The organism is Cytobacillus oceanisediminis (assembly GCF_004366035.1).
GTDB classification, from domain to species: Bacteria; Bacillota; Bacilli; order Bacillales; family Cytobacillaceae; genus Cytobacillus; species Cytobacillus oceanisediminis_C.
Genome location: NZ_SOEE01000004.1, coordinates 182,510 through 240,180 on the forward strand (window position 1 = coordinate 182,510; position 57,671 = coordinate 240,180).

Here is a 57,671-nt window from a genome sequence, read left to right on the forward strand (position 1 = left end):
ATAAAGCTGCAAGGTCCATTTTAATTGAAAGAAATCTGCGTCTTGTTGTGTATATCGCCAGAAAGTTTGAAAATACAGGCATCAATATAGAGGACTTAATCAGCATTGGAACCATTGGGCTTATTAAAGCTGTAAATACGTTTAATCCAGAGAAAAAAATCAAGCTGGCTACATATGCATCCCGCTGTATTGAGAATGAAATTCTAATGTATTTAAGAAGGAACAATAAAATCCGTTCTGAAGTATCCTTTGATGAACCCCTCAATATCGATTGGGATGGCAATGAACTGCTTCTTTCCGATGTGCTTGGCACTGAGGATGACATCATCACAAAAGATCTCGAAGCAAATGTTGATAAAAAGCTGCTGCTAAAGGCATTGCATCAGCTTTCGGATCGTGAAAAACAGATAATGGAACTTAGATTTGGCCTTGGATCGGGTGAAGAAAAAACTCAGAAGGATGTGGCAGATATGCTGGGTATTTCCCAGTCCTATATTTCACGTCTGGAAAAACGAATAATAAAAAGATTAAAAAAAGAATTTAATAAGATGGTTTAGAACTTTTAGCAGGAATATTTTTTTACAAAATTTTGCAAGGGAAAAACCTAGTGTTTATGATGCTTTGACCGTTTCCCCATCCGGCAGTCGGATTAGCCGGTGCATATTTTTCCTTTCCAAGGAGATACTGTTTTTTGTACAGCAGCTCCTGTGAGGAGGGAAATGGATTGACTCGAAATAAAGTAGAAATTTGCGGTGTTGATACTTCAAAGCTTCCAGTTTTAAAAAACGAAGAAATGAGAGAGCTCTTCAAGCAAATGCATAAGGGGGATATAACCGCACGGGAAAAACTCGTCAACGGCAATTTGCGTCTCGTATTAAGTGTGATTCAGCGTTTTAATAACAGAGGCGAATTTGTTGATGACCTTTTCCAGGTCGGCTGTATCGGTCTAATGAAATCTATTGATAATTTTGATCTAAGTCAAAACGTTAAGTTTTCCACCTATGCAGTTCCGATGATCATTGGGGAAATACGCAGGTACCTGCGTGATAATAACCCGATTCGCGTCTCGCGTTCATTAAGGGACATTGCTTATAAAGCTCTGCAGGTAAGAGAACGTTTAATGAGCAAAACATCCAGAGAGCCTACAGCGGAAGAAATAGCAAAAGAGCTGGATGTGCCTCATGAAGAAATCGTTTTTGCATTGGATGCAATTCAGGATCCTGTCTCTTTATTTGAACCCATTTATAATGATGGCGGAGATCCGATTTTTGTGATGGATCAACTGAGCGATGAACGGAACAAAGATATTCAATGGATCGAAGAGATAGCTCTAAAAGAGGGAATGAGAAGACTGAATGAGCGGGAAAAACTGATTCTTAGAAAACGCTTCTTCCAGGGCAAAACTCAAATGGAAGTGGCAGAGGAAATTGGCATTTCCCAGGCTCAAGTTTCACGGCTTGAAAAAGCGGCAATCAAACAAATGAATAAGAATATTCAAAGCTAGCAGCCAATTTGGCTGCTTTTTATATTTACCAAACATTTTTCCTATAGGGGCAAACATATATTGAATAAGAACATAAATTGGGAGTGAAATGTCGATGGTGAAAATATCTGAGTTTCAAATGAAGGATGTTGTAAATGTAGCTGACGGCAAAAAGCTTGGAAATATTGGGGATATAGATATTAATATAAATACAGGGAAAATTGAAGCCGTTATTATTGGGGGAGCGGGAAAGGTGTTGGGTTTTTTTGGGAGAGATGCTGATGTTGTCATACCGTGGAAAAATATTATAAAAATTGGTGAGGATGTCATACTGGTCCGCTATCAGGACGCGATTGAGCCAAAATATATTGAGGAGGAAGCATAAGAGTTGTTAATGGTGTCATCACTGCCTGCCTTGTGGTAAACTATAGAAAAATAAGATGGGGTTAATCGCATGGAACCATTTTCTTTAAAAACGGAAGAGTATTTTGTCATAAAACAGTGGGCGGATCGTTTTCCTAATATAACGGCCGGTTTTACAACTAAAAATGGCGACTGTAGCCGTAATGAATACAAAACGCTTAATGTAGGATTGCATGTGAACGACAGCAATGAAGCAGTCAGCCGAAATCGGCAGCATGTGGCTGACTTGCTTGGGTTTTCTCATGAAAAGTGGGTTGGTGCTGAACAAACTCATGAAATAAATATAAAAGAAGTTACCAGAAAAGATAAAGGGAAGGGTGCTCTTGTTTACGAGGATTCCTTTTCTGGTACTGACGGGTTTTTCACTTATTCTAAAGGTGTCATGCTGACTCTCTGTTATGCGGATTGTGTACCGCTTTACTTTTTGCATGAAAAGACAGGTGCCATAGGCATGGCCCATGCAGGCTGGAAAGGTACTGTCGGGGGGATTGGCAGGAAGATGGCCGAGCTATTTGCCAAAGAAGGCATTGACTTAAGTGAGGTCCAAACCGTGATTGGCCCTTCCATTTGCAGAAATTGTTATATAGTTGATGATCGTGTTATTTCAAAAGTGCAAAAAATACTAGAAGATGTCGATATAAAGCCATATAATCAAATTAGTGACAATCAATTCCAGCTTGATTTGAAAGAGCTTAACCGGACAATTCTGATAAATGCAGGAATTCCTCATGAAAATATCATGATTACTGATTATTGCACAAGCTGTCATGAATACTATTTTTTTTCCCACAGAAGAGATAGGGGAAAGACCGGCAGAATGATGAGCTTTATTGGCTGGAAGGAGGAAGTCGGAAGCTAAATGAGAGTAGAAGATAATTTAAAGCAAATTAAGTCAGCTATACAGGAAGCGTGCATTAAGGCCAACCGTAAGACAGAAGAAATTACCCTCATTGCTGTTACTAAGTACGTAACAGCGGAAAGGGCACAAGAAGCTCTTGAAGCAGGTATTGTTCATTTAGGTGAAAATAGGGATGAAGGACTGCTTGCCAAGTGGGATGTGTTAAAGGACAAGCCTACATGGCATTTTATTGGAACGCTGCAAACGCGCAAAGTGAAAAATATCATTGATAAAGTGGATTATATTCATTCACTGGACAGGCATTCCCTCGCGAAGGAAATCAACAAGCGGGCTGACCGAAAGATAAATTGTTTTGTTCAGGTTAATGTCTCAGGCGAAGAGTCGAAACAGGGAATAAATCCTGAAGAGGTAGCTGACTTTATTTCATGCCTGGCTGATTATAAAAATATCAATATCATCGGCCTTATGACAATGGCACCACTTTCAGCGGACGAGGAATTGCTTCGTTCCTGTTTCCGGAAGCTAAAGAATCTGCAATCAAAGGTAAAAGATCTGGGATTTGATTTTGCTCCTTGTACTGAGCTTTCAATGGGCATGTCTAATGATTTTTCCCTGGCAATTGAAGAAGGTGCCACAATGGTGAGGATTGGTACTGCTTTAGTAGGCCAAAAGAGTCAGGAGGATTGATAAAATGAGTATAAAATCAAAATTTAAAACATTTTTCTTCCTGGATGATGAATATGACTATAAGGAAGAGGAAATCATCGAAGAAGAAAGAGAGCCGGTGAAGCAGGTGCAAAAGCAGCAGCAGCCAGTTCAAAAACAGAACATCGTCAGCCTCCAAAGTGTGCAGAAGTCTTCTAAAGTAGTTCTTGTTGAACCGCGTGTTTATGCAGAAGCACAGGATATTGCGGATCAGTTGAAAAACAGAAGAGCTGTTGTTGTCAATCTGCAGAGAATAGAAAAAGATCAGGCGAAGCGGATTGTTGACTTCCTAAGCGGAACCGTTTATGCCATCGGCGGAGATATTCAAAAGATTGGAACTGATATTTTTCTATGTACCCCTGACAATGTTGAGGTTTCAGGAAATATCTCTCAGCTGATGAAAGAACAAGAATTAGAAAATACGAGGTGGTAGCATTTAATGGAATTAGTATTTGGGATATTGTCATCTGCAATTTATTATTACTCGTGGGCACTGATTATTTATATTTTGCTGTCCTGGTTCCCTAATGCCAGGGAATCCGCTTTTGGCCAGTTTCTTGCAAGGATTTGTGAACCGTACCTTGAGCCTTTCCGCAAAATCATTCCTCCGCTTGGAATGATTGATATCTCTCCTATTGTGGCTATCTTAGTTTTGCGATTTGCCACTGGAGGTTTGCAGCAGCTTTTTTATTGGATTTCATAATACTACAAACAGGGCTATCAAAATGGCCCTTTTTTATTTGTGTAAAAAGGAGGTTCCTTAAAGATGACCATTTATCAGCACTTCCGGCCGGAAGAAAAAGAATTTGTTGATCAGGTTCTTAACTGGAGAGACCTTGTGGAAAATACATATGCTCCGAAGCTTACTGATTTTCTTGATCCAAGGGAGCAGCAAATCCTTAACAGCGTCATAGGGCAGCATTCCGGAATTTTATTTGCTTTATTTGGCGGAACTCCAAATTCTGAGAGAAGGAGAGCCCTCATATTTCCGGATTACTATGACAGTGATGAGGGAGATTTTCAAATTCGGCTGTTTGAACTTGAATATCCAAAAAAGTTTGTCACCATAGAACACCCGCAAGTGCTGGGCAGTCTAATGTCTCTGGGGCTAAAAAGAGGAAAATTCGGTGATATCCTTTTTGAAGATGACAGAATCCAGTTTTTTGCAGCACAAGAAATTGAAGATTACATCAGCCTGCAGCTGCAGTCAATTGGCAGAGCTTCCGTGTCTCTGAAAAAAAAGCCATTTTCAGAGGCGATCCAATCAGCAGAAGTGTGGAAAGAAAGCTCCATCACCTCTTCATCCCTGAGATTGGACACAGTCATCTCAGCCATCTACAATATCTCCAGGCAAAAATCCCAGCTCTATATCCAGCAGGGACTAGTCAAAGTCAATTGGACGCAAATAGAAAACCCCTCATTTGAATGCCAGCAAAGCGACATCATTTCAGTCAGGGGACAAGGCCGTTCCAAAATAATAGAAATAGATGGGAAAACAAAGAAGGACAAATGGAGGATTATTACTGGGAGGCAAGGGTAATAGAAGGGGGGAATATTAAAAATACCCACTTATGGTTTTTATAGTTTTAAAATGTAATACATGTTTAAGACGCTGAGTTGACTGTAGCGGAGGCCACTTGACTCCTGCGGGAGGAGAGGGAGCGGGAGACCCCGCAGGCGAAGCCGAGGAGGCTCCCGTTCCTCCCCACGGAAAGCAAGTGCCCGAAGCGGAAGTAAACGGGCAATATAAATTACAAAAACAATTAATTACCTGTCAAAAGAAATAATTATAAACTTTGAAGGAATTTGAAACAACCTGTCGAATAAATAATCTAAAGACTACGGAGTCTGCTATAATTAAAATGAACCAGCAGGCTCAAACCAATTTACATAAGATCAACAGACCTGGGAGGTGGCAAACATGCCATTAACACCGTTAGATATTCATAACAAGGAATTCAGCAAAGGATTCCGCGGTTATGACGAAGATGAAGTAAACGAATTCCTGGACCAGATCATTAAGGACTACGAAATCCTGATCAGGGAAAAAAAAGAGCTTGAAGAAAAGCTCAATGATACGAACGAACGCATAGGCCACTTTACCACAATTGAAGAAACACTTAATAAATCTATTGTGGTTGCACAGGAAGCAGCAGAGGAAGTCAAGCGCAATGCCCATAAAGAAGCGAAGCTAATAGTTAAAGAAGCTGAAAAGAATGCTGACAGAATTGTGAACGAATCCCTATCTAAAGCGAGAAAAATCGCACTTGATATTGAAGATTTAAAGAAACAGTCCAAAGTATTCCGGACACGTTTCAAAATGCTTGTTGAAGCACAGCTTGATATGCTAAACAACGATGATTGGGATCATTTAATGGAATATAAGCTGGATTCCACTGAACTTAAGTCATTAAGAGAAGAAGAAGAATCACTGGCTTGACGAAAGCTGGAAATATCGCATATAATTTTAAAACAAAGTAAAATACGATGTTTATCAACAATGAGAGGGACAGTACAGTTTTTTTCAAAGCTTATGTACAGATTGGCATAGTCACTCTGTAAGCGAGCCGGGGATGGTGGAAGCCCGGGTATAAGCAAAAGCTGGAAAATCACCCTTGAGTTCCTTGCCGAACGTACATCTATCAGTAGGCCAAGGCGGTTCATTCACGTTAAGAATTCTTTGAGCGGATGAAATACAGGTCATATTTCATCTACAAGGGTGGTACCGCGGGAGAATATAACCTTCTCGTCCCTTTTTGGGATGAGAAGGTTTTTTTGTATTTCACTGTGGTTTTTATCAGCTCTCATTGGCTATCATGGTATTTAATGAGTTATAAACAGGAGGCAAAGGAATGGATTACAAAGATAGTTTATTAATGCCAAAAACCGAATTCCCAATGCGCGGCAATCTTCCAAAGCGCGAACCTGAAATTCAGGCAAAATGGGAAGAGATGAATATTTATGAAAAGGTCCAGGAACGGACCAAAGGCCGTCCAATGTTTGTTCTGCATGATGGTCCTCCTTATGCAAATGGCGACATCCACATCGGCCATGCGCTGAATAAAATCTTAAAGGATTTCATCGTACGCTCTAAGTCAATGACTGGCTATAATGCTCCATATGTTCCTGGGTGGGATACACATGGTTTGCCAATTGAGCAGGCGTTGACAAACAAAGGCGTAAAGCGTAAAGAAATGAGCGTTGCGGAATTCCGCAGGCTTTGTGAAGAGTATGCATATGAGCAGATTGACAGCCAGCGCGGTCAATTTAAGCGCTTAGGCGTCCGCGGTGACTGGGAGAATCCATACATCACTCTAAAACCTGAGTACGAAGCCCAGCAAATAAAAGTATTTGGGGAAATGGCGAAAAAAGGCTATATCTATAAAGGCAAAAAGCCTGTATATTGGTCACCATCATCTGAATCAGCTCTGGCTGAAGCTGAAATTGAATATAAAGATAAACGTTCACCGTCCATCTATGTTGCTTTTAAAGTAAAAGATGGCAGGAACGTATTGGATCAGGATACTCATATTGTTATCTGGACTACTACTCCATGGACTATTCCGGCAAACCTAGGAATTTCAATTCATCCGGACCTTACCTACAGCGTAGTTGAGGCAAACAGCAAAAAGTTTATGGTTGCTGAAGATTTACTGGCTTCAGTGGCTAAAGAGTTTGAATGGGAAAACTATAAAGTTGTCCAATCGGTAAAAGGGACCGACCTCGAAAATGTAGTTGCCGAGCATCCTCTTTATGGCCGTGATTCTCTTGTTATGCTGGGTGAGCATGTTACAACTGATGCTGGTACTGGGTGTGTACACACAGCTCCTGGCCATGGGGAAGACGATTTCCATGTAGGCATGAAGTACGGGTTAGATGTATTATGCCCGGTTGATGATAAAGGAAACATGACTAGTGAAGCTCCTGGCTTTGAAGGTTTATTCTATGATGCAGCCAATAAGCCGATTACTGAAAAACTTGAGGAAGCTGGGGCTTTATTAAAACTTACTTTTATTACTCACTCTTATCCGCATGACTGGAGAACGAAAAAGCCAGTTATTTTCCGTGCTACTGCCCAATGGTTTGCATCCATTAAAGATTTCCGCAATGAACTTTTGGAAGCTGTTAAGGAAACAAATTGGTATCCTGCATGGGGTGAGACAAGACTATTTAACATGGTCCGGGACCGCGGTGATTGGTGCATCTCCCGCCAGCGTGTATGGGGTGTGCCAATTCCTGTCTTTTATGCGGAAAATGGAGAAGAAATTATCACAGATGAAACCATTGAACATGTATCAAATCTTTTCCGCGAACATGGTTCGAACATCTGGTTCGAGAGAGAAGCGAAAGAACTGCTGCCTGAAGGATTTACACATCCAGGAAGCCCGAATGGCCAGTTTACAAAAGAAACGGATATCATGGACGTATGGTTCGATTCCGGTTCTTCCCATCAGGCAGTTCTTTTAGAGCGCGACGATTTACAGCGTCCTGCAGACTTATACCTTGAAGGCTCTGATCAATATCGAGGCTGGTTTAACTCTTCACTTTCAACTTCAGTAGCAGTAACAGGAAAAGCACCTTATAAAGGTGTTCTGAGCCATGGGTTTACACTTGATGGCGAAGGAAGAAAAATGAGTAAATCCATTGGAAACGTAGTTGTTCCAGCAAAAGTCATGAATCAGCTTGGTGCTGACATTCTGCGTTTATGGGTGGCGTCAGTTGATTATCAGGCAGATGTCCGGGTATCTGATGCTATTCTGAAGCAGGTTGCGGAAGTATATAGAAAGATCCGCAATACGTTCCGCTTCTTGCTTGGAAATCTGGATGATTTTAACCCGGCAACTGACTCGGTTTCATTTGAAAACCTGCGCGAAGTTGACCAGTTTATGCTTGTTAAGCTGAATAAACTGATCAAGAATGTTCGAGAGTCTTATGACCGCTATGAGTTTGCCAGCATCTACCATGCTGTTAATAATTTCTGTACATTGGACCTAAGTGCATTCTATCTTGATTTTGCAAAAGATGTCCTGTACATTGAAGCGAAAGATAATGCAGAACGCCGAGCTATCCAAACTGTTTTATATGAGAGCCTGATTGCTCTGACAAAACTTGTTGCACCTATCCTTTCCCATACTTCAGATGAAGTTTGGAGCTTTATTCCGAATGTGAAGGAAGTAAGTGTACAATTGACGGATATGCCAGAATATCAAGAGCTTCCAAACGCGAAACAGCTGGAAGTAAAGTGGACTGCATTCATGAAGCTTCGCAATGATGTTCTTAAAGCATTGGAAGAAGCGCGTAATGAAAAGGTGATCGGCAAATCTCTTACTGCTAAAATAACCCTTTATGTAAACGATCAAGCAAAGAGCCTACTGGATTCAATTCAGGAAAATCTTCAGCAAATCTTTATCGTTTCTGGATTTGAGATAGCAGGCAGCCTGTCAGATGCACCTGAAAATGCAGTGAAATTTGAAAATACTGCAATTGTGGTTTCCAAAGCTGAAGGCGAAACATGTGATCGCTGCTGGACAGTCACTCCAGAAGTCGGCCAGACAGAAGGCTATGACACTCTATGCCCTCGCTGTGCTGAGGTTGTAAAAAATAATTATAGCCACTTGGCTTAAATACCGGCAGTCCCTCAATTATTTGAGGGACTGTTTTTTGATAAATGAGGTTCTTTTTTAATTATAAGGGGACTTCGAAATCCATTTTATAAATAATTCCACCTTCACTAAATGTTGTGCCGTTTGCTAAAAGTTTGCCCGTGTCTGAAATCCGTTCCGAGAAGATAATAAAGTAAACATCATAGAACGGAGGAAACGGCATGGATGCAAAGGCAGAAAGGCTATATACAGAACTCCGTAATACAAGACAGGAAATATTGGAAAGACTGATGGAAGGCAATAGTTCTGCTTTAATAAAACCTATTTTATTGGAAGAACTGCATGATATCGAACAAACACTCAGCAAAATTGAATCTGGAAGCTTTGGCAAATGTGAAATTTCAGGTGAACTGCTTCCGGCAGATTTGCTGCAGATGATCCCTACCTTGAAAACAATGGAGGATTGCAGCAGGCTGGGCAGATTCTACAGAAAATCTATTTTCCACTGAGTTTAGGCGTGTGCTGTGTTTTTTATTCAGTTTGTGCTAAAATGCAAAGGTAATGATATGAGATATGGGGGTTGCCTTTGTGTTTTATTACATAATTGCATTGTTCGTGATAGCACTTGATCAGTTTACGAAATGGCTGATTGTTAAGAACTTTGAATTAGGGGAAAGTGTTAAAGTTATTGAGGACTTTCTTTATATTACATCTCACCGCAACCGTGGCGCTGCCTGGGGCATCCTGCAGGGGCAAATGTGGTTTTTCTACGTAATAACCGTTATTGTCATAATTGGTATCATTTATTACATTCAAAAAGCAGCCAAAGGCAAATTGCTTCTTGGAGTCTCTTTGGGCCTGATGCTGGGCGGAGCGATTGGAAACTTTATTGACAGGGTATTTCGAAAAGAAGTGGTGGATTTCGTAAACACTTATATTTTTGGCTATGACTTTCCTGTTTTCAATATTGCTGACTCGGCGCTGGTCATTGGTGTAGGGCTATTGATGATTCAGATGCTGCTTGAAGAGAGAGAAGCAAAGAAAAAGGAGAAATCTTATGGAGAAAATGGAACACATCATTCCTGATGAACAGGCAGGAGAACGAATAGATAAAGTGTTATCCACATTGAATGCAGATTGGTCAAGAACGCAGGTTCAGCAATGGATCAAAGATGGCAATGTCCTTGTAAATGGGCAGAAGCCGAAAACCAATTACAAATGTACGGCAAATGATAAAATTGAAATATCTATTCCTGAACCTGAAGAATTAGATGTCGTGCCGGAAAAAATGGATCTGAATATTTATTATGAAGATAAAGATGTCCTGGTGGTGAACAAACCAAAAGGAATGGTAGTTCATCCGGCAGCCGGCCATGGCACTGGCACCCTTGTAAATGGACTTATGGCACATTGCACAGATCTTTCAGGAATTAATGGGGTCATGAGGCCAGGAATCGTTCATAGAATCGATAAAGATACATCGGGACTTCTTATGGTTGCTAAGAATGATATGGCACATGAAAGTCTTGTGAATCAGCTGATGAATAAAACCGTTACACGTAAGTACCGTGCCATTGTCCATGGAGTTATTCCTCACGACTATGGAACGATTGATGCGCCAATTGCCCGCGATCCCAAAGACCGTCAAAGCATGACTGTTGTTGACAATGGAAAACATGCGGTTACGCATTTTCAGGTCCTTGAGCGTTTCAGGGATTTTACACTGGTGGAATGCCAGCTGGAAACGGGAAGAACCCATCAAATCCGTGTTCACATGAAATACATTGGCTACCCTCTGGCAGGAGATCCTAAATATGGTCCAAGAAAAACTCTTGATCTTGGAGGCCAAGCACTGCATGCAGGGATCCTTGGATTTGATCATCCAAGAACAGGCGAGTACCTGGAATTTGAAGCACCTATGCCTGCCTATTTCAAGGAGCTATTAGATAAACTGGCAAATAATCGTTGACAATTGTCCAATTGTGCTATAAGATGACAATAGTTGAATAAGTCCTTTAAAACAGTCCCGTGAGGCTGGGAAGGAAACGGATTGAATAAGGAGAATTGTATCCTTATTCTGCAGAAACAGAAACGTTTACCCTCTCGCCAGATCGGTGAGAGGTTTTTTGTATATAACATTAACCGAAGAGAATCAGATAATAGAGGTGATCAGAATGCCGCAGCAAAAAGCAATTGTTTTGGATGACCAGGCAATCAGGAGAGCGCTGACAAGGATTGCTCATGAAATCATAGAGAAAAATAAAGGGATTGAAAATTGCATCCTGATTGGAATCCGGACCAGGGGGATTTACCTGGCGAATCGCCTGGCTGAGCGGATCGAACAAATAGAAGGTGCCAAAATTGATGTAGGCGAACTTGATATCACTCTCTATCGAGATGATCTTACGAAAAAGACTGAAAATCAGGAGCCGCTTGTCAAAGGCTCAGACGTCCCAAAAGATATAAATGATCAGAAAGTGATCCTGGTCGATGATGTTCTTTATACAGGAAGAACGGTCAGAGCTGCCCTTGATGCGCTGATTGACATCGGAAGGCCATCCCAGATTCAGCTGGCAGTCCTTGTGGACCGGGGCCATAGAGAGCTTCCGATAAGAGCTGATTATGTAGGCAAAAACATTCCAACCTCAAGTTCGGAGAAAATTGTTGTCGAGCTGAAGGAAGTGGATGAAAACGATCAAGTAAGCATTTTTGAAAATTAAATAGCCCTTTTAAATTCAGTCCAGAGAGGCTGGCAAAGGGGAACTCAGCAGAAGCAGTCTGTCTTTTGCTGTGCTCTTATACCCTCTTTGCGAATCTGGCAAGGAGGGTTTTTTAATTAAATGAAGAGGAGAGATTGGCATGCATAAGCCTATTCTGGATATAAAAGATGTTCCAAAACCGGCCCATTGGCTGACATTAAGTATACAGCACTTATTCGCAATGTTCGGAGCCACTATACTTGTACCTTACTTAGTAGGATTAAATCCTGCCATAGCTTTAATCTCAAGCGGACTTGCAACCATCGCTTTTCTCATCATAACAAAATGGCAGGTACCGGCATACTTGGGATCCTCCTTCGCATTCATTGCTCCGATCATCGCAGCAAAAGCTGCTGGCGGCCCGGGTGCTGCCATGATCGGAAGCTTTATGGCAGGACTCGTATATGGAGCCATAGCATTGATCATCAAAAAAGCAGGCTACCGCTGGATTATGAATCTGCTTCCACCAATCGTGGTCGGCCCGGTTATCATTGTAATCGGTTTGGCATTAGCAGGCACAGCAGTCGGTATGGCCATGAACAACCCTGAAACGGGTGAATACAGCATGCTGCATTTCTCAGCAGCGCTCATCACTTTAGGTGCAACAATCATATTCTCCATCTATGCAAAAGGAATGCTCAGCATGGTGCCGATTCTTGCAGGTATCATTATCGGGTATGTATACTCACTGGCTGTGGGCCTGATAGACTTCTCGCTTGTACAGCAGGCAGCCTGGTTCGAAATGCCGGAATTCCTAATCCCGTTCGCTGATTATGAAGTGAGGATAACCCTAGATCTGGCACTTCTAATGATTCCGGTGGCTGTTGTGACAATCTCTGAACATATAGGCCATCAGCTTGTCCTTGGAAAAGTGGTTGGGAGAGACTATATTAAAGAACCGGGTCTTCATCGCTCCATTCTTGCTGATGGAACAGGTACAATGATCTCGGCATTAATCGGGGGTCCGCCAAAGACAACTTACGGTGAAAACATTGGTGTACTGGCCATTACGAAAATTTACAGTGTCTATGTACTGGCAGGTGCTGCAGTCATCGCCATCATCTTCGGATTCATTGGCAAGGTAACAGCACTGATCAGCTCGATCCCTACTCCAGTAATGGGAGGCGTATCGATCCTGCTGTTCGGGATCATCGCTTCATCAGGATTAAGAATGCTTGTTGACAGCAAAGTGGATTTTGGAAACAACCGTAACCTGGTTATCGCATCAGTCATCCTTGTACTCGGAATTGGCGGAGCCCATATTGAAATTTGGGCATTCAAATTGGAAGGGATGGCACTGGCAGCGATCAGCGGTGTTCTCCTGAACCTGATTCTCCCTGGAAGAGAAGAGGCTAAGGAAGATATGTTTGAAGCTGAAAACGAAAAAAAAAATAATGTAGCTTAACGCTTTTTAACTAAGTCCCGAGAGGCTTATAAGGGTGTTGGCGGCAAACAGGCTATACGGGAACAGTGTATCCGTATATCTGGCTGCCTCAACTTTGCAGCACCCTGACCAAATCGGCAGGGTGTTTTTTTTGAAGAGGAGGAAAAAAATTGAAACATTTGCTCACTACCTCAGAGTTGGAAATTAAAGAAATCAATAAAATACTTGATGATGCGCAATGCTTTTTAAACGGCGGAACCTGGACTCCTGAACAAAAGGTTTTTGTCGCCAACCTCTTTTTTGAGAATAGCACAAGGACAAAATGCAGCTTTGAAGTAGCTGAAAGGCGGCTTGGACTGGACATAATCCCATTTGAAGTCAGCACGTCAAGTGTATCCAAGGGTGAATCATTATACGATACGGTAAAAACACTTGAAGCAATCGGTGTGCATGCAGTCGTTATTCGTCATAGCCAGGACCGCTATTTTGACGAATTGACAGGAAGAAGCGGTGTTTCCATTCTGAATGCAGGGGACGGCTGCGGCCACCATCCAACACAATCACTGCTTGACCTGCTGACAATTAAACAGGAATTCGGTTCCTTTGAAGGATTAAAAGTAGCCATCATTGGTGATATTGCCCATAGCCGTGTCGCAAGATCCAATGCAGATGCACTTGTGCGGCTCGGTGCGAAGGTTGTTTTCTCTGGTCCCAAAGAATGGTTCAATGAAGAATTGCTTGAAAATGGCATGTATGAAGATGTTGACACAGCTGTTGAAACCGCTGATGCTGTCATGCTGCTGAGAATCCAGCATGAGCGGCACGAATCCAAAGCGAATCAAACGGCTGAAGAATACCACCAAGCATACGGCCTTACAGAAGAACGTGAAAGAATAATGAAGCCAAACAGCATTATCATGCATCCAGCCCCTGTAAATCGGGGTGTAGAAATAGCAGATTGCCTGGTGGAATGCGAGCGTTCCAGAATCTTCAAACAAATGCAAAATGGTGTGTACATCCGAATGGCTGTACTAAAAAGATCGATTGAACATATTGAAGGGGGAGCTAATCATGTCAACATTAATCAAAAATGGCCAGTTGCTTACTAAAGAAGGGAACTTTGTAAAAACTGACATTTACATAGAGTCAGGAAAAATCGCCGGGATAGGTGCAGGTATCGGGGAAAAGGCATTGGAAGTGATTGATGCAGTGGGCTTATTGATTGCACCAGGCTTTATAGATCTGCATGTACACTTGCGTGAACCTGGCGGTGAAAAGAAAGAGACCATTGAAACTGGCACAAAGGCAGCAGCAAAAGGCGGTTTTACGACGGTTGCAGCGATGCCAAATACCCGGCCTGTACCCGATGCGAAAGAACAGCTTGAAAAATTGAACAGCCGTATTGAAGAGACTGCGTCGGTCAAGGTTTTGCCGTATGCATCGATTACAATTCGTGAGCTTGGCCAGGAATTAACAGATTTTAAAGCACTGAAAGAAGCTGGAGCGTTTGCTTTTACAGATGATGGAGTTGGGGTGCAATCAGCAGCCATGATGCTGCAGGCAATGAGGAATGCCGCAGAGATCAGCATGCCGATTGTTGCGCACTGCGAAGAAAATACCCTCATTAACAAAGGTTCCGTACATGATGGAGTTTTTGCTAAAGAGAATGGTTTAAATGGTATTCCTTCGGTCTGTGAATCAGTGCAAATCGCAAGGGATGTACTCCTTGCTGAAGCTGCTGGCTGCCATTATCATGTCTGCCACATCAGCACGAAAGAGTCTGTCAGGGTGGTAAGAGATGCAAAGCGGGCAGGCATCAAGGTAACGGCCGAAGTGACACCTCATCACCTCCTTCTATGTGAAGAAGATATTCCAGATTTGGATGCAAACTTTAAAATGAATCCTCCACTAAGAGGGGCAGATGACCGAGCTGCCTTAATCGAAGGATTACTGGACGGCACGATTGATTTTATCGCGACCGACCATGCTCCTCACACAGCAGCAGAAAAAGAAGAGGGGATGGAACTGGCGCCTTTTGGGATTGTTGGACTTGAAACAGCCTTCCCGCTTCTATACACACACTTCGTCGAGAAGGGGATATTCACCCTAAAACAGCTGATTGATTATTTAACAATCAAGCCAGCAAAGGCATTCGGCATTCAATCAGGAAAATTGGAAGCAGGTGAAATCGCTGATCTTGTCCTGCTTGATCTAAACCGCCAGGAACAGATTGACCCTGCTCAGTTCTTATCAAAAGGGAAAAATACGCCATTTACTGGCTGGGATTGTAAAGGCTGGCCAGTTATGACTTTAGCAGAAGGAAAAATTGTTTGGAACAGAGGGAGTGTAAAAGCATGAAAAAACAACTGATTCTGGAAGACGGAACAATTTTTATTGGAAAAGGGTTTGGAAGCGATACGAATTCTATTGGAGAGGTAGTATTCAATACAGGAATGACGGGTTATCAGGAAATTCTCTCTGACCCTTCCTACTGCGGTCAAATTGTAACATTGACATACCCTTTAATCGGAAATTATGGAATTAATCGAGATGATTTTGAATCCATCTCCCCAGCAATCTCCGGGTTCATTGTTAAAGAAGCAAGCGAGTATCCTTCAAACTGGAGAAATGAACAATCAATTGCTGAATATTTTAAGATGAAAAACATCCCCGGAATTGCTGGGATTGATACTAGAAAATTAACAAGAATTATCAGGCAGCATGGTACGCTGAAAGGTGCTATTTGCAGCATAAGTGAAAACCCGGAATTAATCATTGAAAAACTGCGGGCAACCAAGCTGCGAAACGATCAGGTTAAGCAAGTTTCAACAAAGACACCTTATCCAAGCCCAGGCCGCGGCAGAAGGGTAGTCCTTGTAGATTTCGGCATGAAACACGGTATATTAAGAGAATTAAACAAACGGGATTGTGATGTGATTGTTGTACCATATAATACAACAGCTGAAGAAATACTCAGCATGAGCCCGGATGGGGTTATGCTTTCAAATGGGCCCGGAGATCCGAAAGATGTTCCGGAAGCAATCACAATGATTAAAGGTCTGTTAGGAAACGTTCCGATTTTTGGGATATGCCTGGGACATCAGCTTTTTGCCCTTGCATGTGGTGCCAATACAGAAAAAATGAAATTCGGCCATCGCGGTTCAAACCATCCGGTTAAAGATTTGCAATCCGGAAAAGTAGCATTAACATCTCAAAACCATGGATATTCAGTGGAAAAAAATTCTGTTACCGGTACTCCTCTGGAAGTAACACATATTGCATTAAACGATGGAACGATTGAAGGGTTAAAACATAAAGAAGTTCCGGCGTTCACTGTGCAATATCACCCTGAGGCTTCACCGGGACCAGAGGATGCAAATGGATTATTTGAACAATTCCTGCAAATGATTGAATCACATAAAGAGGAAGGTGCTGCAGCATGCCAAAGCGTACAGATATAAAAAGCATTTTAGTTATCGGATCAGGACCAATTGTCATCGGACAGGCAGCAGAGTTTGATTATGCCGGAACACAGGCCTGCATTGCATTGAAAGAGGAAGGATATCGCGTCATCCTTGTAAATTCCAATCCTGCTACCATCATGACAGATACTGAAATTGCCGACGCAGTATATATAGAGCCGCTTACGCTGGAATTCGTCAGCCGCATCATCCGAAAAGAACGCCCTGACGCCCTTGTACCTACTCTTGGAGGACAGACAGGGTTAAACCTGGCAGTAGAGCTTGCTGAATCAGGTGTATTGGAAGAATGCGGGGTTGAAATCCTCGGTACAAAATTATCTGCTATTCAAAAAGCGGAAGACAGGGATCTTTTCCGAAGTCTGATGAATGAACTTGGTGAGCCGGTGCCTGAAAGTGAAATAATCCATAACCTTGAGGAAGCATATAAGTTTGTAAATAGGATTGGCTATCCGGTCATCGTACGACCTGCTTTTACATTAGGGGGAACAGGCGGGGGAATCTGCCACGATGAAGAGGAGTTAATCGAAATTGTGACAAGCGGCCTGAAGAACAGTCCTGTAACACAGTGCCTGCTTGAAAAGAGCATTGCGGGCTTCAAAGAAATTGAATATGAAGTGATGCGAGACTCCAATGACAATGCAATTGTTGTCTGCAATATGGAAAACTTCGATCCTGTAGGTGTCCACACAGGTGATTCCATTGTTGTAGCTCCAAGCCAAACTTTGAGTGATCGTGAGTATCAGCTGCTAAGAAACACTTCATTAAAAATTATCCGCGCTCTTGAGATTGAAGGAGGATGCAATGTTCAGCTGGCACTTGATCCGGATAGCTTCAATTATTACATCATTGAAGTTAACCCGCGTGTGAGCCGTTCATCGGCACTAGCATCCAAGGCAACAGGATATCCGATTGCCAAACTGGCAGCCAAGATAGCGGTGGGGCTGACACTTGATGAAATGATGAATCCTGTGACAGGAAAAACTTATGCCTGCTTTGAACCGGCATTGGATTATATTGTTTCAAAAATTCCACGCTGGCCGTTTGATAAATTTGAATCTGCGAACCGTTCGCTTGGGACCCAAATGAAGGCTACAGGTGAAGTGATGGCGATAGGGCGCACATTTGAAGAATCTCTTCTGAAAGCAGTCCGTTCACTTGAAGCAAACATTTATCATCTTGAGCTGAAGGACGCTGACCAAATTTCGAATGAATTGATCGAAAAGCGGATTCGAAAAGCAGGCGATGAACGTTTGTTTTATATCGGAGAAGCCATCAGAAGGGGAGTTACCATCGAGACGATCCATGAATGGAGCAGGATTGATTTATTTTTCCTTCATAAGATTAAGAAAATCATAGATTTTGAGAGTGTATTAACAGAGAAACCATTTGACCCTGAAACAGGGAAAGCTGCAAAGGAAATGGGATTTGCCGATCTGGTAATTGCCAGGCTGTGGAATTCAAGTGAAATGGAAGTATACAGCTGGAGAAAAGAACATGCCATTGTACCGGTTTATAAAATGGTTGATACATGTGCAGCAGAATTTGAATCTGAAACACCGTATTTCTATGGAACTTACGAAGATGAGAACGAATCGGATGTAACTAACCGCAAAAGCGTTGTTGTTCTTGGCTCAGGTCCTATCCGGATTGGCCAGGGAGTGGAGTTTGACTATTCAACTGTCCACGCAGTATGGGCAATCAAGGAAGCAGGTTATGAAGCAATCATCATAAATAATAATCCGGAAACTGTTTCTACTGACTTTAGCATCTCTGATAAGCTATATTTTGAGCCGCTCACGATTGAAGATGTTATGCACATCATTGATCTTGAGAAGCCAGAAGGTGTAGTTGTGCAATTTGGCGGACAGACAGCGATTAACCTTGCAGCAGATCTGGTAAAGAGAGGCGTGAAAATTCTCGGAACTTCTCTTGAAAACGTAGACCGGGCAGAAGACCGGGATAAATTTGAGCATGCCCTTGCAGAGCTGGACATTCCGATGCCAAAAGGAAAGACTGCCTTATCAGTGGAGCAGGCAGTTGCGGTTGCTGGTGAAATCGGTTATCCCGTAGTAGTCCGTCCATCATATGTACTTGGCGGAAGAGCCATGGAGATAGTATATAAAGAAGCCGAGCTTCTTCATTATATGGAGAACGCTGTTAAAGTAAATCCAGAGCATCCAGTATTGATCGACCGGTATCTGACTGGGAAGGAGATAGAGGTGGACGCCATTTCGGATGGAGAAAATGTGCTCATTCCAGGCATCATGGAGCATATTGAAAGAGCTGGAGTACACTCGGGAGATTCCATTGCCGTCTATCCTCCTCAAAATATATCAGAAGCAATCAAAGACAAGCTTGTTGAGTATACCGAGAAGATGGCTAAGGGCCTTGGCATTATAGGTCTCCTGAATATCCAGTATGTAGTGGCAAAAGGGGAAGTATATGTCCTGGAAGTCAACCCGCGTTCAAGCCGGACGGTTCCTTTCTTGAGCAAGATTACAAACGTGCCAATGGCCAAAATCGCCACGAAAGTTATCATGGGCCAAACATTGGCTCAGCAGGGCTGCGGATCCGGCCTCCTGCCGGAGAGAAAAGGCGTGTTTGTAAAAGTCCCAGTGTTCTCATTTGCGAAATTAAGAAGAGTAGACATCACTTTAGGGCCTGAAATGAAGTCAACTGGAGAAGTTATGGGCAAAGATTCAACGCTTGAAAAAGCCCTTTATAAAGGCCTTGTTGCTTCCGGTATGAAAATCCAGCCGTTTGGAACGGTACTAATGACTGTCGCAGATAAGGATAAGGATGAGGCGCTGCTGCTGGCAAAGAGATTTGTATCCATCGGCTACAGGCTAATGGCAACGAGCGGAACAGCATTATTCCTTAAATCTGCCGGCATTCCTGTAAAAGTGACTGGAAAGATCGGCTCAGAAGGGCCAAACCTTCTGGATGTCATCAGAAATGGCGAAGCACAATTTGTTATAAATACTCTAACAAAAGGAAAGCAGCCTGCCAGAGATGGCTTCCGCATCCGCCGTGAATCGGTGGAAAATGGCGTGCCATGTCTTACTTCCCTGGATACGGCAGAAGCAATCCTTCAAGTAATCGAATCGATGAATTTCTCAGCAGATGCGATGGATAAGCCAGAACAAGTCCGGGAGGCGGTTTTATCTTGATCAGACAGGAACAATGCACTGTAATATCGCAAAATAAACTTGCCGAAAATATTTACGAGCTCACCCTTCAAGGTGAGCTTGTTCATGAAATGAAAGAGCCCGGGCAATTTGTGCATTTGAAAATATCCGGGGGTTATGACCCGATGCTAAGAAGGCCGATCAGCATTGCAGAGATTTTACCTGATGAAAGCCGGTTTAAGATGATATATCGTGCTGAAGGCCGGGGGACGGTGATGCTTTCAGAAAAAAAACCTGGCGATTACGCAGATGTATTGGGGCCGCTGGGAAATGGGTTTCCTATCAGTGAAGCTGGCCGGGGGGATACAGCACTTCTTGTGGGAGGAGGAATCGGAGTCCCCCCTCTTTATGAGTTGTCCAAACAGCTTGTAAGCCATGGTGTTAAGGTGATACATGTCCTTGGTTTTCAGTCAGCAAGTGCCGTTTTCTATGAAGAAAAGTTTGCTCAGCTGGGCGAGACCTATCTGGCTACAGTTGATGGAAGCGCAGGAACGAAAGGCTTTGTTACAGATGTTATTAATAAATTTAAGATTAATTTCGATGTTTTATATTCATGCGGCCCGACGCCGATGCTGAAGGCGCTTGAAAATCAATACTCTCATAAAACCGTATACCTTTCATTGGAAGAACGGATGGGCTGCGGCATCGGGGCGTGCTTTGCATGCGTTTGCCATACAGGGGATGATCCTGATGGATACAGTTATAAAAAAGTCTGCAGTGACGGACCGGTCTTTAAAGCAGGGGAGGTAGTTCTATGAACTCATTAAATGTCAGTCTGCCTGGACTGGAATTAAAAAATCCAATTATGCCTGCATCAGGATGCTTTGGCTTCGGAAGAGAATTCAGCCAGCTGTATGATTTGAGCCAATTGGGTGCGATCATGATCAAGGCGACAACCTTTGAGCCCCGTTTTGGAAATCCAACACCAAGAGTGGCTGAGACTTCAGCAGGGATGCTGAATGCGATAGGACTGCAGAATCCGGGACTGGAAAAAGTGGTGAATGAAGAACTGGTCTGGCTTGAACAATGTAATGTACCGATCATTGCCAATGTAGCCGGTTCGCAGGAAGAAGATTATGTTGCGGTTGCCAAAAAAATTTCTGCAAGCCCTAATGTGCATGCGCTCGAGCTCAACATCTCCTGTCCGAATGTAAAAACAGGCGGAATTGCCTTTGGGACTATCCCGGAAATTGCTAAAAACCTAACGAAAAAAGTAAAAGAGGTTTCAGAGGTTCCTGTCTATGTGAAGCTTTCACCAAATGTCACAAATATTGTAGAAATGGCGAAAGCAGTGGAAGATGGCGGAGCTGACGGTTTAACGATGATCAACACGCTTGTTGGCATGAGAATCGATCTAAAAACAGGCAATCCGATTTTGGCAAATAGAACAGGGGGACTTTCAGGGCCGGCCATTAAGCCTGTCGCGCTTAGGATGATTTATGAAGTGAGCCAGCAGGTGTCCCTTCCGATCATCGGAATGGGCGGCATTGAATCTGCAGAGGATGTCATCGAATACTTCTATGCAGGTGCAAGTGCAGTAGCGGTTGGAACAGCTAACTTCGTAGATCCTTTTGTGTGTCCGAAAATTATCGATAGGCTGCCCGAACTTATTGAAAAGCTGGGATATGAACATATTTCAGAATGTATTGGAAGGAGCTGGAAAAAGCATGAAAAAGCCGCTCATTATTGCTCTTGATTTTCCAGGGAAAATGGAAGTTAATCATTTTCTAAAAAACTTTGAAAATGAAAAATTATTTCTAAAGGTCGGCATGGAGTTATTTTACCAAGAGGGTCCTTCCATCGTTCACGATTTAAAAGAACAAGGGCATGAGATTTTCCTTGATCTCAAGCTTCATGATATTCCTAATACCGTTAAAAGTGCCATGAAGAGACTTGCCGGGCTTGGCTGCGATATGGTTAATGTCCATGCCGCAGGAGGAAAAGCCATGATGGAAGCAGCACGTGAAGGACTAGAAGCCGCAAGTTCAGGGAAAAGGCCATCTTGTATTGCTGTGACGCAGCTGACAAGCACATCCGAACAGCAAATGAAATCAGAGCAATTAATTCCTGCTTCATTAAACGAATCTGTTCTTCATTATGCCAAGCTTGCCAAAGAAGCAGGACTTGATGGGGTAGTATGTTCAAGTTTTGAAGCAAAGGAGATAAGTTCGCGAATAGGATCTTCCTTTTTGACTGTAACACCGGGAATACGCCTGTCATCTGACGACTCCGGAGATCAGAAAAGAGTGGCAACACCTGAATTCGCCAGAAAGGAAGGGGTTTCCGCAATTGTAGTAGGCCGATCGATTACAAGAGCGGAAAATCCATTTGAAAAATATATTGAATGCAAGCAATCCTGGGAGGGCGTTCTAAATGAAGCGTAAAATAGCAGAAAAACTATTAGATATAAAAGCAGTTGCATTAAATCCAAACGATCCATTTACATGGTCTTCAGGATTGCGTGCTCCACTCTATTGCGATAACCGTCTTACATTGTCATACCCTGAAGTTAGAAAAGAAATAGCTTCGGGCCTTCAAGCAATCATTCTGGACAAATTTCCTGAAGCAGAACTAATTGCAGGTACAGCAACAGCAGGCATTCCGCATGCTGCCTGGGTAAGTGACATTATGGAACTGCCTATGTGCTATGTCCGCTCAAAGGCTAAGGGCCATGGGAAAGGCAAACAAATTGAAGGAAAAGCTGACAAAGGCCAGAAGGTTGTTGTTGTGGAAGATCTAATTTCAACAGGAGGAAGTGCCATCACTGCTGTCAAGGCTTTAAGAGAAGCGGGCTGTGAAGTGCTGGGTGTTGCAGCTATCTTTACATACCAGCTGGAAAAAGGAAAGGAAATGCTGGACGAAGAAAAAATCGAAGCATATACCCTGACCGATATTGAAGCTCTGACAGAAGTAGCCGTTGAAAATGGCTATATCCAAGAAAAGGATATGAAGAAGCTGGTTGAATGGCGAAAAGATCCTGAAGAGTGGGGAAAAGTAACACAATAAAACAGTTTTTGATAATGAAAAAAGCAAGCATCTGAGCTTGCTTTTTTCATTTATTTACAGACTTTGCTTTAATGACAGCACAGTTTCTTCATCAGGCGTAACGTAAACTGTCTGCTGATGGTCATATATGACAAATCCTGGTTTCGCTCCACTTGGTTTTTTCACATGCCGGACTTGGGTAAAGTCAACGGGTACTGAACTGGAATTACGGGCTTTGCTGAAGTATGCCGCCAGAGATGCAGCTTCAAGAATGGTATTTTCTGCCGGTTCCTTGCTTCGGATAACCACATGTGAACCAGGGATATCCTTTGTATGCAGCCAGATCTCATCCCTTGCAGCCAATTTGTTCGTTAAATAATCATTCTGCTTGTTGTTTTTTCCAACCAATATTTCCGTTCCGTCTGTGGAGGTATAGCGGTCAAGAACAGGCTTGAGGTTCTGCTGTTTTTTGCTGCCTCGTTTTTGCCTTTCTCTAATATAACCGCCTTCAACAAGCTCCTCTCTAATTTCGGCAATGTCTCTTGTTGATGCAGTTTCTACTTGCTGCAGAAGAGAATCGAAGTATGACGCTTCCTCTTCGGCTTTCTTAATTTGCTCTTTTACAGCAATTACGGCATTTTTTGCTTTTTGGTATCTTGTAAAATATTTTTGTGCATTCTCTGAAGGAGTCTTCTGTGGATCCAACTGAATGGTAACCGCTCCGCCATTTTCATCGTAATAATTGATGACTTCCGCTTCCTTCATCCCCTTTTGAATCGCATAAATATTGGCTGTGATCAATTCTCCATACAATTGATGTTTATCGGCATTTTCTGCTTCATGCAGGGTTCTTTTCAGCTTCTCAATTTTTTTCTCATTCTTTTCTTTCTCATTTACTATAAAACGTTCAAGGTCATTGGATTGCTGTTTGACCCGGTCTCTTTCCGCTTTTCCAAAATAAAACCGGTCCAGCATTTCGCTCAAGGAATTAAATTCCCTGCTACCCCCTTTTATATGCTGGAGAGGCAATAAATAAAAGCTTTCCTTTTGTTCACCTGCTGTAATGGCCGGCCTTATGGAATGTTCCTTTAGGGAGTCTATTAAGTGCTGGAAGGCATTTGGAACAGTTGTCCTGTTTATAAGACCAGCTTGGTGTATTACTTCTTTTGCAAAAAGCGGTGAAATTCCAGCGAAGCTCGCTACAAGCTGTTTATCCACTCTTCCGCTGTTAAAGTCGATCTTACGAAGTAAATCGTCTTTGTCTGCCTCGAATGGATTCATTTTATCCTGGGACGGAGGGAGAATGTACTCCTGTCCGGGCAAAATAGCACGATGGCTATTAACTGCATAAGATACATGTTTGACGCTGTCGAGAATAATATTGCGGGATTTATCCACAAGTGTAATATTGCTGTGTCTGCCCATTATCTCAACAATCAGCTGTTTATAGGATGTATCACCAATCTCATTCCTGCCTTTAACTTCAAACACGATTATACGGTCAAGCCCGATTTGATGGACATCTTCAAGTATGTATCCTTCCAGATGTTTTCTTAAAAGCATGCAGAACATCGGGGGCTCTGATGGGTTTTCGTGTGCTTCATTGGTAAGCTGGACTCTCGCATAGCTTGGATGGGCTGACAGCAAGAGCCTGTGATTCCGACCATTTGCCCGCACAACTAAAATAATTTCATTCTTATAAGGCTGCTGAATCTTATTGATTCTGCCGCCCTTTAAAGTATCTATAAGCTCTTTCGTCATTGCTCTTGTAAACAAACCATCAAATGACATATTGGAACATCCTCTTCTATTAAAAATAACAGCCTATCACTTGCTGCAGATATACATTATTCTTTCATTTAAATCATAAAAATCAAGTTTTAAGGCTTGGCTTAATGTCTTCGCGAGGCACTTCGGGTTTTCTAATACTGTCTAGCTCCAGGCGCCATCGGCACGAGGTCATAAACCAATCCGTCCAAAAGGTTTAAGAACAACCTTTCAGCCGGCTCGTCTTATGCTTGAGGCTCGCAGGATGCGGGTCATGCAGACGTTGCCACAGGACGTGGCGGTTTTAGTCTGCGTTCCTTTATAAGCCGGCGCCTTCCGCTTTTCTAATAATAATAGCATTTTTTTGGACAGGGCTGAATATGCTTTCTTTAGAGTGAGATTGGACAACTCTGCTTCACTTGATTTACCAGAAGAAGCAGGACGGTCTGCCATCTGGCGGATTCTCTTAAAGTCTGGCTGTGAGTGCTGATGAATTTTATTACTATTGTATCCCTTCTCCATGCAGCTCATGGCTTTTCTCAAACCACAAAGGAGGAAGTGTGATGTCCGGATGAAGTTCCATGAAATGAATGAAAGGGAGGTTGAGCAAGCCTTAAATACAGATATTAAGGCGGGCTTAACAGAGGATGATGTAAAAAAACGGCATAAACAATATGGTTATAATGAGTTGAAAGAGGGAGAAAAGCAGTCGGCTTTACTCTTATTTTTTAGTCAATTTAAAGATTTCATGGTTCTTGTCCTATTAGCAGCGACCTTAATATCAGGGCTGCTTGGTGAATATATTGATGCAATTGCCATTATTGCAATTGTAGTCATAAATGGCTTCTTGGGCTTCTTTCAGGAGAGGAAAGCCGAAAAGTCTTTGCATGCACTTAAGGAATTATCAGCACCTCAAGTTATTGCTTTGCGTGAAGGACAATGGAAGAAGATCCCCTCCAAAGAAGTGGTGGCAGGAGACCTATTGAAATTTGCAACAGGAGACAGAATTGGAGCAGATATTAGAATCGTAGAGTCCAATAGCCTGGAAATTGAGGAATCCGCTTTGACCGGAGAATCTCTGCCTGTCCAAAAGAGGACCGGTTCCTTGAAAACTGCTAATCTGGCAATTGGGGATATGGAGAACATGGCTTTTATGGGGACTATGGTAACCCGTGGCAATGGGCTGGGCGTAGTTGTCGGAACCGGGATGAATACGGCTATGGGACAGATTGCTGATCTTCTGCAGAATGCGGAAACGATGACAACTCCGCTTCAGAGAAGATTGGAACAGCTGGGCAAAATCCTCATTACGGCAGCGATTTTACTGACTGTTCTTGTCGTTGTGGCTGGTGTGGTGCAGGGGCAGGAATTATATACAATGTTCCTTGCCGGTGTTTCCTTGGCAGTAGCAGCCATTCCAGAAGGGCTCCCGGCCATCGTGACGGTAGCTCTGTCTCTTGGTGTACAAAGAATGATAAGAAAAAAAGCAATCGTGCGGAAGCTTCCAGCGGTTGAAACACTGGGCTGTGCATCTGTGATATGCTCAGATAAAACTGGGACTATGACTCAAAACAAAATGACTGTTACACATCTCTGGAGCGGCGGGAAAGAGTGGAGAGTAGATGGTATCGGCTATGAGCCGCAAGGCCATTTTTATAGAAATGAGAATCAAGTTGAACCGAAAAGTGATAAAGCACTCCAGCAAATGCTGATGTTTGGCATGTTATGCAACCATGCTGAAATACAGCAGAAAAATAATGAGTTTGTGATTGATGGAGATCCAACAGAAGGGGCTCTGCTAGTAGCGGCCATGAAGGCGGGCTATAACCGGAGCAGTCTGTTAAACCAATTCCAGATTATCAATGAGTTTCCGTTTGACTCTGTCCGAAAAATGATGAGTGTGGTGGTAAAGGATCATAACGGAAGGCAATTTATTGTAACCAAGGGAGCACCCGATGTATTAGTCGGGAAGAGTGAATCGGTTCTTTGGGAGGGAAAGCGGCAGATTCTTTCGAGGGAGCTCTCAGGTGAAATTCAGGGAGCGATAGAAGATCTTGCTTCTCAAGCCTTGAGAACGATAGCGATTGGCTTTAAGGAAATCCCCTCAAAAAATGTCATTCTTGATGAAAAAGAGGCGGAGAAGGGATTAACATTTATCGGGCTGCAGGGGATGATTGATCCGCCAAGGCCTGAGGTAAGAGAAGCAGTCAAGGAGTGCAAGGAAGCAGGAATTAAAACGATCATGATTACAGGAGATCATGTGATTACAGCACAGGCGATTGCCAAGCAGTTAGGCATTTTAACACAAGGCTCAAAAGTCCTTCAGGGCAAGGACCTGGCAGAGATGGCGGTTGAAGAACTTGAAGATGTGGTTGAGGATGTCGCAGTATTTGCCAGAGTATCGCCTGAGCATAAATTAAAAATTGTAAAGGCTCTCCAGAACAGGGGCCATATTGTTGCCATGACAGGGGATGGAGTCAATGATGCCCCGGCCATTAAAGCAGCAGATATCGGAATATCAATGGGCATTACTGGGACCGATGTTGCCAAAGAGGCATCCGCTCTGGTACTGCTCGATGACAATTTTGCGACCATAAAAGCCGCGATAAAAGAAGGAAGAAATATTTACGAGAATATTCGAAAGTTTGTCAGATATCTGCTTGCATCCAATGTTGGTGAAATTCTGGTTATGCTGTTTGCTATGCTTCTAGCCCTTCCGCTGCCGTTAGTGCCAATTCAGATTCTTTGGGTGAACCTTGTAACGGATGGCCTTCCTGCAATGGCTCTGGGCCTTGACCAGCCAGAGGAAAATGTGATGAAGCGGAAGCCGAGGAGTCCCAAGGAAGGTGTATTTTCTAGAGGGCTTGGCTGGAAAGTAGTGTCCAGAGGGTTTTTAATTGGCCTTGTGACATTACTTGCGTTCATTTTTGCCTATAGGGCAAATCCGGAACATCTTGCGTATGCACAGACAGTAGCATTTGCCACATTGGTAATGGCACAGCTGATTCATGTATTTGATTGCCGCAGTGAAAAATCTGTGTTCTCAAGAAATCCTTTCGGCAATAAATATTTAGTCTGGGCAGTCATCTCGTCCCTTGCTTTAGTGCTGGTTGTCATATACTATCCGCCGCTTCAGCCAATTTTTCACACCGTCCCAATTGAATTGCGTGACTGGTTTATGATCACAGGACTCTCAGCTGTACCAACATTTTTACTGGCAGGCACATTTTTGGCAAGAAAAACAAAATGAAATATGTTATAATCCTTTAGGTAGTAGAGAAGAGCTCTATTACCTTTCTTTTTTGAGCAAACATATAAATCTCCATTTAATAAATGGCTTTTGTCGAATTGTTGCATAATGCGGACTAACCAAGTTGTCCACTGAGTTGATTGGAGCGGAAGGTACGAGTTCCTCGAAAATGCTACTGCATTTTCTTCGTGCGGTGTTTGTTCGAGGAAGCACATTATGTCCTGCGGGAGTAGCGTACCAGGGGAGACCCCGCAGACACAGCGGTCGAGGAGACTTCCTGCATCCCCGCTGGTTCGCCTTAGTGCCTGCAGCGGATGTCAACGGGCGAGGTTATAAGCTAGAACAACATCTATTAGTAAAAGCCCTATACATAGACTGCACAGGCATCATGGCGCTAACTGAAAGTAATAGTGCTTTTTATAAGCTGTGCTTTTCCCAAAAGGAAGTGTGAGAAATGGCAGTAAGCATGACTGGTTATGGCAGGAGCAAGAAAGAATCCGGGCAATGTTCCATTACGGTTGAAATAAAGACTGTAAACCATCGTTTTTCCGAGTTTCAGATCAGAATGCCCAGACAGCTGATGCATATAGAAGACAAGATAAAGAAAAAGCTTAACGGGCATATCAAAAGAGGCAGAATCGAGGTTTATATCACCATTGACGGCGATGGGCTGTCCAGCAGGAAAGTTAATGTTGACTGGGACCTATTGGATGAATATTATCAATACATAACTGCAATTCAAACAAAGTACCAAATCTCAACGGATCTATCCATCGGGAATGTCATACGGGAAGAATTGATTGGTATAGAAGAAAAGGAGTCCGGCAATGAAGAATTGAGCCAGATGGTCCTTTCTGCTGCTGAAGAGGCATGCCTGCAGTTAACGGAGATGAGGAGGCTTGAGGGGGATGAGCTGGAAAAAGATCTCCGAAGCCATCTTACTCTTTTAAGCAGCAGGGTCAGCAAGCTGAGAGAGTTTGCCCCAAAGGTCGTGCAGCTTTACCGGGAGAGATTGGAAAAGCGTATGAGAGAATTTCTTGATGGCCAGGTGGATGAGCCGAGAATTTTAACAGAGGTAGCGATGTTCGCTGATAAAGCGGATATCAGTGAAGAACTGACAAGACTTCAAAGTCATATAAGCCAATTTGAAAAGACCCTTCAGCTTTCAGAACCGACTGGAAGAAAACTTGACTTTATTCTGCAGGAAATGAACCGGGAGGCCAATACAATCGGGTCCAAGGCAAACAGTGCAGAGATAGCTGCTGAAGTGGTTGAAATAAAGAGTTTATTGGAAAAAATGAAGGAACAAGTTCAAAATATTGAATAGCAGTTGTTTAGATTCCGGCTCTGGGGGTCAAAATAAATAACTGATGATTGGAGGACCCAAATGTCAATTAAACTGATCAATATCGGATTTGGCAATATTGTCTCTGCCAACCGGATAATATCAATAGTCAGTCCAGAATCCGCCCCGATTAAACGGATCATTCAGGACGCACGTGACCGGGGCTCTTTAATAGATGCTACATATGGCAGACGCACCCGGGCTGTTATCGTTATGGACAGTGATCATGTCATTTTGTCTGCGGTCCAGCCGGAAACTGTTGCGCACCGATTAAATGACCGTGATGAAATTGTTGAGGAAGGGTAGGATTTTATAAATGAAAGAAAAAGGGTTATTGATTGTTCTATCCGGACCCTCAGGTGTAGGAAAAGGAACAGTAAGAAAAGAGATATTTGCTCAGCCTGATACTGCGTTTGAATACTCTATTTCAATGACAACGAGATCTCCGAGAGCAGGAGAAGTCAATGGAGTTGATTATTTTTTCAAAACGCGTGAGGAGTTTGAAGAGCTGATCAGGCAGGATAAGCTGCTTGAATATGCAGAGTTCGTCGGAAACTACTACGGAACGCCAGTTGATTATGTAAGGGAAACACTGGACCGGGGCAAAGATGTTTTTCTTGAAATCGAAGTTCAGGGTGCCCGCCAAGTGCGTGAGAAATTTCCTGACGGCTTATTCATCTTCCTGGTTCCACCTAGTTTATCCGAGCTTAAGAACCGTATCGTAACCAGGGGGACAGAGACGGAAGATATAATCAACAATCGCATGAGTGCAGCGAAAGAAGAGATCGAAATGATGAACTTATATGATTATGTTGTAGAGAATGATCAAATCGATCTTGCCTGTGAAAGAATTAAATCCATTGTGGTAGCAGAACACTGCCGCAGGGAACGTGTAGAACCTAAATACAAAAAGATGCTGGAGGTAGAATAAATATGCTTTATCCTTCTATTGATTCTCTAATGACAAAGATTGATTCTAAATATTCACTTGTTTCTGTTGCTGCCAAGCGTGCCCGTAAGCTTCAGCTTAATGCCAGACCGCAGCTTGAGAGCTATAAATCACATAAAAATGTGGGAAAAGCACTTGAGGAAATCCATGCAGACCAGCTTCATTACCGACTGGGCGAAAAGACGGCCAATGAATCATACGAGTAAAATCGCTGAATAACAACCTTTTAAAAGGTTGTTATTTTTGTTTGAGGTTTTATTAGATGAAAATTCACTGCTCTTCTTGCATAATAAAACTATCATGAAAACTAATAGCCATTAATGGCCAGTGCTGATTATAGAAAAATATAGCCAGGCCGTTTTTCATAGAGATGAATTATTTTTTGAGATTGGTGGGGTCATATAATGCTGACTGGAAAGAAGATATTATTATGTGTAACCGGTGGAATTGCTGTTTATAAAGCTGCAGCATTAACGAGCAAGCTTACGCAGTCCGGAGCGCAGGTGAAAGTTATCCTAAGTGAATCGGCAGCTAAATTTGTTGCACCATTAACTTTTCAGGCGCTTTCAAGACATGATGTTTACACTGACACTTTCGATGAAAAAGATTCGAAGGTTATTGCTCATATCGACCTGGCTGATTGGGCTGATTTAATTCTTGTTGCTCCGGCTACTGCAAATGTAATCGGAAAGCTGGCTAATGGAATTGCAGACAATATGATCACAACAACCCTCTTGGCGGCATCATCACCGATCTGGATTGCACCTGCAATGAATGTACATATGTACAGCCATCCTGCTGTCCAGAAAAATATTGAAACCTTATATCGTTTTGGATACAGATTTATAGAGCCTTCAGAAGGGTATCTTGCATGCGGCTATGTTGGAAAAGGCAGGCTGGAAGAACCAGAGAAAATTACAGAAACAATTGGAGAATTTTTTAAGCCTTCCAGGTTGGAGCTAACTGGCAGGAAAGTGGTTATAACTGCCGGCCCAACAAGGGAAAAAATTGATCCTGTCCGTTATATTACCAACCATTCTTCGGGTAAAATGGGCTATGCAATTGCCGAAGCAGCTGTATCTGCAGGCGCTGAAGTTGTATTGATATCCGGTCCGGTTACAATTAATGCTCCTGCTGGCTTAAAACTGATAAAGGTAGAATCTGCTCAGGAAATGTATCAAGCGGCAATAAGCGAATTTGATCATGCGGATATTGTCATTAAGACTGCTGCAGTCTCCGATTATCGTCCAAAGGTTACTTCTGCGCAAAAAATGAAAAAACAGCCCGGGGATGAAGTATTGGAGCTTGAAAGAACAAAAGATATATTATTCGAACTGGGACAAAAAAAGAAGAAGCAAATCCTTATAGGGTTTGCGGCTGAAACCGAACAGGTTGATGAGTATGCACAGGGCAAGCTAAAGAGGAAAAATGCCGATCTGATCGTAGCCAATAATGTAACTGCTGAAGGTGCAGGCTTTGGAACAGACACTAATATTGTTACACTTTTTAAAAAAGATGGGTCTTCTGAAAAGCTTCCGCTTATGCCAAAAAAGGATGTTGCTGTAAAAATTCTTGAAGAAGCTGTGATCTTGCTAAAGGATGAGCATGAATGAATATTGCGAGAGTCATTGTCGATGTACCAGCCAAACAGACTGACCGGGCATTTGATTACAAAATCCCCTCTCATCTGAAAGGCGTTATTCTCCCTGGCATGAGGGTTGTTGTACCATTTGGACCAAGAAAGATCCAGGGGTTTGTATCAGCATTAAGAGCAGAGTCCGATTTTCAGCAGCTAAAATCCATTTCAGAGCCGATGGACTTAAATCCAGTGCTTAACCAGGAGCTTTTGACTCTTGGTGAATGGCTGACAGAAAAAACATTATGCTACAAAATCTCTGCCTTTCAGGCAATGCTGCCTGCAGCATTGAAGGCAAAATACGAAAAGAAGCTTGTATTGGCAAAAACTGCAGATCGTAAACTGCTTGCTGAAAAAGTAGCTGCTCTCTTTCAGAAAACTGAAGAAATTTTATGGGATGATGCAGTTAAGAGCGGAGCTTTGCCGCTTCTTCAAAAGGAAGCATCCAATGGAACCATCGAAATTATCTATCAAGTAAAAGAACGAGTGAAAAAGAAAAAAGTGAAGCAGATATTCGCGGCTGCTGCCTCTAATAAGCTTGCTGATTACCTTCAAAAGCTTCCAGGCAACGCAACCAAACAGAAAGAAGTGCTTGAATATTTTCTTCATGAGGAGGGACCGGTCGATCAGAAAGAGTTATTTTCCTTGCTTGGAATAACATCGTCCACCATAAAAGTGCTTATGCAAAAAGGGCTGCTTGGCCAGAGGGATGTGGAAATTTACCGAAACCCATTTGGAGACCGTGAATTCGAAAGAACTGAACCGCTCTCTTTGACCGATGGACAGAAAAAGGCCATAATTCCCATCCTTAATTCTATCGAAAATAACCGGCATGAAACTTTTTTGCTTTATGGGGTAACAGGAAGCGGAAAAACTGAGGTGTATCTGCAATCCATTCAGCGAGTGCTTGAGGATGGCAAAGAAGCCATTGTCCTTGTTCCTGAGATTTCCTTAACTCCGCAGATGGTCAAACGCTTTAAGGGCAGGTTTGGCAATCAGGTTGCCGTAATGCACAGCGGCCTTTCAGCTGGAGAAAAGTATGATGAGTGGAGAAAGATTCAGCGGAAGGAAGTCAAGGTTGTTGTCGGAGCCCGATCGGCTATCTTTGCCCCTTTTGAAAACCTCGGAATCATTATCATTGATGAAGAGCACGAAACCAGCTATAAACAGGAAGAAAACCCGAGATACCATGCAAGGGATGTCGCCATCGAAAGAGCAGGAAATCATAAATGTCCTGTGGTGCTTGGCAGTGCAACTCCTTCATTGGAATCTTTTGCGCGAGCACATAAAGGAGTTTATCATCTTCTCACTCTCGAAAATAGAATGAACAATCAGTCTCTCCCTTCCGTTGATATCATTGATATGCGGGAAGAGCTGCGTGAAGGAAACCGCTCGATGTTCTCAAGGAAGCTCCTTGAAAAAATTAAAGACCGTCTCGGTAAAAAAGAGCAGATCGTATTATTTTTAAATAAAAGAGGGCATTCCTCATTTGTTATGTGCAGGGACTGTGGATATGTTATTAATTGTCCTCATTGTGATATATCTTTGACTTATCATCGGTATAACCAGCAGATGAAATGCCATTACTGCGGCTATGAGGCACCCGTTCCGAATGCATGCCCGGAATGTGAAAGTGAACATATCCGTTATTTTGGAACCGGCACTCAAAAAGTGGAAGAGGAATTGGCAAAAATTTTACCGGAAGCGAAGGTAATCCGGATGGATGTCGACACAACCAGCAGGAAGGGAGCACATGAAAAGCTCCTTGATCAATTCCAGGAAGGTCATGCAGATATTCTTCTTGGGACTCAGATGATTGCTAAAGGCCTTGATTTCCCCAATATTACCTTAGTAGGCGTATTATCGGCAGACACGATGCTGCACCTGCCTGACTTCCGCTCTTCTGAAAAAACCTTTCAGCTTCTGACTCAGGTAAGCGGGCGTGCTGGGAGGCATGAGTTGGAAGGGGAGGTAATTATTCAGACCTACACTCCTGAACATTATAGTATTGAACTGGCAGGGGAGCAGGATTACGATAAATTTTATGAAAGAGAAATGATGGTCCGTAAAATTCATAGATATCCCCCTTTCTACTATATATCCCTTGTCACCGTCAGCCACGAGGAATTAATGAAGGCTGTTTCGGTAACTGAGAAGATCACGCAGTACATTCAGTCAAAATTATCTGCTGAAAGCATAGTCCTTGGTCCTGTTGCATCCCCGATACCGCGGATCAATAATAGATATCGGTATCAATGTCTGATAAAATACAAGCGGGAGCCGGAACTTGGACAAGCGCTGAAGAAAATCCTGGATAATTATCAGCAGGATATTGCAACTGGGGGTCTATCCGTCTCAATTGATCTGAATCCTTATATTTTAATGTAGTTTCATAAAGCATAAAATTTGTTTGAAATTTGAGAACTGTTGGCCTCACAAGGAACGTTTCGACAGCTTCAAATCACACGACTAAAAGCGTTAGCTATTTAGTAGGATCTGCTCAGGAGCTTCCGTTTTTGTGGTTATGAATAAACTCAAATTGGTTGAAAATAGATAAAAATGGAGGAAACGTTTTGGCAGTAAAAAAAATTGTAACTTATCCGGCTGAGATTCTGGTGGCAGAATGTGAACCCGTTAAGGTGTTTGATAAGAAGCTGGGCAAATTGTTAAATGATATGTATGATACGATGATCGAATTCGATGGTGTCGGGCTGGCTGCTCCGCAAATCGGGCTTAGCAGGCAAATTGCCATTGTTGATATAGATGATGATTTTGGAACAATTGAAATGATTAATCCGGAAATCCTTGAAACGAATGGGGAACAGACAGGACCTGAAGGGTGCCTGAGCTTTCCTGGGTTATATGGTGAAGTAACAAGGCCTGAATATGTAAAAATCCAGGCTCAGGATCGAAAAGGGAAATATTTTACCCTCGAGGCTGAGGATTTCCTGGCTAGAGCGATCCTCCATGAAATTGATCATTTGCATGGGGTGCTATTTACCTCAAAAGTTACAAGATACTTGAACGAAGAAGAGTTGGAAGGATTGGAAGCTGAATGACAAAAATCGTATTTATGGGCACACCCGATTTTTCAGTGCCTGTACTGAAGCAAATAATAGAGGACGGATATGAAGTAATCGGAGTGGTTACTCAGCCTGACAGACCCGTTGGAAGGAAAAAGACCCTTACTCCCCCGCCTGTAAAAGTCGAAGCTGAAAAACAGGGCATCCCTGTGTATCAGCCCGAAAAAATCCGCCAGCCAGAAGAGCTGGAGAAAGTTCTTGCTCTTAAGCCTGACCTGGTTGTCACGGCTGCGTTTGGGCAAATTTTACCGAAGGAGCTTTTGGATGCACCCAAGTTCGGCTGCATTAATGTACATGCATCTTTACTTCCTGAATTGCGCGGCGGTGCACCCATTCACTACTCCATTCTGCAGGGGAAAGAAAAAACAGGAATCACCATTATGTACATGGCTGAGAAGCTTGATGCCGGCGATATTTTAACCCAAGTGGAAGTGCCGATTACGGAAAGAGATACAGTTGGCACTCTTCACGATAAACTTAGCGCTGCAGGGTCAAAGCTTTTATCTGAAACACTGCCAAAGCTCCTGAATGGTGAACTCACTCCCATCAGGCAAAATGATGAAGAAGCCACTTTTGCTTATAATATTAAAAGAGAACAGGAAAAAATCGACTGGGGCAAAAACGGAGAAGAAATCTATAACCACATTAGAGGGTTAAACCCATGGCCGGTTGCTTATACAACTTTTGACGGCAAAGTGATTAAAATTTGGAATTCGGAAAAGGTCAAATCTGCTGAAAGCAAAGAACCGGGAACAATTATCAGGCTTGAGGAAGATGGAATCGTTGTGGCAGCAGGGAATGAGACAGCCATTAAAATTACAGAACTGCAGCCTTCCGGAAAGAAAAAGATGCCAGCAGAACAATTCTTGAGAGGCGCGGGGTCCCATCTAACTGCCGGCGGCCATTTGGGAGACACCGAATGAATAAGCTAAAAAAGAAAAATGTAAGGGAAACTGCACTGGAACTTCTTGAAGCCATTGAAAAAAATCAGTCCTACAGCAATCTTTTGCTGAATAACGCCATAAAAAAGAACGAAATAGACCAGAAGGATATCGGACTTTTAACGGAACTGACTTATGGTACCCTTCAGCGCCGGATGACACTCGATTTTTACCTGCAGCCGTTTTTGGCAGGCAACAAAAAAATTGAAAGCTGGGTTAACCAGCTCTTAAGGCTAACACTGTATCAGATGGTTTTTCTTGATAAAATTCCTGACCGCGCAGCTATTTTCGAGGCAGTAGAAATAGCTAAACGATGGGGGCATAAAGGAATTTCCGGCATGGTCAACGGCGTGCTCAGGAACGTTCAAAGAAAGGGGCTTCCAGATCTTGAGCAAATTGAAGACAGTGTTGAACGCCTTTCCATTGAGACTAGCCATCCCGCGTGGCTCGTAAAAAGATGGGCCGATCAGCTTGGGTTTGAAGAAACAAAGAAAATGTGTGAAATTAACTTGACTGCTCCACTTCAGACTGCAAGGGTAAATGAGGTCAAGGCTTCGAGGGATGAATGCCTGTCACTTCTAAAGGAAGAAGGATTTGAAGTAGAACCAAGTCAGTTTATACCAGTTGCCATTAAATGTTTAAGAGGAAACCTGGCCAATTCGCGTGTTTTCAAAGACGGCCTGATTACTATTCAGGACGAAAGCTCCATGCTTGCTGCATATGCCCTTGGAGGAAATCCAAATGAAAAGATCCTGGATGCCTGTGCAGCACCCGGAGGAAAAACCACACATATTGCAGAAAAAATGCAAAATACTGGACAAGTCATTTCACTGGATCTTCATGAGCATAAAGTAAAGCTGATTAATGATAATGCCGATAGACTGGGACTATCGAATATTAAGACAAATGCCCTTGACAGCAGGAAAGTCCAGGAGCATTATGAAAAAGAATCTTTTGACCGCATTTTAGTGGATGCCCCATGCTCAGGTCTTGGAGTTATGAGAAGAAAGCCGGACATGAAATACACAAAAGAAGAAGATGATTTATATCATCTTCATAAGATTCAAAGAAACCTTTTGGATGCCGTTTCACCTTTGCTGAAAAAAGGTGGTATTCTTGTTTATAGTACATGTACAGTGGATAAGGAAGAGAATCAGCATGTTGTCCAGTCATTTTTAAAGAATAATGCGGAATTTGAGGGAGATATATCAGTTCGTGAGCGAATGCCTAAAGCAATTGCTCCGTTTATAGATAATTTTGAACTGCAGATTTTACCGCAGGATATTGGTTCGGACGGGTTTTATATTGCCTGTCTGAGAAAGAAGGTGCAATAAATGGAACAAACAGCAGCAGAGAAAATAACAGCAGACGAACAAAAACCATCCATTTATACTTTACAGCTGCATGAGCTGAAGGATTGGCTTAAAGAAAATAATGAGAAAGCCTTCAGGGCTGAGCAAATTTTTGATTGGCTTTACACAAAAAGAGTCACATCATTTGAGGATATGACGAACCTGTCAAAAGGGTTAAGAGATGCACTATCAGCAAATTTTTCGCTGACAACTCTTAAAACGATCATTCAGCAGGAGTCAGCTGATGGGACAATAAAATTTTTATTTGAACTTCATGATGGCTATTCGATTGAAACTGTACTGATGAGGCATGACTATGGTAATTCAGTATGTGTAACTACTCAGGTGGGCTGCCGAATCGGCTGTACATTCTGTGCTTCAACTTTAGGCGGATTAAAACGTAATCTTGAAGCAGGAGAAATCGTTGCTCAGGTCGTAAAAGTACAACAGGCACTAGATGAGACAGATGAACGGGTCAGCTCGGTTGTAATTATGGGGATCGGTGAGCCATTTGATAATTATGACAGTATGCTGTCATTCCTGAAGATAATCAACCATGATAAAGGGCTGAATATCGGTGCACGCCATATCACTGTTTCGACCAGCGGAATCATCCCAAAAATCTATAAATTTGCAGATGAAAATATGCAGATCAATTTCGCGATCTCATTACATGCTCCAAACACCGAAATCAGAAGCCGCCTGATGCCAATAAATAGAGCTTATAAGCTGCCGGACCTTATGGATTCAATCAGGTATTATATAAATAAAACAGGCAGACGGGTGAGTTTCGAATATGGCTTATTCGGAGGGGTCAATGACCAGGTGGAACATGCCGAAGAGCTGGCAAAGCTAATAAAAAATGTGAAGTGCCATGTTAACCTGATTCCAGTAAACTATGTGCCCGAACGAGATTATGTGAGGACACCCAAGGATCAAATTTTTGCTTTTGAAAAGACACTGAAGAACCACGGCATTAATGTAACCATTCGCAGGGAGCACGGTCATGATATAGATGCAGCATGCGGACAACTTCGTGCAAAGGAGCGAAAAGAGGAGACGAGGTGACAGAATGAAAGCTGTTTTTATGACAGATCAAGGCAAAGTCAGGCAGCATAACGAAGATAATGGCGGCATCTATGTGAACAGCAAGGGGCAGCGCCTTGCCATCGTAGCAGATGGCATGGGCGGCCACCGGGCTGGCGATGTGGCAAGCGAAATGACGTTAACAAGTTTAAAAGGGTTCTGGGATCAGACAGATGACTTTCAGACTGCCGAAGAGGCGGAAGGATGGCTGCGGAAGCATATTGCAGAGGTCAACACGATTCTTTATGAACATTCGAAAGAAAATGAACAATGTGAGGGCATGGGTACAACTGTTGTGGCTGTAATATGTACCGATCGTTTTGCGACAATTGCCAATATCGGCGACAGCAGATGTTATATCTTGAATGAATCGGGTTTTCAGCAGCTGACGGAAGACCATTCCCTAGTGAATGAACTTGTAAGGTCAGGGCAGATTACCAAGGAAGATGCTGAGCATCATCCAAGAAAAAATGTGCTCCTCCGTGCATTGGGAACTGAAGCAGCGGTTGAGATGGATATCAAAACCATTACGTTTGAAGAGGGCGATTTATTATTATTATGCTCTGACGGTTTGTCCAACAAAGTAGCTGTGGCTGAAATGATTGAAATCCTCAAAAGCGGACGAACACTGGAGGAAAAAGCCGCAGTGCTGATTGAACAGGCCAATAATAATGGCGGCGAAGACAATATTACGCTCGTGATTGCTGAGTATTTTGAAAGCAATGAGAGCGGGATGATAAATGATGATTAAGGGAAGAAGATTAAGCGGCCGCTATAAGATTCTTGATATGATTGGCGGAGGCGGCATGGCAAATGTCTACCTGGCCCATGACATGATTCTAGATCGAGATGTAGCCGTGAAAGTGCTTCGGATGGATTTTGCCGAAGATGAAGAATTTATCCGCCGTTTTCATCGTGAAGCCCAGTCAGCTACCAGCTTAGCCCACCCGAACATTGTCAGTATCTATGATGTTGGCGAAGAGGATTCTATCTATTATATTGTAATGGAATATGTAGATGGACAAACGTTAAAGCAATACATACAGCAAAACAGCGCGATTCGCATAGATGATGCGCTGGAAATTATGAAACAGCTGACCTCTGCCATATCTCATGCACATCAAAACCATATCATACACCGGGATATTAAACCGCATAATATTTTGATAGATAGGCATGGTAATGTTAAGATTACTGATTTCGGAATTGCCATGGCATTAAGCGCCACCAGTATAACCCAGACCAATTCTGTTTTAGGCTCTGTTCATTATCTTTCTCCGGAACAGGCCAGGGGGGGGATGGCCAACAGAAAGTCTGATATCTACTCCCTTGGCATTGTTATGTTTGAGCTTTTGACAGGAAGGCTTCCTTTCTCAGGTGAATCCGCAGTATCGATAGCTCTCAAACATCTGCAGTCAGAGACGCCTTCCCTTAAGAGATGGAATCCTTCCATACCGCAAAGTGTTGAAAATATCGTTTTAAAAGCGACAGCTAAAGATCCTTTTCACAGGTATGATTCTGTTGAAGAAATGGAAGAGGATATCAGTACAGCTCTTGAACCCGAAAGGCTTCATGAAGAAAAGTTTATGGTCCCGATTGACGATGATGCTACAAAGGCAATCCCTGTTATTACAGATGACCGCCCATATCAAAGCATGGACGAAACACTTGTACATGCAAAGGATCCAAAGGGAGACACGCAGCCTGTGGCAAAACCTCTCCCTGATAAGAAGAAGAAGGAAAAAAAGAAGAAAAAGAAATGGCCAATTATTCTGGTATCAGTCTTTTTGTTTCTGGCTGTATTAGGCATCCTCGCCATAACTGTTTTACCTGATCTTATTGAGCCCAAGGATGTCCAGGTTCCTGATGTGTCCGGTAAAGAGGTGGAAGATGCAGTAGCAGAGCTTATTGCCGCAGGGTTTACGGTTAGGGATACAAAGCCGATAAGTGACCCTGATGTGGAAGAAGGTCTGGTAGTAAAAACAGATCCGAAAGCAGGCAGAACCGTAAAAGAAGGAACTTCCATTGATATCTATGAAAGCACTGGCAAGGAAAAATTTGAATTAGCCGATTACCAGGGCAGGCAATATGACGATGTAGTCCGCTTGCTTGAAAGCAAAAATTTTAAAAACATTGAAAAAACAGAAGAAAATAATGAGAGTGAGCCGGCTGGGACAATCCTGGACCAAAACTTCTCAGAAGGCGACCTTGTTGTTCCCGAGGATACAGAATTGATTTTTACTGTCAGCAAAGGCCCGGCGCCAATTGCCTTAAAAGATCTGCGCGGCTATAACGAAAAGGGGCTGCAGGAGTACGAAGAATCATCGGGATTAAAAGTAGAATATGGTGAAGAAGAATTTCATGAGGAAGTCCCTGAAGGACTAGTCATCAAACAGGATCCGGCACCAGGCACAAACCTGGCAAGGGGACAGAAAGTGACTGTGGTTCTTTCAAAAGGGAAAAAAGAACTTCTTCCTAAAACAGAAAATATTGAGATCAGTGTTCCATATGAGCCTGCAGCCGAAGGGGAGCCAAATGAAGTTCAGATTATCATCAAGGATATGAATAATCCTGGTTCTGAACCAGTTCATACAGAGCTGATTTATGAAGATACGGTAATACCAATTGATATAACGATTGCTCCTGGACAGAATGCCACTTATAAGGTTCTGCGGGATGGCCAGGTTTTTGAAGAAAAGGAAATTCCTTATCCGGAAGAAGAATCATAAGCAAGGAGTGTTGCTATGCCTGAGGGCAAAATTATTAAAGCCTTAGCCGGGTTTTATTATGTTTTAAGCGGAGATGAAACCATTCAGTGCCGAGGCCGCGGAGTTTTCCGGAAAAATAAGGTTAACCCGCTGGTCGGTGATGAAGTTGTGTTTCAGGCTGAAAGTATTACAGAAGGATACATCTTAGAAGTAAAAGAACGGAAAAATGAGCTGATCCGTCCGCCGGTCGCAAATGTTGATCAGGCCATTCTAGTGTTTTCAGCTGTTGAACCAGGCTTCAGCACCTCTCTATTAGATCGTTTCCTGGTGCTGGTTGAATTCAATCATATCAAGCCAATCATCTGCATTACTAAAATAGATCTGACAGACGAAGATGAATATAGGGAAATTCAGCAATATGCATCAGATTACCGCAAAGCCGGCTATGATGTTTTGCTGACTTCCTCCGAAACAGAAGAAGGCGTTAAAGACTTAAAGCCATATCTGGAAGGCGAGATATCCGTTTTTGCAGGACAGTCGGGTGTGGGGAAATCTTCTTTGTTAAATGTATTAAGACCAGATTTAGAGCTGAAAACTAATGATATTTCTTCACATTTGGGCAGGGGGAAGCATACAACCAGGCATGTAGAGCTGATAGAGGTTGGAAAAGGGCTTGTTGCTGATACCCCGGGATTCAGCTCCCTTGAATTTACAGATATCGAATTGGAGGATCTTAATTATTGCTTTCCGGAAATTCAGGAGAAAAGCGACCAATGCAAATTTAGAGGCTGCCTGCACATGGCAGAACCTAAATGCGCTGTGAAGACAGCCAGTGAAAACGGTGAAATTCCTTCCTACAGATATGAGCACTACAAAACCTTTCTGCAGGAAATAAAAGATAGAAAGCCGAGGTATTAATTCATGGTAAAAATCGCACCTTCTATTTTATCGGCAGACTTTTCTAAATTGGGAGAAGAGATTAAAGATGTAGAGCGAGGAGGAGCTGATTATATTCATGTCGATGTAATGGACGGCCATTTTGTACCGAATATAACAATTGGTCCATTAATTGTTGATGCAATCCGTCCTGTGACAAAGCTGCCCCTGGATGTTCATTTGATGATAGAAAATCCGGATAACTACATTGAGGCATTTGCTAATGCTGGGGCAGATTATATCACTGTACATGCAGAAGCATGCAAGCACCTTCACAGAACAATTCATTTTATTAAATCTTTTGGCGTCAAGGCAGGAGTGGTTCTTAACCCGGCTACACCAGTTAATATGATTGAGCATGTTATTGATGATATAGATATGGTATTGCTTATGTCTGTTAATCCTGGTTTTGGAGGACAAAAGTTCATCCATGGCGTTCTTCCTAAGATTAAGGCCGTTAAGGAAATGGCTGACGCAAAAGGTCTAAATATTGAAATTGAAGTGGACGGCGGAGTGAATGAAGAAACAGCACAATTGTGCATTGAAGCTGGAGCCAATGTGCTTGTTGCCGGGTCGGCAATTTATAATCAGAAAGACAGAGCCGGGGCGATCACTGCTTTAAAAGGTTCGAAATAAAAAAGGGCCAGCTGGAATATAGCTGGCTTTTTATAATTCAAGATATATATCATGATTGGAGCAATATGAAATGATTATAAATATTTTAGCTGGCGGCCCTGAGGATTTGCTGCCTGAACTGTCTTCATTCGGTAATGCTTCTGACATTTGGATCGGGGTAGATAGAGGAGTGCTCATACTCATTCAAAATGGAATGCAGCCGAAAATGGCATTTGGTGATTTTGATTCTGTGTCAAATGAAGAACTATTAATCATTGAAGAAAAAGTAAAAGAGCTGAACAGGTTCAAGCCGGAGAAAGACGAAACCGACATGGAGCTTGCCCTGAATTGGGCACTGGACCAAAATCCTGAGAAAATTCGTTTGTTTGGCGCCACAGGCGGCCGGCTTGACCACTTATTTGCAAATATTCAGCTGTTAATAAAGCCTGTAATTGAAGAAATCTTTGTTCCTGTCGAAATTATTGACCAAAAAAATAAGGTTTATATTAAAGGTCCAGGTGAATACACCATAAAGCAAAATCCAAAATTCAAATACATTTCTTTTGTCCCGATCACAATGGAAATTAAAGGCCTCACATTAAGAAATTTCAAGTATCCGCTCACAGACCGGACCGTCCCAGCCGGTTCTACTCTTTGTATCAGCAATGAACTTATTGATGATTGTGGTACTTTTTCTTTTACTGAAGGCATATTAATGGTTGTAAGAAGCAAGGATTAAGTGCCGGGCCTGTGCTGCCCTGCAAGGTGCTGGGACGCTGGATATAAGTGTTGGCATGAATTGCTTTCTAATCATTTTTTGTAATCATGAGTACTCATCTTTCATTATTTGAATAAGATGGTAAAGACGATTTAATGACAGAATGGATGCGTAAGATCGTGAGGAGGGACACGAGTAATGAGATTTTATACAATCAAACTTCCTAAATTTTTAGGGGGCATTGTGCGTGCCATGTTAGGGACCTTCAAAAAGGGGTAAACTCCCATAAATGAAAAAGAAAATAGCATCAAAAACTGGGCACCTCTCTGGGGTGCTTTTATTTTTTGATTGAATGGGGGAGAATGGATAGTGGATTATAAAACGGAAAATAAATAGGACATCCTAAAAGGATGTCCCTGAGCAGATTAAACGCGCTCAACTTTACCTGATTTAAGTGCTCTTGCAGAAACCCAAACACGTTTAGGTTTACCGTCTACAAGAATACGTACCTTTTGAAGGTTAGCACCCCAAGTACGCTTGTTAGCGTTCATCGCGTGAGAACGTGCGTTACCTGAAGTTGTTTTTTTACCAGTTACAACACATTTGCGTGGCATGTATGTTTCCCTCCTTACTAAAAGCATAAGCTGAAACTATTTTTCAATGCTTTCATTTGCAATAGTCAGATTCATCCATCTGAATTAATGAGGAATTCCTCTTCGGATTTCGACATTAAAAGATACTTTAATAATTTATCATACAACCCTTCTGATTGCAATAGTTTGCTTTCAAGAAAATTTCCTTGACATAGGGGCATGGAACATGAGCTATAATAGAGATGGGGAAGTATGACTTTCAATATTACAGCCCATATAGTAAAATATCATAAGGTATGCATAAAGCTTGGAGTTAGAAAGATCGCTGCCCAGCTGAAAAGGATGTATTCTCCTTTAACAGCAAGCTTGCCTTTTACAATAAGGGGGAACGCCAGCGTCTCCGTAAAGCGGGAGCGCTTGAAGAAGCTTTTATTAAAAGCAATTTCCAAAGGGGGAACGAACCATGTCCATCGAATTAAAAACGAATTTCGGGCAAATTGATATCTCTAATGACGTAATTGCAACAATCGCAGGCGGAGCAGCAGTCGACTGCTACGGCATCGTAGGGATGGCCTCTAAAAATCAAATTAAAGATGGCCTTACAGATATACTTCGAAAAGAGAATTTTACCCGCGGTGTAATTGTCCGCCAGGAAGAAGATGAAGTACATATCGATATGTATATTATTGTAAGTTACGGAACGAAAATTTCCGAGGTTGCCCACAATGTGCAATCTAAAGTGAAATACACCCTTGATAAAACGGTTGGGCTAAGTACGGACTCGGTTAATATTTACGTTCAGGGAGTTCGTGTAACGAACCCGTAGTGAGGAGGAAAGACTTGTGTCAAAAAGAGATTTAGATGGGAAGCTTTTTGCCGAAATGGTCATACAAGGAGCGAACCATTTATCTGCTAATGCAAAATTAGTGGATGCGTTAAATGTTTTCCCTGTTCCTGATGGAGACACAGGAACCAACATGAATTTGTCAATGACTTCCGGTGCAAAGGAAGTAAAAGCTAATATTCAGGAACATATTGGGAAGGTGGGCTCTGCTCTTTCTAAAGGTTTGCTGATGGGGGCCCGCGGGAACTCTGGAGTAATTCTCTCCCAGCTGTTCCGAGGTTTCTCAAAGCACATAGAACAGAAATCATCCATCAATGGCAAAGAGTTTGCTGATGCTTTGAATTCAGGTGTAGAGACTGCTTATAAAGCTGTAATGAAGCCAGTTGAAGGAACAATCTTAACCGTTGCTAAAGATTCCGCAAAAAAAGCGGTGCAGGCTGCAAAAAATGAGGATGATATCGTAGTAATTATGGAGGAAGTTTTAAAAGAAGCTCGGGCTTCTTTAAACCGCACTCCGGATCTTCTTCCAGTTTTAAAAGAAGTTGGGGTTGTAGACAGCGGCGGACAGGGTCTTGTTTTTGTATATGAAGGATTCCTTGCTGAGCTCAAGGGCGAAAAACTTCCGGATACACCAGCAGCCCTTCCAAAGATGGACGACCTGGTTAGCGCAGAACACCATAAAAATGTTCATAGTTTTATGAACACTGAAGATATTGAATTTGGTTATTGCACAGAGTTTATGGTCAAGTTTGAAACTGAAAAGCTATCTTCTAATCCTTTTTCTGAAGATAAGTTCCGTCAGGACTTAAGCAAATATGGGGACTCGCTTCTTGTGATTGCGGATGAACAGCTTGTAAAAGTACATATCCACTCTGAACAGCCAGGAGATTGCCTGACATACGGACAGCGCTATGGCAGCTTAATCAATATGAAGATTGAAAACATGCGCCAGCAGCATACCAATTTAATTGAAGACGTTCCTACACCATTGGCAGCTGAAGCTAAGCCAAAGGAAAAGCAGGAGTACGGAATCGTGACAGTATCAATGGGAAGCGGGATTGCGGATCTTTTCCGAAGCATCGGAGCACATGCAGTCATTGAGGGCGGTCAGACGATGAATCCTAGTACGGAAGATATTGTAAAAGCCATAAAAGAAGTGAACGCCAAGAAAGTAATCATTTTGCCAAACAATAAAAATATCATAATGGCTGCACAGCAGGCTGCAGAAGTGACTGAAGAAGCAGCAGTGGTTGTTCCTTCCAAGACCGTTCCTCAGGGAATGGCTGCCCTGCTTGCTTTTAACCCAAGTGCCGGACTCGAAGAAAATGAAGAAGGCATGACAGAAGCCCTTCAGCATGTGAAGACAGGCCAAATTACTTTTGCTGTCCGTGATACAAGCATCGATGGCCTCGAAATTGAAAAAGATGATTTTATGGGCATCGCAGATGGGAAAATTGTTGTCAAGAACAAGGATAGAGTACAGGCTGCCAAAGATCTTCTCGATGGAATGATTGATGAAGATTCTGAGATCCTAACCGTATTAAAAGGTGAAGATGCGGCAGAAGAAGAAGTGGATGCACTTATCAGCTATATTGAAGATAAGTATGGAGATGTCGAAGTCGAAGTGCATGATGGCAAACAGCCACTATACTCTTTTATATTCTCAATTGAATAAACAAAAAAAAAGCGAGGGCCCAGCCTTCGCTTTTGTCCATTTAAAACGAGTATATATTAGTGGGCTTCGGAAATATTAATTTATTTGATTAAAGATTAGTTACTTGCCTATTTAAAATATAGTGTGTTAGTTATAAAGCAGGCGTTACATAGCCTGCAGTTAAAAGTAATTGAGCAGGGAGGGGTGGCGGACTGCCTTGAGAAAATATATTTGGCAGCCGTTCAATAAACGTGAATCCAAATTATAATCAGTCTGTTACAGCTGTTAAAGGCATCGGAGAGGAAACAGCAGTATCACTTGCTGAAATGAACATAAACACTGTAAAAGATTTGCTTGAATATTTTCCGTATAGATATGAGGATTACAGACTCAAGGACCTGGAAGAGATCAAGCATGATGAAAGAGTAACTGTGGAAGGAAAGGTTCACAGTGAACCTTCACTCGCCTATTATGGAAGGAAACGTTCCAGGCTGACTCTGAGAGTTCTTGTAGGCAGATATCTGATACAAGTGGTCATGTTTAATCAGCCATATTTAAAGAACAAAATTACTTTGAACGAAACTGTTACAGTGACAGGCAAATGGGACCAGCACCGCCAGATCATAACAGCCAATGAATTAAAAATAGGAAGTGCCTCCAATAACAAGGATTTTGAGCCGGTTTACGGTGTCAAAGGAAATATCACTGTCAAGGGAATCAGACGTTTTATAAAACTGGCCTTTTCACAGTATGGGAATGAGATATCAGAAACTTTGCCTGAAAAATATCTTTTGCAATATAGGCTTTTGAATAGGCGAGATGCTATGAGATCGCTTCATTTTCCTGCCGATGATCAGGAACTTAAACAGGGAAGACGGCGCTTTGTTTATGAAGAATTCTTCTATTTTCAATTAAAAATGCAGGCACTAAGAAAGATTGAAAGAGAGCAGTCTAAAGGAATTGCGCAACCTTATGATCTTTCGAGGCTGATGGAGTTTATAGACTCCCTTCCGTTTGCCTTAACCAGTGCCCAGAAAAGGGTAGTTAATGAGATTCTGTCTGATATGAAATCGCCTTATCGGATGAACAGGCTATTACAGGGGGATGTTGGTTCCGGCAAAACGGCTGTTGCGGCAATCGCCCTATATGCCAGCAGGACAGCAGAATTCCAGGGAGCTTTAATGGTTCCGACCGAAATCCTTGCAGAGCAGCATGCGGAATCTTTAAAGACGATGCTTGAGCCATTTGGCTTGCGATGTGAACTCCTAACAAGCTCTGTCAAAGGAAAGCGCAGAAGAGAAATTCTTCAGCATTTAAAGGATGGAGAAATTGATGTTCTTATAGGCACACATGCACTTATCCAGGAAGAAGTGGAATTTAATAAACTGGGACTTGTTATTACTGATGAACAGCATAGATTTGGTGTCGGACAGCGGCGCGTCCTCAGGGAAAAAGGCGAGAGTCCGGATGTTCTGTTTATGACTGCCACGCCAATCCCGAGGACATTGGCCATTACTGTTTTTGGGGAAATGGATGTTTCCATCATAGATGAAATGCCGGCAGGGCGAAAAGCGATTGAAACTTATTGGGCAAAACCTGAAATGCTTGATAGAGTACTTGGTTTTATGGAAAAGGAGCTTTCAGCAGGCCAGCAGGTATATGTGATCTGTCCCCTAATTGAGGAGTCTGACAAACTGGATGTTCAAAACGCTATAGATGTCCATGCAACCCTGATGCATCATTTTCATGGCCGCTATGATGTCGGGCTCATGCATGGGAGGCTTCATCCAGATGAGAAAGAAAATGTAATGAAGACTTTTAGCCGAAATGAAACTCAAGTTCTTGTTTCTACTACAGTTGTCGAGGTGGGTGTAAATGTCCCAAATGCAACGATGATGGTGATCTATGATGCCGAGCGGTTTGGACTTGCACAGCTGCACCAATTAAGGGGCAGGGTAGGAAGAGGAGATAAACAATCTTATTGTGTTCTTTTAGCTGACCCCAAATCGGAAGTTGGAAAAGAACGCATGAAAATCATGACGGAAACCAATGACGGATTTGCCCTAAGTGAAAAGGACCTTGAGCTGAGGGGCCCTGGGGACTTTTTCGGTAAAAAACAAAGCGGGCTTCCGGAATTTAAAGTCGCCGATATGGTCCATGATTACCGCGCTCTCGAAACCGCCAGAAACGATGCAGCTGCTCTTGTTGAATCCCATGAATTCTGGCATTCAGATGAGTACCTGCCTTTGAGAAATTATTTAAAGGAAACAGGAGTGCTGGAAGGGGAAAAACTGGACTAAAGGATCGAAGCATCAATATCCCACGCTGAGTTGATTGGAGTGGAGAGAGCTTGATCCTTGCAAATGCTTTCGCATTTCCTTCGTGCGGTGTTGATTCAAGGGAGATGATTCAATGTTCTGCGTGAGACCCCGCAGGCGGCGCTGAGGAACTCTGTTCCTCACAGCGGAGAGAGGAGGGCCTGCAGAGGAAATCAGCGGCCAGAGTATGCAGGCTAGACAAATATTCAATCACACTTAAAGCAGATTGCAGAAAAGTTCTTTCTTGCAATCTGCTTTTTTTGATTATATACTACTATTAGTACCTAGTCTTAATATCTCGGACGGTGGGATTTTTAATGAAAAGAAATAAAAAAGAACGCCAGCATTTATTAACGGACACAATAAAAGAAAATCCATTTGTTACGGACGAGGAACTTGCAGATAAGTTCTCTGTCAGCGTCCAGACAATAAGGCTCGACCGCTTGGAATTATCTATTCCGGAATTGCGGGAGCGAATCAAGCATGTTGCTGAAAAAACTTTCGAGGATGAAGTCCGATCTCTACCCATAGAAGAAATAATCGGAGAAATAATAGATATAGAATTGGATAAAACGGCAATTTCCATTTTCGATGTAAAAAATGAACATGTTTTCAAGCGGAATGGAATAGCCCGGGGTCATCACTTGTTTGCACAGGCCAACTCACTGGCAGTTGCTGTAATAAACGATGAACTGGCATTGACAGCGAAAGCCAATATTCAATTTACAAGGCCAGTACGATTAAGTGAACGTGTTATAGCAAAAGCCAAGGTCCTTACAATTGATGTTGACAGCGGCAGGACGATTGTTGAAGTCAATAGCTTTGTGAATAACGAACAGGTATTTAAGGGCGAATTCGACATGTTCAGAAAAAAATAATCACTAAAGGATGAAGCATCATGAAAATTGCCATAGACGCAATGGGAGGCGACAATGCCCCAAAGGAAATTGTCCTTGGCGCAATGAAAGCTGCCGCAGAGTTTAAGGATATACACATTACCCTTGTTGGTGATGAGTCAAAAATAAAGGAATACCTTACCTCAAACGAGCGGATTGAGATTTTACATACAGATGAAGTCATCACGCCGGATGATGAGCCAGTGAGGGCGGTACGCAGAAAGAAAAATGCATCAATGGTGCTTGCAGCACAGCTTGTCTCAGACGGTAAAGCGGATGCATGCATTTCTGCAGGAAACACGGGTGCTCTTATGGCAGCAGGCCTTTTTGTGGTGGGAAGGATTGAAGGCATCGAACGCCCGGCATTATCACCTACGCTTCCAACGATAGGCGGTGAAGGGTTCCTTTTGTTGGATGTAGGGGCGAATGTAGATGCGAAACCTGAGCATCTTCTTCAATATGCGATTATGGGATCCATATATACAGAAAAGGTCCGGGGTGTTTCCAATCCTAGAGTGGGCCTTCTAAATATCGGAACTGAAGAGAAAAAAGGCAATGAGCTGGCGAAAAATACATTCGACCTGCTGAAGAATGCTGATATCAATTTTATCGGCAATGTGGAAGCGCGCGATTTGCTTGAGGGAGCTGCAGATGTTGTAGTGACAGATGGCTTTACCGGCAATATGGTCCTAAAGACAATTGAAGGTACTGCTGTTTCTGTATTTAAAATGTTAAAAACAGCTCTGACCAGCAGCTTTAAAACGAAATTGGCAGCAGCAGCTTTAAAGCCTGATTTATACCAGCTTAAATCCAAGCTGGATTATTCGGAATACGGCGGTGCTGGATTATTCGGATTAAAGGCGCCGGTTATTAAGGCTCATGGTTCCTCAGATGCTACTGCTTTATTCAGTGCAGTCAGACAGACTAGGGATATGGTAGAAAATAATGTCGCTCAAACGATTAAGGAAGCTGTTGAAAAAGAAGCAGAAAAAACAGCCATTAAATAAACTTATTTTATTTGGGGGGAAGCACGATGGGTAAAATCGCCTTTTTATTTCCTGGGCAGGGATCGCAGACTGCAGGAATGGGAAAAGCCTTAGCCGAACAGGATGAGAAAGTAAAATCATTTTTCGAGAGTGCTGATCAAAAACTTGGCTTTTCACTATCAGAACTTATTTTTGAAGGGCCTCAGGAAAAATTGACGCTAACAACAAATGCCCAGCCGGCATTGTTGACTACTGGCATTGCCATCCTCGATTACTTTAAAAGGTCGGGTGTAACACCTGATTTTGTGGCTGGCCACAGCCTTGGAGAGTATACTGCACTCGTTGCAGCGGAAGCACTATCCTTTGAGGACGGAGTTTATGCTGTCCGTAAAAGAGGAGAGTTCATGGAGGAAGCAGTTCCTAACGGTGAGGGAACAATGGCAGCGGTACTGGGACTAGACAGGGACAAGCTTTCTGCAGTCACAGAAGAGGTTACGGCAGCCGGCAATCCGGTTCAGCTCGCAAATTTGAACTGTCCTGGACAGATTGTGATTTCAGGTTCAAGGGCAGGTGTTGAACAAGCTTCTGCAAAGGCTAAAGAAGAAGGTGCCAAGCGTGTGCTTCCGCTGGAAGTAAGCGGTCCTTTCCATTCTGAATTAATGAAGCCTGCTGCGGAGAAGTTCAGGCAAGTCCTGGACAATATTGAGATCAAAGATGCAGTTGTTCCTGTCATTGCAAATGTTACGGCTTCTGAAATGACTTCCGCTTCAGAAATCAACAGCAGATTGATTGAACAGCTGTATTCACCTGTACTCTGGGAGGATTCAATCCGCAAGATGATAGAGCTTGGAGTAGATACATTTATTGAAATAGGACCTGGAAAAGTACTGTCAGGCTTAGTGAAGAAGGTAGATCGTTCCCTTAAAACGTATGCCGTTTCTGATGCTGAATCCTGTCAGGCAGTTACAGAATCCTTGAAGGAGGAATTAAGATGAAGCTAGAGGGAAAAGCCGCTTTAGTAACGGGAGCTTCCCGCGGAATCGGAAGAGAAATTGCTTTGGGTCTTGCTAAGCAAGGTGCAGATATCGCGGTTAACTATTCCGGAAGTGAGGCAAGGGCGAACGAAGTGGTTGATGAAATACAAGCATTAGGCAGAAATGCTTTTGCTATCCAATGCGATGTGTCAAATAGTGATTCCGTGGCAAGCATGGTTAAAGAAACAGTAGAAAAGTTTGGCAAGCTTGATATTTTGGTTAATAATGCTGGAATTACGAAGGACAATCTGCTTATGAGAATGAAGGAAGACGAATGGGATGATGTTATTAACATTAACCTGAAAGGTGTATTCCTTTGTACAAAAGCTGTTACAAGGCAGATGATGAAACAGCGCAGCGGCCGCATTATCAATATTTCATCCATCGTTGGAGTCAGCGGCAATCCTGGCCAGGCTAACTATGTCGCTGCCAAATCTGGTGTTATAGGCCTGACAAAGACCTCTGCAAAGGAACTTGCAACAAGAGGGATAACGGTCAATGCCATTGCACCAGGCTTTATCACAACTGATATGACTGACAAGCTGAACGAGGATGTAAAAGAGCAGATGCTTAAGCAAATTCCTTTGGCCCGTTTCGGCGACCCTGCAGATATTGCGAATGTGGCAGTGTTTCTTGCTTCAGAGGACAGCCGCTATATGACAGGACAAACCCTTCATGTTGATGGCGGTATGGTCATGTAGTTTGTAACAGGCTTGTAATGCAAAATTTTTTATAAAACCTTTCAATAAAGGCTAAAAATAATCTATAATACTTGAGGGGAGGTGACAAGCATGGCAGAAGTATTAGAACGTGTAACAAAAATCATCGTGGACCGTCTGGGTGTTGAAGAGTCTGAAGTTAAATTGGAAGCTTCTTTCAAAGATGATCTAGGTGCTGATTCCCTTGACGTAGTAGAATTAGTAATGGAATTAGAAGACGAGTTCGACATGGAAATTTCTGACGATGATGCTGAAAAGATCGCAACAGTCGGTGACGCTGTAAATTACATAAAAGCTAGCCAATAATCATTAGTTGGACCACTCTGCAGTGAGGGTATGCCCCTCGCTGCAGCCATTTTTTATCAGCAGATGTTTACTGTCCGGTGTTACCTGTTGCATAGAAGGAAAGCATGGCTAAAGCTGTCGCCCGGCAGCAGGTGGCTGTGGACAGTAAATATGTTAGGCAAAAGCTCCGTTGAATAACGGGGCTTTCTTCTGTGAAGATGGCTGTACCCATATGAAACTTAAAATGGCTTTTTAAGTAGAAGTTATTTTGCGTTTTTGATGTTTATTACGTAAACTTAGGGAAGGCCATTTAAGCTTTTTATGAATGTCAGTTTACTTAAAATTCGTGGCATTTGAGCAGTTAGCTATATTGTTCATTGAGTTGACTGGATCGGAAGGTGCGAGATCCTCGAAAAGGCTGCCGCATTTTCTTCGTGTGGCGTTGTTTGAGGAAGCTCCCGGCTGCCCCGCAGGATAGCTTTAGTACCTGCAGCGAAAATCAACGGGCTTGGTTAAAAAACTAAAACATCAATATTTTTGAAATGTCCCTAATAATAAAAAGAATATTAATATTAGCAAGGTGGATGCATTATGCGCAGCAATAAGGATAAGGATAGAAAATCATTTCGCGCAATCGAAAAACAATTTAAAGAATTCCAGACGGAAATCGGAATTCAATTTGAAAATGAAAAATTATTAAAGCAAGCTTTTACCCATTCATCTTATGTGAATGAGCATCGGAGAAAGCCCTATGAAGACAATGAAAGACTGGAATTTTTGGGTGACGCTGTCCTGGAACTGACTGTTTCAAAGTTCCTTTACCTAAAATATCCCATGATGAGCGAGGGAGAATTAACTAAGCTGAGGGCTGCGGTTGTCTGCGAACCATCCCTGGTCTCATTTGCCCATGCATTGTCCTTCGGCAGCCTGGTGCTTCTTGGAAAAGGGGAGGAAATGACAGGAGGAAGGACCCGTCCGGCCCTGCTTGCAGACGTATTTGAAGCCTTTATAGGTGCACTATACCTCGATAAAGGATTAGATACGGTTGTCGGTTTTTTGGAGAAAGTTGTTTTTCCGAAGATTGATTCAGGTGCTTTTTCGCATGTGATGGATTTCAAGAGCCAGCTGCAGGAACTTGTGCAGCGGGATGGTGCAGGTGCAATTGAATATAAAATCCTTCATGAAAAAGGGCCAGCCCACAATCGAGAATTTGTTTCCACTGTTTCTCTAAATGGCAGGGAGCTTGGAACAGGCAATGGCCGATCAAAGAAAGAAGCGGAACAGCATGCAGCCCAAATGGCCCTTGAAGTATTGAAAAATCATATCAAGTGACATCAAAGAATAGAAACTTGGAGGAGACAGAGGGGGAGCAGGGTTGTTTTTAAAAAGGCTTGATGTTATTGGATTTAAGTCATTTGCTGAGCGGATAACGGTTGATTTTGTTCCTGGCGTTACGGCAGTTGTAGGTCCAAATGGAAGCGGAAAAAGCAATATAACAGATGCCATACGCTGGGTATTGGGTGAACAATCAGCTAAGTCCCTTCGCGGCGCGAAAATGGAGGATGTCATTTTTGCGGGCAGTGATTCCCGGAGAGCGCAGAATTTTGCTGAGGTGACACTGACCCTTGATAACGGCGATCAGGGTCTGCCGATCGAATACAGTGAAGTCAGTGTTACAAGAAGGGTCTACCGATCTGGAGACAGTGAATACCTAATCAATAAGCAAACATGCAGATTAAAAGATATAGTAGATTTATTTATGGATTCAGGCCTTGGCAGAGAAGCTTTTTCAATAATAAGTCAGGGCAGGGTAGAGGAAATACTAAACAGCAAAGCTGAAGAACGCCGGACGATATTCGAAGAAGCGGCTGGTGTGCTTAAATATAAGACAAGAAAGAAGAAAGCGGAAGGCAAACTTTCTGAAACCCAGGATAATTTAAACAGGGTGAATGATATTCTACATGAACTCGAAAGCCAGGTAGAGCCTTTAAAAATTCAGGCTTCGATTGCGAAAGATTATCTGCAGCAGAAGGAAGAGCTTGAGAAAATAGAAGTTGCCCTTACAGTTTATGAGATAGAGGAACTGCATTCAAAATGGGAGCAGCTCTCACGTCAGCTTGAACAGCATACAGAAGATGAAATGAAGTTATCGGCAATTATCCAGAACAAAGAAGCCAAAATGGAAGAATTAAAGGATCATATTGCCGCAATCGACGAATCAGTAAATGATTTGCAGGACGTCCTCCTTCATGCCAGTGAAGAGCTAGAAAAACTGGAAGGCAGAAAAGAAGTCCTAAAAGAGCGAAAAAAAAATGCCAGCCAGAATAAAGACCAGCTTCATCGAAACATGGAAGAACTTTCCATGAAAATAACTGAGTTAAAAGAGCAAGAAGAAAAGCAGTCGGCTCTTAAGGGGAAAGTAAAAACAGAAGCAGTTAAGCTTCAGAAAGCATTAAAGGAAAAGCAGGATCAGCTCAAACTCTTCAGTGAAAATACGGAAGAAAAAATTGAATCGCTGAAAAGTGATTATATTGAAGTGCTGAATAGCCAGGCGGCTTCAAGAAACGAACTGCAGAATATTGATCAGCAGCTGAACCAGCAGGGGCAGCGCAGTTCTAAACTTGAAATGGATAACGAAAAGTATATTGCCGACCGCATGAAAAACGAAGAGAAAAAACAAAAGATACAATCAGACCTTGAAAACCTGCAAAATGAATTAGAGAGTCAGGTACATGTGTTCCGCCATGAAGACCGCAAGCTTGAATCATTAAAGAGTAATTATCAAAAGCAGGAAAAAACATTGTATCAGGCTTATCAGTATTTGCAGCAGGCAAAGTCCAGGCAGGAAATGCTTGAAGAAATGGAAGAAGACTTTTCGGGCTTTTTCCAAGGGGTAAAGGAAGTATTGAAAGCAAGAGGCAGCAAGCTGCAGGGAATTGAAGGAGCGGTAGCGGAATTAATTCAGGTGCCGAAAGAGTACGAAACGGCGATTGAAACTGCTCTTGGCGGTGCCATGCAGCATATCATCGTACAGAATGAGCAGGATGGAAGAAGTGCCATCCAATTCCTGAAAAAGAATTCATACGGCAGAGCCACTTTCCTGCCATTGAGTGTAGTGAAGGGGAAGAAGCTTAACCCTGGACAATTGCACTCGGTTCAAGTTCACCCTGCCTTTATTGGTGAAGCGGCTTCACTGATCCAGTTTGACGGGAGGTTCCAGCCCGCAATTGAAAACCTGCTTGGCAATGTTGTTATTGCCCGGGATCTTAAAGGAGCTAATGAACTGGCGAAGCTGCTTCAATACCGTGTGAGACTCGTTACAATTGATGGGGATGTGGTGAATCCCGGAGGATCAATGACAGGAGGAGCTGTAAAACAGAAAAGCACTTCAATTCTTTCACGTAAAGGTGAACTTGAAGAGCTGAAATCCCGAATTGTGGATATGGAATCCAAAACAGCTAATCTTGAAAAACAAGTGAAACTGCAAAAAAACGAAATCCAAAAACAGGAAACACGAATTGAACAGCTTAGAAAAACGGGTGAAGAGCTTCGTTTGATGGAACAGAAGGTGAAGGGAGACCTTCTGGAAGTAGAGTTTGAGGAGAAAAGCATTAATGAGCGCCTATCTCTTTATGATATGGACAAGGCACAGTTTTCGGAAGATAGAGAAAGACTGCTGATCAGAAAGAGTGAGCTGGCAGATCTATTGGAGCAGCAGCAAAAACAAATAGCTGATCTTGATTATGAAATTAAAGCATTAACAGAAAGAAAAAACACCCAGCAGACGTCAAAGGAAACTGTGGCATCTGAAATAAATGAGCTGAAAATCAGCTTCGCTTCCAAGAGTGAGCAGCTGAATCATGCGGAGGACAAGCTAGCCGCAATAAATTCAGAGCTTGCTGTTAACAGGGAAAAGCTGAAGACAGTAAAAGAAGATTTAGAACTGCTCTCATCCGAAATGACGAATAGCTCTTCAGGTGAGCAGCATCTGGAAGAGGCGGCACAGCAAAAATTAAAGGAAAAGAATGAAACGCTTGAATTAATTGTGTCAAGAAGGGATGAGCGATTAAAGCTCCAAACATCTTTAGAGGACCTGGAACTGGAGGCAAAAGAATTAAAACGCCAGCATAAGGGTCTGGTAGAAGTTTTGAAAGATGAGGAAGTTAAGCAGAACCGGCTGGATGTTGAGCTGGAAAATAGGCTGAATCATTTAAGGGAAGAATATCTGCTGTCTTTTGAAGGTGCTAAAGAGGAATATCCGCTGCAGATTGAGATTGATGAAGCACGAAAAAAAGTAAAGCTCATAAAGCTGGCAATCGAAGAGCTTGGGGCTGTGAACCTCGGAGCAATCGAAGAATATGACAGAGTATCTGAACGATATGAATTCCTGCTTGAACAAAAAACAGACCTTCAGGAAGCAAAAGATACGTTATTCCAGGTTATCGATGAAATGGATGTTGAAATGAAAAGGCGATTTGAAGAAACGTTCGAAGGGATCCGTTTTCACTTTGAGTCGGTTTTCCAATCCTTATTCGGCGGCGGCAGAGCCGATTTACGATTGACCCAGCCTGATGATTTATTGAATACAGGTGTGGAAATTGTCGCACAGCCTCCAGGCAAGAAACTGCAGAACCTCGGATTATTATCTGGTGGAGAAAGGGCACTTACAGCAATTGCATTGCTATTTTCCATTTTGAAAGTCCGTCCTGTTCCATTCTGTATCCTTGATGAAGTAGAGGCAGCTTTAGATGAAGCAAACGTGCAAAGGTTCAGCCAATACTTAAAGAGATACAGCGACGAAACACAGTTCATCGTTATCACCCACAGAAAAGGAACAATGGAAGAAGCGGATGTCTTATACGGTGTAACCATGCAGGAATCCGGTGTTTCCAAACTGGTATCTGTACGTCTGGAAGAAACCAGGGAATTAATTACTCAATAGCAGCTTTAATGCGGGACAGCTTACAACACTGTTCCGCACTTATACATATTGCTTTTATAAGGAAGTGAAAACATGAGTTTCTTTAAAAAACTAAAAGAAAAAATCACCATGCAGACAGATAGTGTTACTGAAAAGTTTAAAGA

Annotated in this window: 54 protein-coding genes and 1 other annotated feature (2 of these 55 running past the window's edge); of the genes, 51 read left to right on the plus strand and 3 right to left on the minus strand. The window is 42.7% G+C overall.

Going from position 1 to position 57,671, the window contains the following annotated elements:
- The 23 genes from sigE to pyrE form a co-directional block, all read left to right on the plus strand.
- Positions 1-557, plus strand: the 3' portion of a protein-coding gene (gene sigE / locus DFO72_RS11735; protein ID WP_009330857.1) for an RNA polymerase sporulation sigma factor SigE. The gene continues 163 nt to the left of window position 1, outside the view; the window shows 557 of its 720 coding nt (coding positions 164-720); the start codon falls outside the window, past its left edge; the stop codon is at positions 555-557.
- Between the two features lie 167 nt (positions 558-724).
- Positions 725-1,504, plus strand: coding sequence for an RNA polymerase sporulation sigma factor SigG (gene sigG, locus DFO72_RS11740; protein ID WP_113882144.1), 780 nt, complete (start codon positions 725-727; stop codon positions 1,502-1,504).
- A 94-nt stretch (positions 1,505-1,598) separates the two neighbouring features.
- The gene (locus tag DFO72_RS11745; RefSeq protein ID WP_113881872.1) at positions 1,599-1,868 is read left to right on the plus strand and encodes a YlmC/YmxH family sporulation protein; all 270 of its coding nucleotides are present in this window, start codon (positions 1,599-1,601) and stop codon (positions 1,866-1,868) included.
- Positions 1,869-1,937: 69 nt separating this feature from the next.
- On the plus strand, positions 1,938-2,765 hold the full coding sequence (gene pgeF, locus DFO72_RS11750; protein WP_113881873.1) for a peptidoglycan editing factor PgeF: 828 nt from the start codon (positions 1,938-1,940) through the stop codon (positions 2,763-2,765).
- Positions 2,766-3,452 (plus strand): YggS family pyridoxal phosphate-dependent enzyme, encoded by a 687-nt coding sequence (locus DFO72_RS11755; RefSeq protein WP_113881874.1) that lies wholly within the window; start codon positions 2,766-2,768, stop codon positions 3,450-3,452.
- A 4-nt stretch (positions 3,453-3,456) separates the two neighbouring features.
- Complete coding sequence (locus DFO72_RS11760; protein WP_048007904.1) at positions 3,457-3,903, plus strand: cell division protein SepF; 447 nt, start codon at positions 3,457-3,459, stop codon at positions 3,901-3,903.
- A 6-nt stretch (positions 3,904-3,909) separates the two neighbouring features.
- Entirely contained in the window at positions 3,910-4,173 is a 264-nt protein-coding gene (locus DFO72_RS11765; protein ID WP_009330847.1) for a YggT family protein, read from the plus strand.
- Positions 4,174-4,236: 63 nt separating this feature from the next.
- The gene (locus tag DFO72_RS11770) at positions 4,237-5,010 is read left to right on the plus strand and encodes an RNA-binding protein (RefSeq protein ID WP_113881875.1); all 774 of its coding nucleotides are present in this window, start codon (positions 4,237-4,239) and stop codon (positions 5,008-5,010) included.
- Positions 5,011-5,391: 381 nt separating this feature from the next.
- Complete coding sequence (locus DFO72_RS11775; protein WP_113881876.1) at positions 5,392-5,910, plus strand: DivIVA domain-containing protein; 519 nt, start codon at positions 5,392-5,394, stop codon at positions 5,908-5,910.
- Between the two features lie 51 nt (positions 5,911-5,961).
- Positions 5,962-6,227 (plus strand) — a binding site (T-box leader).
- A 95-nt stretch (positions 6,228-6,322) separates the two neighbouring features.
- Positions 6,323-9,094 carry an isoleucine--tRNA ligase gene (gene ileS, locus DFO72_RS11780; RefSeq protein WP_113881878.1) on the plus strand — a complete coding sequence of 924 codons (2,772 nt, stop codon included), beginning with the start codon at positions 6,323-6,325 and terminating at the stop codon, positions 9,092-9,094.
- 200 nt (positions 9,095-9,294) lie between these two features.
- Positions 9,295-9,582 (plus strand): hypothetical protein, encoded by a 288-nt coding sequence (locus DFO72_RS11785; RefSeq protein ID WP_113881879.1) that lies wholly within the window; start codon positions 9,295-9,297, stop codon positions 9,580-9,582.
- 79 nt (positions 9,583-9,661) lie between these two features.
- Positions 9,662-10,159 (plus strand): signal peptidase II, encoded by a 498-nt coding sequence (gene lspA, locus DFO72_RS11790; protein WP_009330836.1) that lies wholly within the window; start codon positions 9,662-9,664, stop codon positions 10,157-10,159.
- Entirely contained in the window at positions 10,131-11,042 is a 912-nt protein-coding gene (locus tag DFO72_RS11795; RefSeq protein ID WP_113881880.1) for an RluA family pseudouridine synthase, read from the plus strand. The genes lspA and DFO72_RS11795 overlap by 29 nt, the downstream gene beginning before the upstream one ends.
- A 205-nt stretch (positions 11,043-11,247) precedes the next feature.
- Positions 11,248-11,793 carry a bifunctional pyr operon transcriptional regulator/uracil phosphoribosyltransferase PyrR gene (gene pyrR / locus DFO72_RS11800; protein ID WP_113881881.1) on the plus strand — a complete coding sequence of 182 codons (546 nt, stop codon included), beginning with the start codon at positions 11,248-11,250 and terminating at the stop codon, positions 11,791-11,793.
- A 139-nt stretch (positions 11,794-11,932) separates the two neighbouring features.
- Entirely contained in the window at positions 11,933-13,237 is a 1,305-nt protein-coding gene (locus tag DFO72_RS11805) for a solute carrier family 23 protein (protein WP_113881882.1), read from the plus strand.
- Positions 13,238-13,386: 149 nt separating this feature from the next.
- The gene (locus tag DFO72_RS11810; RefSeq protein ID WP_113881883.1) at positions 13,387-14,325 is read left to right on the plus strand and encodes an aspartate carbamoyltransferase catalytic subunit; all 939 of its coding nucleotides are present in this window, start codon (positions 13,387-13,389) and stop codon (positions 14,323-14,325) included.
- Positions 14,288-15,574 (plus strand): dihydroorotase, encoded by a 1,287-nt coding sequence (locus DFO72_RS11815; RefSeq protein ID WP_113881884.1) that lies wholly within the window; start codon positions 14,288-14,290, stop codon positions 15,572-15,574. The genes DFO72_RS11810 and DFO72_RS11815 overlap by 38 nt, the downstream gene beginning before the upstream one ends.
- The gene (locus tag DFO72_RS11820; protein ID WP_113881885.1) at positions 15,571-16,677 is read left to right on the plus strand and encodes a carbamoyl phosphate synthase small subunit; all 1,107 of its coding nucleotides are present in this window, start codon (positions 15,571-15,573) and stop codon (positions 16,675-16,677) included. The genes DFO72_RS11815 and DFO72_RS11820 overlap by 4 nt, the downstream gene beginning before the upstream one ends.
- The gene (gene carB, locus DFO72_RS11825; protein ID WP_113881886.1) at positions 16,656-19,868 is read left to right on the plus strand and encodes a carbamoyl-phosphate synthase large subunit; all 3,213 of its coding nucleotides are present in this window, start codon (positions 16,656-16,658) and stop codon (positions 19,866-19,868) included. The genes DFO72_RS11820 and carB overlap by 22 nt, the downstream gene beginning before the upstream one ends.
- A complete protein-coding gene (locus DFO72_RS11830; RefSeq protein WP_279587082.1) occupies positions 19,868-20,644 on the plus strand; it encodes a dihydroorotate dehydrogenase electron transfer subunit in 777 nt (258 codons plus the stop codon). The genes carB and DFO72_RS11830 overlap by 1 nt, the downstream gene beginning before the upstream one ends.
- Positions 20,641-21,582 carry a dihydroorotate dehydrogenase gene (locus tag DFO72_RS11835; protein ID WP_113881888.1) on the plus strand — a complete coding sequence of 314 codons (942 nt, stop codon included), beginning with the start codon at positions 20,641-20,643 and terminating at the stop codon, positions 21,580-21,582. Before DFO72_RS11830 ends, DFO72_RS11835 begins: the two co-directional genes overlap by 4 nt.
- Positions 21,554-22,270, plus strand: a complete 717-nt coding sequence (pyrF, locus tag DFO72_RS11840) for an orotidine-5'-phosphate decarboxylase (RefSeq protein ID WP_113881889.1) — start codon at positions 21,554-21,556, stop codon at positions 22,268-22,270. The genes DFO72_RS11835 and pyrF overlap by 29 nt, the downstream gene beginning before the upstream one ends.
- Entirely contained in the window at positions 22,260-22,892 is a 633-nt protein-coding gene (gene pyrE / locus DFO72_RS11845; protein ID WP_113881890.1) for an orotate phosphoribosyltransferase, read from the plus strand. The genes pyrF and pyrE overlap by 11 nt, the downstream gene beginning before the upstream one ends.
- Positions 22,893-22,946: 54 nt before the next feature.
- Here pyrE and DFO72_RS11850 read toward each other — a convergent pair whose 3' ends face one another.
- A complete protein-coding gene (locus DFO72_RS11850) occupies positions 22,947-24,662 on the minus strand; it encodes an Rqc2 family fibronectin-binding protein (protein ID WP_113881891.1) in 1,716 nt (571 codons plus the stop codon).
- 207 nt (positions 24,663-24,869) lie between these two features.
- The gene (locus tag DFO72_RS11855; RefSeq protein WP_134177243.1) at positions 24,870-25,169 is read right to left on the minus strand and encodes a hypothetical protein; all 300 of its coding nucleotides are present in this window, start codon (positions 25,167-25,169) and stop codon (positions 24,870-24,872) included.
- Positions 25,170-25,209: 40 nt separating this feature from the next.
- Between DFO72_RS11855 and DFO72_RS11860 the strand changes: the two genes are divergently transcribed.
- The 17 genes from DFO72_RS11860 to spoVM all read left to right on the plus strand — a co-directional run bounded on the left by DFO72_RS11860 (position 25,210) and on the right by spoVM (position 43,536).
- Positions 25,210-27,888, plus strand: coding sequence for a calcium-translocating P-type ATPase, SERCA-type (locus tag DFO72_RS11860; RefSeq protein ID WP_113881893.1), 2,679 nt, complete (start codon positions 25,210-25,212; stop codon positions 27,886-27,888).
- Positions 27,889-28,342: 454 nt separating this feature from the next.
- Positions 28,343-29,215 carry a YicC/YloC family endoribonuclease gene (locus DFO72_RS11865; RefSeq protein ID WP_113881894.1) on the plus strand — a complete coding sequence of 291 codons (873 nt, stop codon included), beginning with the start codon at positions 28,343-28,345 and terminating at the stop codon, positions 29,213-29,215.
- A 60-nt stretch (positions 29,216-29,275) separates the two neighbouring features.
- A complete protein-coding gene (gene remA / locus DFO72_RS11870) occupies positions 29,276-29,539 on the plus strand; it encodes an extracellular matrix/biofilm regulator RemA (protein WP_009330821.1) in 264 nt (87 codons plus the stop codon).
- Between the two features lie 10 nt (positions 29,540-29,549).
- Complete coding sequence (gene gmk, locus DFO72_RS11875; RefSeq protein ID WP_009330820.1) at positions 29,550-30,164, plus strand: guanylate kinase; 615 nt, start codon at positions 29,550-29,552, stop codon at positions 30,162-30,164.
- 2 nt (positions 30,165-30,166) lie between these two features.
- Positions 30,167-30,388, plus strand: coding sequence for a DNA-directed RNA polymerase subunit omega (gene rpoZ / locus DFO72_RS11880; RefSeq protein WP_009330819.1), 222 nt, complete (start codon positions 30,167-30,169; stop codon positions 30,386-30,388).
- A gap of 198 nt (positions 30,389-30,586) precedes the next feature.
- Positions 30,587-31,795, plus strand: coding sequence for a bifunctional phosphopantothenoylcysteine decarboxylase/phosphopantothenate--cysteine ligase CoaBC (gene coaBC / locus DFO72_RS11885; RefSeq protein WP_113881895.1), 1,209 nt, complete (start codon positions 30,587-30,589; stop codon positions 31,793-31,795).
- On the plus strand, positions 31,792-34,206 hold the full coding sequence (gene priA, locus DFO72_RS11890) for a primosomal protein N' (RefSeq protein ID WP_113881896.1): 2,415 nt from the start codon (positions 31,792-31,794) through the stop codon (positions 34,204-34,206). Before coaBC ends, priA begins: the two co-directional genes overlap by 4 nt.
- 185 nt (positions 34,207-34,391) lie before the next feature.
- On the plus strand, positions 34,392-34,877 hold the full coding sequence (def, locus tag DFO72_RS11895) for a peptide deformylase (RefSeq protein ID WP_113881897.1): 486 nt from the start codon (positions 34,392-34,394) through the stop codon (positions 34,875-34,877).
- Positions 34,874-35,824, plus strand: coding sequence for a methionyl-tRNA formyltransferase (gene fmt / locus DFO72_RS11900; RefSeq protein WP_113881898.1), 951 nt, complete (start codon positions 34,874-34,876; stop codon positions 35,822-35,824). The genes def and fmt overlap by 4 nt, the downstream gene beginning before the upstream one ends.
- The gene (gene rsmB, locus DFO72_RS11905) at positions 35,821-37,176 is read left to right on the plus strand and encodes a 16S rRNA (cytosine(967)-C(5))-methyltransferase RsmB (RefSeq protein WP_113881899.1); all 1,356 of its coding nucleotides are present in this window, start codon (positions 35,821-35,823) and stop codon (positions 37,174-37,176) included. The genes fmt and rsmB overlap by 4 nt, the downstream gene beginning before the upstream one ends.
- Entirely contained in the window at positions 37,177-38,262 is a 1,086-nt protein-coding gene (gene rlmN, locus DFO72_RS11910) for a 23S rRNA (adenine(2503)-C(2))-methyltransferase RlmN (protein ID WP_113881900.1), read from the plus strand.
- Positions 38,263-38,266: 4 nt separating this feature from the next.
- Positions 38,267-39,031 (plus strand): Stp1/IreP family PP2C-type Ser/Thr phosphatase, encoded by a 765-nt coding sequence (locus DFO72_RS11915; protein ID WP_113881901.1) that lies wholly within the window; start codon positions 38,267-38,269, stop codon positions 39,029-39,031.
- Positions 39,024-41,009: a Stk1 family PASTA domain-containing Ser/Thr kinase gene (gene pknB, locus DFO72_RS11920; RefSeq protein WP_113882145.1), complete on the plus strand. Its 1,986-nt coding sequence runs from the start codon at positions 39,024-39,026 to the stop codon at positions 41,007-41,009. The genes DFO72_RS11915 and pknB overlap by 8 nt, the downstream gene beginning before the upstream one ends.
- A gap of 15 nt (positions 41,010-41,024) precedes the next feature.
- Positions 41,025-41,906 (plus strand): ribosome small subunit-dependent GTPase A, encoded by an 882-nt coding sequence (gene rsgA, locus DFO72_RS11925; protein ID WP_113881902.1) that lies wholly within the window; start codon positions 41,025-41,027, stop codon positions 41,904-41,906.
- Between the two features lie 3 nt (positions 41,907-41,909).
- A complete protein-coding gene (gene rpe, locus DFO72_RS11930) occupies positions 41,910-42,560 on the plus strand; it encodes a ribulose-phosphate 3-epimerase (RefSeq protein ID WP_113881903.1) in 651 nt (216 codons plus the stop codon).
- A 70-nt stretch (positions 42,561-42,630) separates the two neighbouring features.
- On the plus strand, positions 42,631-43,278 hold the full coding sequence (locus tag DFO72_RS11935; protein WP_113881904.1) for a thiamine diphosphokinase: 648 nt from the start codon (positions 42,631-42,633) through the stop codon (positions 43,276-43,278).
- A gap of 177 nt (positions 43,279-43,455) precedes the next feature.
- Positions 43,456-43,536, plus strand: a complete 81-nt coding sequence (gene spoVM / locus DFO72_RS11940) for a stage V sporulation protein SpoVM (protein WP_019381739.1) — start codon at positions 43,456-43,458, stop codon at positions 43,534-43,536.
- Positions 43,537-43,682: 146 nt separating this feature from the next.
- Here spoVM and rpmB read toward each other — a convergent pair whose 3' ends face one another.
- A complete protein-coding gene (rpmB, locus tag DFO72_RS11945; RefSeq protein ID WP_019381740.1) occupies positions 43,683-43,871 on the minus strand; it encodes a 50S ribosomal protein L28 in 189 nt (62 codons plus the stop codon).
- Positions 43,872-44,313: 442 nt separating this feature from the next.
- Here rpmB and DFO72_RS11950 point away from each other — a divergent pair, with 442 nt between their 5' ends.
- From DFO72_RS11950 to ftsY, 11 genes are all read left to right on the plus strand, one after another.
- Positions 44,314-44,676 (plus strand): Asp23/Gls24 family envelope stress response protein, encoded by a 363-nt coding sequence (locus tag DFO72_RS11950; RefSeq protein ID WP_009330806.1) that lies wholly within the window; start codon positions 44,314-44,316, stop codon positions 44,674-44,676.
- A 16-nt stretch (positions 44,677-44,692) separates the two neighbouring features.
- Complete coding sequence (locus DFO72_RS11955) at positions 44,693-46,369, plus strand: DAK2 domain-containing protein (protein WP_113881906.1); 1,677 nt, start codon at positions 44,693-44,695, stop codon at positions 46,367-46,369.
- A 230-nt stretch (positions 46,370-46,599) separates the two neighbouring features.
- The gene (gene recG, locus DFO72_RS11960) at positions 46,600-48,648 is read left to right on the plus strand and encodes an ATP-dependent DNA helicase RecG (RefSeq protein WP_113881907.1); all 2,049 of its coding nucleotides are present in this window, start codon (positions 46,600-46,602) and stop codon (positions 48,646-48,648) included.
- Positions 48,649-48,983: 335 nt separating this feature from the next.
- Positions 48,984-49,544, plus strand: a complete 561-nt coding sequence (fapR, locus tag DFO72_RS11965; protein ID WP_113881908.1) for a transcription factor FapR — start codon at positions 48,984-48,986, stop codon at positions 49,542-49,544.
- A 20-nt stretch (positions 49,545-49,564) separates the two neighbouring features.
- The gene (gene plsX / locus DFO72_RS11970) at positions 49,565-50,569 is read left to right on the plus strand and encodes a phosphate acyltransferase PlsX (RefSeq protein WP_113881909.1); all 1,005 of its coding nucleotides are present in this window, start codon (positions 49,565-49,567) and stop codon (positions 50,567-50,569) included.
- A gap of 26 nt (positions 50,570-50,595) precedes the next feature.
- Positions 50,596-51,543 carry an ACP S-malonyltransferase gene (gene fabD, locus DFO72_RS11975; RefSeq protein WP_113881910.1) on the plus strand — a complete coding sequence of 316 codons (948 nt, stop codon included), beginning with the start codon at positions 50,596-50,598 and terminating at the stop codon, positions 51,541-51,543.
- Entirely contained in the window at positions 51,540-52,283 is a 744-nt protein-coding gene (gene fabG, locus DFO72_RS11980) for a 3-oxoacyl-[acyl-carrier-protein] reductase (RefSeq protein WP_113881911.1), read from the plus strand. Before fabD ends, fabG begins: the two co-directional genes overlap by 4 nt.
- A gap of 90 nt (positions 52,284-52,373) precedes the next feature.
- Positions 52,374-52,607 (plus strand): acyl carrier protein, encoded by a 234-nt coding sequence (locus DFO72_RS11985; RefSeq protein ID WP_009330799.1) that lies wholly within the window; start codon positions 52,374-52,376, stop codon positions 52,605-52,607.
- A 570-nt stretch (positions 52,608-53,177) separates the two neighbouring features.
- Positions 53,178-53,918 (plus strand): ribonuclease III, encoded by a 741-nt coding sequence (gene rnc, locus DFO72_RS11990; RefSeq protein WP_113881912.1) that lies wholly within the window; start codon positions 53,178-53,180, stop codon positions 53,916-53,918.
- Positions 53,919-53,961: 43 nt separating this feature from the next.
- Positions 53,962-57,528, plus strand: a complete 3,567-nt coding sequence (gene smc / locus DFO72_RS11995) for a chromosome segregation protein SMC (RefSeq protein WP_113881913.1) — start codon at positions 53,962-53,964, stop codon at positions 57,526-57,528.
- Positions 57,529-57,600: 72 nt separating this feature from the next.
- Positions 57,601-57,671: the 5' portion of a signal recognition particle-docking protein FtsY gene (ftsY, locus tag DFO72_RS12000; RefSeq protein ID WP_113881914.1), read on the plus strand. The gene runs 934 nt beyond the window's last position; only the first 71 of its 1,005 coding nucleotides appear in the window; its start codon is at positions 57,601-57,603; its stop codon lies beyond the right edge, outside the window.

Excerpts from the sequence above, each read along its gene's own strand:
- DFO72_RS11860 (WP_113881893.1), top strand. The coding sequence starts at position 25,210 with ATGAAGTTCCATGAAATGAATGAAAGGGAGGTTGAGCAAGCCTTAAAT.
- DFO72_RS11815 (WP_113881884.1), top strand. The coding sequence starts at position 14,288 with ATGTCAACATTAATCAAAAATGGCCAGTTGCTTACTAAAGAAGGGAAC.
- pyrE (WP_113881890.1), top strand. The coding sequence starts at position 22,260 with ATGAAGCGTAAAATAGCAGAAAAACTATTAGATATAAAAGCAGTTGCA.
- rpe (WP_113881903.1), top strand. The coding sequence starts at position 41,910 with ATGGTAAAAATCGCACCTTCTATTTTATCGGCAGACTTTTCTAAATTG.
- DFO72_RS11850 (WP_113881891.1), bottom strand. The coding sequence starts at position 24,662 with ATGTCATTTGATGGTTTGTTTACAAGAGCAATGACGAAAGAGCTTATA.
- priA (WP_113881896.1), top strand. The coding sequence starts at position 31,792 with ATGAATATTGCGAGAGTCATTGTCGATGTACCAGCCAAACAGACTGAC.
- pknB (WP_113882145.1), top strand. The coding sequence starts at position 39,024 with ATGATTAAGGGAAGAAGATTAAGCGGCCGCTATAAGATTCTTGATATG.
- DFO72_RS11985 (WP_009330799.1), top strand. The coding sequence starts at position 52,374 with ATGGCAGAAGTATTAGAACGTGTAACAAAAATCATCGTGGACCGTCTG.
- DFO72_RS11865 (WP_113881894.1), top strand. The coding sequence starts at position 28,343 with ATGGCAGTAAGCATGACTGGTTATGGCAGGAGCAAGAAAGAATCCGGG.
- fabG (WP_113881911.1), top strand. The coding sequence starts at position 51,540 with ATGAAGCTAGAGGGAAAAGCCGCTTTAGTAACGGGAGCTTCCCGCGGA.
- DFO72_RS11755 (WP_113881874.1), top strand. The coding sequence starts at position 2,766 with ATGAGAGTAGAAGATAATTTAAAGCAAATTAAGTCAGCTATACAGGAA.
- DFO72_RS11855 (WP_134177243.1), bottom strand. The coding sequence starts at position 25,169 with ATGAGCTGCATGGAGAAGGGATACAATAGTAATAAAATTCATCAGCAC.
- fmt (WP_113881898.1), top strand. The coding sequence starts at position 34,874 with ATGACAAAAATCGTATTTATGGGCACACCCGATTTTTCAGTGCCTGTA.
- DFO72_RS11820 (WP_113881885.1), top strand. The coding sequence starts at position 15,571 with ATGAAAAAACAACTGATTCTGGAAGACGGAACAATTTTTATTGGAAAA.
- rsmB (WP_113881899.1), top strand. The coding sequence starts at position 35,821 with ATGAATAAGCTAAAAAAGAAAAATGTAAGGGAAACTGCACTGGAACTT.
- rlmN (WP_113881900.1), top strand. The coding sequence starts at position 37,177 with ATGGAACAAACAGCAGCAGAGAAAATAACAGCAGACGAACAAAAACCA.
- DFO72_RS11805 (WP_113881882.1), top strand. The coding sequence starts at position 11,933 with ATGCATAAGCCTATTCTGGATATAAAAGATGTTCCAAAACCGGCCCAT.
- DFO72_RS11795 (WP_113881880.1), top strand. The coding sequence starts at position 10,131 with ATGGAGAAAATGGAACACATCATTCCTGATGAACAGGCAGGAGAACGA.
- DFO72_RS11770 (WP_113881875.1), top strand. The coding sequence starts at position 4,237 with ATGACCATTTATCAGCACTTCCGGCCGGAAGAAAAAGAATTTGTTGAT.
- rpoZ (WP_009330819.1), top strand. The coding sequence starts at position 30,167 with ATGCTTTATCCTTCTATTGATTCTCTAATGACAAAGATTGATTCTAAA.
- DFO72_RS11915 (WP_113881901.1), top strand. The coding sequence starts at position 38,267 with ATGAAAGCTGTTTTTATGACAGATCAAGGCAAAGTCAGGCAGCATAAC.
- DFO72_RS11775 (WP_113881876.1), top strand. The coding sequence starts at position 5,392 with ATGCCATTAACACCGTTAGATATTCATAACAAGGAATTCAGCAAAGGA.
- DFO72_RS11835 (WP_113881888.1), top strand. The coding sequence starts at position 20,641 with ATGAACTCATTAAATGTCAGTCTGCCTGGACTGGAATTAAAAAATCCA.
- coaBC (WP_113881895.1), top strand. The coding sequence starts at position 30,587 with ATGCTGACTGGAAAGAAGATATTATTATGTGTAACCGGTGGAATTGCT.
- pyrR (WP_113881881.1), top strand. The coding sequence starts at position 11,248 with ATGCCGCAGCAAAAAGCAATTGTTTTGGATGACCAGGCAATCAGGAGA.
- rsgA (WP_113881902.1), top strand. The coding sequence starts at position 41,025 with ATGCCTGAGGGCAAAATTATTAAAGCCTTAGCCGGGTTTTATTATGTT.
- rnc (WP_113881912.1), top strand. The coding sequence starts at position 53,178 with ATGCGCAGCAATAAGGATAAGGATAGAAAATCATTTCGCGCAATCGAA.
- pgeF (WP_113881873.1), top strand. The coding sequence starts at position 1,938 with ATGGAACCATTTTCTTTAAAAACGGAAGAGTATTTTGTCATAAAACAG.
- rpmB (WP_019381740.1), bottom strand. The coding sequence starts at position 43,871 with ATGCCACGCAAATGTGTTGTAACTGGTAAAAAAACAACTTCAGGTAAC.
- DFO72_RS11785 (WP_113881879.1), top strand. The coding sequence starts at position 9,295 with ATGGATGCAAAGGCAGAAAGGCTATATACAGAACTCCGTAATACAAGA.
- carB (WP_113881886.1), top strand. The coding sequence starts at position 16,656 with ATGCCAAAGCGTACAGATATAAAAAGCATTTTAGTTATCGGATCAGGA.
- remA (WP_009330821.1), top strand. The coding sequence starts at position 29,276 with ATGTCAATTAAACTGATCAATATCGGATTTGGCAATATTGTCTCTGCC.
- DFO72_RS11765 (WP_009330847.1), top strand. The coding sequence starts at position 3,910 with ATGGAATTAGTATTTGGGATATTGTCATCTGCAATTTATTATTACTCG.
- fabD (WP_113881910.1), top strand. The coding sequence starts at position 50,596 with ATGGGTAAAATCGCCTTTTTATTTCCTGGGCAGGGATCGCAGACTGCA.
- spoVM (WP_019381739.1), top strand. The coding sequence starts at position 43,456 with ATGAGATTTTATACAATCAAACTTCCTAAATTTTTAGGGGGCATTGTG.
- DFO72_RS11935 (WP_113881904.1), top strand. The coding sequence starts at position 42,631 with ATGATTATAAATATTTTAGCTGGCGGCCCTGAGGATTTGCTGCCTGAA.
- plsX (WP_113881909.1), top strand. The coding sequence starts at position 49,565 with ATGAAAATTGCCATAGACGCAATGGGAGGCGACAATGCCCCAAAGGAA.
- fapR (WP_113881908.1), top strand. The coding sequence starts at position 48,984 with ATGAAAAGAAATAAAAAAGAACGCCAGCATTTATTAACGGACACAATA.
- ileS (WP_113881878.1), top strand. The coding sequence starts at position 6,323 with ATGGATTACAAAGATAGTTTATTAATGCCAAAAACCGAATTCCCAATG.
- DFO72_RS11760 (WP_048007904.1), top strand. The coding sequence starts at position 3,457 with ATGAGTATAAAATCAAAATTTAAAACATTTTTCTTCCTGGATGATGAA.
- DFO72_RS11745 (WP_113881872.1), top strand. The coding sequence starts at position 1,599 with ATGGTGAAAATATCTGAGTTTCAAATGAAGGATGTTGTAAATGTAGCT.
- gmk (WP_009330820.1), top strand. The coding sequence starts at position 29,550 with ATGAAAGAAAAAGGGTTATTGATTGTTCTATCCGGACCCTCAGGTGTA.
- DFO72_RS11950 (WP_009330806.1), top strand. The coding sequence starts at position 44,314 with ATGTCCATCGAATTAAAAACGAATTTCGGGCAAATTGATATCTCTAAT.
- pyrF (WP_113881889.1), top strand. The coding sequence starts at position 21,554 with ATGAAAAAGCCGCTCATTATTGCTCTTGATTTTCCAGGGAAAATGGAA.